Here is a 56,520-nt window from a genome sequence, read left to right on the forward strand (position 1 = left end):
AGCACCACCAACCCGCCCCCCCCCCCCCCCCCTAACGCCGACACCGCTTGGGAGTGGTATTCCCCCCCTCCCGGGGGGGGGGGGGGGGGGGGTTCTTCCCCCCCCCCCCCCCCCCCCCCCCCCCCCCACCCCGCCGTCAACGGGGCTACCGCTTCTCCCCGTTGTGGAGCGCGCTCACCTCCTCGGCGGTGAGCGCCTTGTCGTAGGCGTGGACCTGGTCCACCGCGCCGTCCCAGAAGTCGGTGTTCTCACCGTTCCACTGGGCGCGGCCCACGGCGAGGGGGCCGGTGGCGACGTAGGCGGGGCCGGCGGTCGCGGTCGACGCGAGCTCGCCGTCGACGTAGAGCCTGATCTGGTCGGTGGCGTCGTCACGTACGCCGACGAGGTGGTACCAGCGGCCGGTCTCCGGTGTGGTCTCCAGCCGTGCGCGCTGCCCGTCGGGCGTGCTGAAGGCGAACGCGCCCTGGCCGTACTGCAGGTAGAAGGGGCTGGCCTGGCGCCGTCCGTCCTGGCTGACGGCGGTGGCGTAGTTGCCGGGCAGGGAGTCGAGACTGACCCAGGCGGAGACCGTGTAGCTGCCGGTGGTGTCGAGCACCGGGCCTTCGGTCTGGGCGTACTGTCCCTGGCCGTCGAACTCCAGCGCGCTGCCGCTGACTCCGGTGGTCCAGGTGGTGCCCTCGCTCAGCGTGAGCGGCTTGTCGTTCGGGCCGTCGTCCTTCGCGGTGGTGCCGGTGCCCTCGTCGAGGGACCAGGACCCGCCGCCCTCGAGCGGCTCGCGGTCGCCCGCCGCGGCGCCGGCCGCGATGACCTCGCGGTTGATCTCGCGCACCCGGACCGGGTCGACCTTGATCTCCCGGCGGTCGTAGGTGTAGAGGCCGTTGAGTTCGTTCTCCAGGTCGGTGATCTGCGTGTACACCGAACCGGAGAGTTCGGCGCCGGCCTGGTCGAGGTAGAACTTCTCGGTGTTCTCGACGTACTTGCGGGTCAGCGCCTCCTTGTCGGCGACACCGCTGTAGATCACGGTCGGCGTGCCCGGCCACATGTGGCCCGGGGTGCGCAGGGTGAAGCCGCCGTGCTCGCCGTCCATGGCCGCCCGGTGGTCCGGGAAGGGCGGGTCCTCGTTGTTGTAGTCGTGGTGGTCGATGATGTCGCCCTTGCCCGAGTCACCCTTGGAGTTGCAACAGTTGACACCGCTGTGGGCGTTGACGATCCGGGACGGGTCGGCGGCCTTCACCGACTCGGCGATACGGCCGCTCTCCTCGCGGTTCCACTCGCCCCAGCCCTCGTTGAAGACGATCCAGCCGATGACGGAGGGCGAGTTGTGGTGCTGGCGCATCATCTCGCGGCCCTGGTCGACGAAGGCCTTCTGTCCGGTGGCGTTGGTGATGTTCCCGGAGACGAAGTCCTGCCAGACCAGCAGGCCGAGCTTGTCCGCGTGGTAGAACCAGCGGGGCGACTCCACCTTGATGTGCTTGCGGACGGCGTTGAAGCCGAGCTTCTTGTGCGCCTTCAGGTCGAACGCCAGGGCGTCGTCGCTGGGCGCGGTGTAGAGGCCGTCGGGCCAGAAGCCCTGGTCGAGGGTGGCGAGGGAGAAGACGGGCTTGCCGTTGAGGACCAGCTTTTGGTAGCCGCCGACCTCCTCGATCCCGATCTCGCGCATGCCGAAGTAGCTGCCGACCCTGTCGGTGGACCTGCCGTCCTTCAGCTTGACGTCGAGGTCGTAGAGGTAGGGGTCGTCCGGGCTCCACAGGTGCTGCCCGGCCACGCGCAGGTCCAGCTCCTCGTTGGCCGGTCCGCTGACCCGGCCGACGACCTTGCCGCGGGCGTCGCGGGCCACGGCCTCGACGCGGGCGTGCTCGGACGCGCCCTCGGACTCGACGGTCACCGCGAGGGTGCCGGTGTCGATGTCGGGCGTGGTGACGACGTTGTCAATGGAGGTTTCGGCGACGGGCTCCATCCAGACGGTCTGCCAGATGCCGGACGACTGGGTGTAGAAGATGCCGCCGGGGTTGGTGGACTGCTTGCCCATCGGCTGGTTGGCGCCGCCGGTGTCGGTGACCGCGACGACGATCTCCTGCTTGCCCCGGCCCTTGATCGCGTCGGTGATGTCGGCGCTGAAGGCGTTGTAGCCGCCGGTGTGTTCGGCGACCTTCCGACCGTTGACCCACACGGTGGCCTGGTAGTCCACGGCACCGAAGTTGAGCTTCAGCCGGTCGGCCCTGCCGCTCTTGCCGACCTTCCAGCTCCTCGGCACGTCCACGAGCTTGCGGTAGAACATGTGGTCCTCGTGCCGCTCCAGCCCGGAGAGCTGCGACTCGACCGGGAACGGCACGATGATCTTCTCGTCCAGGTCCTTGCCGAAGACCGGCTGCTCGCCGGCCTCGGCACCGCTGAACTGCCAGGGTCCGTTGAGGTTCTTCCACTTCGAGCGGACCTGCTGCGGGCGGGGGTACTCCGGCAGCGGGTTGTCCTTGTCGACCTTGTCGCCCCACGGGGTGGTGATGCGGTGGGTGGACGTGTTCGTGGCGTAGCGGACGATCCGGGGCACGGTCTCGCCGCCGGTCTTGAGGCCGCCCTCGCCGTCGTAGGTGAACCGGACCTGCTGGTTCTTCTGGATCGGCTCGGAGAGCGTGATCAGGAGGGAGTCGGGGTCGTCGGGGGCGGCCGTCACCGACTTGACCGGCATGGCGGTCGTGTCGGCTTCGATCTTGAGATGGCCGGCCACCTCGGCGAGGCCGCTCACCGGGTCCTCGAACCGGGCGCGCAGTCGCCGCCCGTCCTCGGTGACGGCCGGTTCCACCGGGAAGACCTCGAAACCGGCGGGCGGGGTGAACGCCGTCGTCGGCACGAGCTGCTTGGGCATCGTCGGCGTCGACCAGCGCAGGAACATGTTGGCGCCGCCGACGTCCTGGAACATCTCCATGCGGAAGTCGTGCTTCTCGCCGGCGGTCAGCCTGATCGCCGCGCTGGTCTGCTCCTTGTCCCAGTCGCCCACCCAGTGGTCGATGACGGGCTCGTCGTCGATGAACAGCCGGAAGCCGTTGTCGCCGATGGCGTGGAAGGTGTATTCACCGGTCTCCGGTGCCTCGATCTGCCCGGTCCAGCGGGCGGTGGTGTGCTCCGTCCGCCCGGTCAGCTCCTCGAAGGTGCTGGTCAGCCCGGAGAAGTTGATCTGCGGCTCCAGCAGGGTGCCGCCGAGTTCGGCGAAGTCCCGGGCGCCCGGTGCCGACATGCTGAAGTACTCGCCCTTCAGGCCGTGCACCACGACATCGGCGTCGGCGGCGGTCGGGCCGGCGGACACTTCGGCGATCGGCACGGCGGCCGACGCGGCGGGCGCCAGGGCGCCCGTGGACAGGGCCAGGGCGGTCACGGTCAGCAGCGCCCACGATCTGGTTCTCGGGCGGGTGAGTTGTCTTGTCATCGGACCTTTCCTCGCGCAGAAGGCATGGGGTCAGGACGAAACAGAGGTGGCCGTCGGCTCGGCCGTCCCTTCATTCCAACGTTGGAAATCCGGTGTGCAGCGGAATGACAACACGCCGCCCGACGGCTGTCCAGGCTTCGCACACAGTTGACGGTCCGTCAGCGTACGGACTCGCGCGGTGCGATGGGGGTTCGCGCGGCGGCGACCGGACTCCACGACTCTATTGACATGCTCGCCACCAGTCATCATTCTGTGGAAGCGGATTTCATCGATGTAAACCTCGGCGTGGAGGTGACGGGACACGATGGCCGGGCTTCCCCGCGGGACGAAGGGCCCCTCTCGCCGTCCGGCCGGGGCCCTCGGCTTCGTGCTGTCCGGCGTTCTCGCCGCCGCGCTGACCCTGACGTCCGCCGAGCCCGCCCGGGCGGACCGGACCGGTCTGCGCGCCGCGGACCCGAGCGTGCTCCGGGTCGGCGGCACCTACGTCTCCGTGCAGTCGGCCGGCGGAGGCATCGTCGTACGGCAGGCGTCCTCCACGGCGGCGCTGGACTCGGCGACCCCGCGGCAGGTGTGGTCGGACACACGCGGTCGCGGTGAGGTCTGGGCCCCGGAGATCGTGCGGGACGGCGGCCGCTACTACATCTACTTCACGGCCGGGCGCGGAGCGGCCCACCGGATGTACGTGATCAGCTCGGCCAGCCCCGACAGCGGCTACTCCGCCGAGACGAAACTGGCCCTGCCGGACGACAAGTGGGCCATCGACGGGACCCCGTTCACGTTCAACGGTCAGCGCTGGTTCGTCTGGTCCGGCTGGGCCGGGGACACCGACGTCGAGCAGAACCTGTACATCGCCCGGATGAGCGGCCCGACCACGCCGACCGGTGCGCGGCACATCATCTCGCAGCCCCGGGAGAGCTGGGAGCGGGTGGTCGGCGACCCGTTCGTCAACGAGGGCCCCGAGCCCGTCGAGGACCCGGACGGGCAGCTGCACATCGTGTACTCCGCCAACGGCAGCTGGAGCGACCGGTACTGCCTGGCCGACCTGCGGCTGCGGGCCGGCGGCGACCCGACGTACGTATGGGACTGGTACAAGTCCAACGGCTGCCTGTTCGGCTCGCACCGCGCCACGATGATGGCCGGCTGGGACCCGACGCTGCACGTCGACGGGCCCGGCCACCACAGCTTCGTCCTGCTCGACGGCGACATCGGCACCAGCCCGCCCGCCGGGCCGCGGTTCCCGCTGATGTTCCACGCGGTGCCGAAGGGCACGCCGTACACGTGGGAGAACCGATACTGGTACACGGGCACGTTCTGCTGGTGGGGCGACACCACCTACAGCCGCGCCGACGTTCCCGGGCCGAACACCGACACCGGCTGGAGCCTGAAGTTCTTCGAGTAGGTCACTCCTCGGCCTGCGCGAACGGGCCGTCTTCGGCCGCGAAGGCGTGGGCGGCGAAGCGTTCACCGATGCGGCGGTGCGCGGCCGCGTCGGGGTGGAGCCGGTCGGGCAGCGGCAGTTCGGCGTGGTCCGCCTCGCCGTAGAGGTCACGGCCGTCGAGGTAGTGCACGTTCGGGTCGTCGGCCGCGCGCTGCGTCACGATGCGCTTCAGCTCGTCGCGGATGACGCCGAGCGTCAGCTTGCCCTCGGCCCGCTCCCCGGGATCACCCGCGGCGGTGAACAGGAGTCGCCCCTCGCCGAGTCGGCTGAAGTCGTAGGCGGTGGGGCCGGGCGTGTCCTCGTGGATGGGGCACAGGATCGGCGAGACGACCAGCAGCGGCGCGGTGGGGTGGCCCTCGCGGACGGTGTCGAGGAAGCCGTGGACGGCCGGGGTGAAGGCGCGCAGCCGCATCAGGTCGGCGTTGACCAGGTTGATGCCCAGCTTGACGCTGATCAGGTCGGCGGGCGTGTCGCGCATGGTCCGGGCGACGAACGGGTCGAGCAGGGCGCTGCCGCCGAAGCCCAGGTTGACCAGTTCCACGCCGCCCCGTGCCGCGGCGAGCGCGGGCCAGGTCGTGGTGGGGCTCGCGGCGTCGGAGCCGTGGCTGATGGAGCTGCCGTGGTGCAGCCAGGTCCTGCGGCCGGAGGCGGGTGCGGGCTCGACGGGGGCGTCGGTGCGCAGGGCGACGAGTTCGGTGGTCTCGTTGTGCGGCAGCCAGATCTCGACGGTCTTGTCGCGCTCGGGCAGGCCGGTGAAGCGGAGGGTGCCGGCGGGGCCGGTGGTGTGTTCGACCGCTCCGGTGCTCATGTCGATGGTCAGGGTGTTGCCGCCGGTCGCGGTCGCCCGGCCGGCCGGGCGTCCGTCGACGAGCAGGTCGTACTGGCCGTCCGGGCGGGGCGGGGCACCGATGTAGACCCGCTTGGTGGGCAGCGTGTCGAGTTCGACCGCGGTCGCCCGGGTGCGGAAGACCAGTCGTACGCCGGAGGGCTGGGACTCGGCCATGGCGAGCTGTCCGTCGGTGTTCCGGGCGCGGGCCCGGGCGGGCAGGCGGTGGGGCAGGATCCCGTTCGCCGTGGGCTCCAGGTCGAGGGCACCGCGTACGAGGTCCGCGGTGATGGGGGCGGTGTGCGAGGTGGAGGGCATGGTTTCCGTCCGTGGGTCGGGGCGGCTCCGAGGGCCGGGAGTCGTGGTCAGGGCGTGGGCCAGTTGCGCAGGAGGGCGTCGAGCGCGTCAAGGACGCGTGACCAGGTCTCCTGTGTGTCGGGGGCGCTGTGGCTGAACCCTCCGCCCATCTCGATGCTGACGTAGCCGTGGAAGACGCTGCCCAGCAGGCGGACCGCGTGGGTCTGGTCCGGTTCCGTCAGGTCGTAGCCGCGCAGCAGGGCCCGGGTCATCTGTGCGTGCCGCACTCCCGCGCTGCCGGCGGCCGCTTCCGGGCTGAGCCGGAACTGGGCCGCCGCATAGCGTCCGGGATGCTCCCGCGCGTAGTCGCGGTAGACGTTCGCCAGCGCGGTCAGGGCGTCCTTGCCGGCCCGTCCGGCCAGGGCGTCGGCGGCACGGTCGGCGAGTTCCTCCAGGGCGAGCAGCGCGATCCGCGTCTTGAGGTCCTGGGAGTTCCTCACGTGGGAGTACAGGCTCGCCACCTTGACGTCGAAGCGCCGGGCGAGCTCGGAGACGGTCACCCGGTCGAAGCCGACCTCGTCGGCGAGCTCCGCCCCCGCTCTGGTGAGGCGTTCCGCCGTCAGTCCCGCACGTGGTGCCATAGCCATCCTTCCAATCAACTAAATCGAGTATGCATTCACCTAATGGCTTTAGGCAAACAGGCCGGGTGTGATGCCCGTCGGACCCCGTTGTCAGTGGTGGGAGGCAAGATGCGACGCATGACAACACCTGCAGCAGTGATCGTGGATGCCGCCGCCTACGCGCAGGCGGTCGAGGACGCCGTGCGTGCGGCCGCCGCCTACTACGAGGGCGGCACCTCGGCGCTGGACGACGACGCCTACGACCGGCTGGTACGAGGGATCGCCGACTGGGAGGCGGAGCATCCCGACGGGATACTCCCCGACTCCCCCACCGGGAAGGTCGCCGGCGGGGCGGTGGAGGGCGACGTGCCGCACACGGTGCCGATGCTCAGCCTCGACAACGTGTTCTCCGCGGAGGAGTTCACCGCCTGGACGGCCTCCCTGTCCCGTCGTACCGGACGGGAGGCGACACGCTTCAGTGTGGGTCCGAAGCTGGACGGGCTCGCGATCGCCGCCCGGTACAGCGGCGGCCGGCTCACCCGGCTGATCACCCGCGGGGACGGGACGGCCGGGGAGGACGTCTCGCACGCGATCGGCACCATCGAGGGGCTGCCCGAGAAGCTGGACGAGCCGGTCACCGTGGAGGTGCGCGGCGAAGTCCTCATGACGGCCGCCCAGTTCGAGCACGCCAACGAGGTGCGCACCGCTCACGGCGGGCAGCCGTTCGCCAACCCGCGCAACGCGGCCGCGGGCACCCTGCGGGCGAAGGAGCGCGTCTACACGGTCCCGATGACGTTCTTCGGCTACGGTCTGCTGCCGCTGCCCGACACCGACCCCGTCCTCGCCGAGAAGCTGAACGAGCTCGCGCACAGCGAGCTGATGGCGCTGGCCGGCGGTCTCGGGGTGCACACCAGCGCCCGGACCGCCGTCCCCGAGGTCGTCGCCGGGACCGTCGAGGAGGTCCTGGAGCGGGTCGAGGAGATCGCCGCGGTCCGCGCCGAGCTGCCGTTCGGCATCGACGGGATCGTCGTCAAGGCCGACCTCGCCGAGGACCAGCGGGCCGCGGGGTCCGGCTCCCGCGCGCCGCGCTGGGCGATCGCCTACAAGCTGCCGGCCGTGGAGAAGATCACCCGGCTGCTGGAGGTGGAGTGGAACGTCGGCCGTACGGGCATCATCGCGCCGCGCGGCGTCCTCGAACCGGTCGTCATCGACGGTTCCACCATCACCTACGCCACCCTGCACAACCCGGCCGACATCACCCGCCGCGACCTGCGCCTGGGCGACCACGTCATGGTCCACCGGGCGGGCGACGTCATCCCCCGCATCGAGGCGCCGGTGGCCCATCTGCGGACGGGTGAGGAGCGGCCGATCGAGTTCCCGGCACAGTGTCCGCGCTGCGGTTCGGACATCGACACCGGTGAGGAACGCTGGCGGTGCGCCCAGGGCCGCAACTGCCACCTGGTCGCGTCCCTCGCCTACGCCGCGGGCCGCGACCAGCTCGACATCGAGGGCCTGGGCGCCACCCGCGTGGTGCAGCTCGTCGACGCGGGCCTGGTGGCCGATCTCGCCGATCTGTTCACCCTGCGGCGCGAGCAGTTGCTCGCCCTGGAGCGGATGGGCGAGACCAGCACCGACAATCTGCTCGCCGCGCTCGCCAAGGCCAAGGAACAGCCGCTGTCACGGGTGCTGTGCGCGCTGGGCGTGCGGGGCACCGGCAGGTCCATGTCGCGGCGCATCGCCCGCTACTTCGCCACCATGGACCACATCCGCGCGGCCGACGCCGACGCCATGCAGCGGGTCGACGGCATCGGGGCGGAGAAGGCCCCGTCGATCGTCGCGGAGCTCGCCGAACTGGCCCCGCTGATCGACAAGCTGGCCGCCGCCGGCGTCAACATGACGGAGCCCGGCGCCACTCCCCCGCCGCCCGCCGGTTCCGAGGAGGACGCCCCGGCCGAGGGCGGCCCGCTGGCCGGGATGACGGTGGTGGTCACCGGCGCGATGACCGGGAAGCTGGAGAAGCTCTCCCGCAACGAGATGAACGAACTCGTCGAACGGGCCGGCGGACGCTCCTCCTCCAGCGTCTCCAAGAAGACCGCCCTCGTGGTCGCGGGCGAGGGCGCGGGCTCCAAGCGCGCGAAGGCCGAACAGCTCGGCATCCGCCTCGCCACCCCGGAGGAGTTCGCCGCCCTGGTCGCCGAACTCCTCGACTGAGCCGGCCGCCGGGGCCCGTGCCCGCCCGTCAGGGGGCGCAGGCCCCGGCGATGGACAGGCTGTTCTCGTAGAGGTGGTGCCGGGTGATCCGGCCGCCCTCCACGGTGAGGCGCAGGGCGAACGGGCCCTGGAAGGACCGTCCCGTCGCCCGTACCGTCCCCGACAGATGCCCCATCAGGACCGCGTCCTTCCCGTCGACGAGGAAGGCGTCGACGGAGGCGCGCGCGTCCTCGGGCACGGTGTGCTCCATCAACTCCGTGAACTGGGCCGCGCATTCGGCGGCGGTGGACCGCGGGCGGATCCACGGGACGGTGGGGTTGTCGGCGAGCAGCCAGTCGACCTCGTCGGCGAAGACCGCGGCCAGCCGCCCGGTGTCCCCGGCGGACCGGGCGGCGAGGAACTCCCCCACGACGGCCCGGGTGATCTCGGCGGAACTCTCGTCGGTGACACTGGAGTCGATGGACATGACGCTCCCCTCTCGGCTGCGGCCCGGAGTCCGGCGCGGGATCTCCGTGGACGTGCCCGATCCTGCCGGAGGGGGAAGGAGCGGGTCGATTACCTCGGACGTCATGCCCGGCCCATGCCTTCTGCGGGGTTGTGCCGTGCCCGCGGCGCCCTGTGCCGTGAACGCGTCCGCGCGCTGTCGGACCCACTGGGTGAAGGGGCGGGCCGGGCGTCCGGTGACTCCGGTGACTCCGGTGACTCCGGTGACTCCGGTGACTCCGGTGGCAAGGATCTTCTGGATCCGCGTCGTGAGACCGACCGCATGAGGGCTCGCGGTCAGGTTCCGTCCGCGAGCCGCGCGCCGTCGGGGACGGCCACGGCGAACTGCCGCTCGGGGCCGAAGCGCCTGAACTCCTCGCACCTGCCCTCCGTCGGCTTCAGTTTCATCAGGAGCGGCGGTTCCACGGTGCGCAGATCGACGAGGGACGCCCCGTCCGGGAGACCGGCCGCCACGGCGGCCAGGTCGGGGTCGTCCGTGTCGCGCAGTTCGGCGACGGGGGTGCCGGAGACCGTCACCCGCCGGCGCCAGACCGACTCGCAGGGGAACCGGATGCCGAACTCCCCCTCGTCCTCGTCGTACGCGTCCGGATCGGCCCTGACGCGGTCCGCGAGGGCCAGGGCCTCACGCGCGTGGTCGACGAGGAATTCCGGGAGGGAGCGGGCGCAGTAGGCGTAGGTGTCGAAGAAGTCCGCGGACTGGGAGAACACCGCGCCCCACGCGCCGGTTCCGGGGTGCACGTCGACGAAGAAGTGGTCGCCGGTCGCGAGGGAGAGCAGTACCCGGGTCTCCTCGCCCGGCCCCCACATCCACTGGCGTTCGACCCTGCTGAGCCGGGGATCGAGATGGAGGTGGTCGTCACCACCGATACGGACGGCGCTCACGGCGCGCAGCAACACCCGTATGTCGTCCGGCAGCCGGGGCTCCGCCTCGGTCAGCTCGGCGTCCGTGGCCCCGGGTTCGAGCGTGAACACGTCCGGCAGGCGCCGCTCCAGCTCCCGCAGCGCCTCGATCGCGTCCCGCGCGGTGACACCCATCGTCGTCCTCCCCGGTTCGGTGCGGTACGCCGACGAGCGTACGGACCGCCTCGGACAACGGGTACGCCCGGCCGTCGAGGTCGGGATCCGGCCTACTTGCCGCCTACCGTCGTGGGCGACCGACACCGACGGAAGGAGACCGTGATGGCCGAGCGGACCGGCGCCGCGCCCGAGGGGTACACCAGCGTGGCGCCCTGGGTGGTGACCGACGACACCGGGGCGTTCCTCGACTTCGTCGCCCAGGCGTTCGACGGCGAGGAGCTCGGGCGGGTGGCGACCGAGGACGGGTCGATCGGGCACGGTGAGATCCGGGTCGGCGACACCGTCGTCCTGGCCTTCGACCGGCGCGCGGACTGGCCGGTCCTGCCGAGCCTGCTGCGGGTGTTCGTCGCCGACGCGGACGCGGCGTTCTCGCGCGCCGTCGCGGCCGGCGGCCAGGTCGTCACACCGCCGGCGGACAACGCCTTCGGGCAGCGCGGAGGCCGCGTCAAGGATCCCTTCGGGAACATCTGGTGGGTGGTCTGCCACGTCGAGGACGTCTCCGAGGACGAGATGTGGAAGCGCCTGCGGGACCCCGTGTACGCGGAGGGCATGCGGGTGGCGCAGGCGACGCTCGACGCCGAGCTCACCGGCCGGCGCCACGGCCGGAGCAGCGCGCCCGTCAGGACGGCCGGCTGACCGGGCCGCCGCGGTTCTCACCGGCGTCCGGCGGGCGTTCGAAGAAGGTCTCCAGGACCACCGTCGCCTGTGTCCCGCTGACCCCGTCGATCGCGTACAGGCGGCGCAGCACGTCCTGCAGGTGCTCGGTGGTGGCGGTGCGCACCTTCACCAGGACGGAGGCGCTGCCCGCGATGACGTGCGCCTCCTGGATCTCCGGCACGGCGGCGAAGTCCTCGGCCCTGTCCCCCATCCACGCCGTGGAGTCGACCAGTACGAAGGCGAGGACCCCGCGGTCGAGTGCCGCGGGGTCGACGTCGACGGTCGTGGCCCGGATGACGCCCTGCTCGCGCAGCTTGCGCACGCGCTCGTGCGCCGCGCCCGCCGACAGGCCGACCGCCGCGCCCAGGGCGGCGTACGGCTGTGTCGCGTCCCGCTGGAGGAGCGCGATCAACCGACGGTCGATGTCATCCAGTTGCCTCACGTGATGACCATATCTGATTCGGCGATACGCGTGTTACGTTGCATCAGATCCTGATCACTCTCTGCGAGGGGACGCCATGCCCGCCAACGGCCCGTACGAGATCCTGGACGACCGCTTCCGCACCGGACGCTGCGCGAACGGCGACAGCAGGCTCGAGGTCCTGTACGACGGCTGCCGCTGGGCCGAGGGCCCGCTGTATCTGCCCGCCTGGCGCCAGCTGGTCTGGAGCGACATCCCGAACGACCGCATCCTGCGCTGGGACGAGGCCACCGGCACGGTCGGCGTCTTCCGCACCCCGGCCGGTCACAGCAACGGCAACACCGTCGACCGGCAGGGCCGCCTGGTCACCTGCGAGCAGGGCAACCGCCGGGTGACCCGCACCGAGCCGGACGGCACCGTGACCGTCCTCGCCGACCGGTACGACGGCAAGCGGCTCAACAGCCCGAACGACTCCGTCGTACGCTCCGACGGCACGATCTGGTTCTCCGACCCGGACTTCGGCATCACCAGCGACTACGAGGGCCATCGCGCCGAGTCGGAGATCGGCGTGTGCAACCTGTACCGGATCGACCCTCTGTCGGGGGACGTCCACCTCGCCGCGGAAGGGTTCGAGGGGCCCAACGGGGTCGTCCTGTCCCCCGACGAGAGCCGGCTGTACGTCTCCGACTCGCGGGCCGCCCGGATCCACGCGTACGGCATCCGGGAGGACGGCACGCTGTCCGACGGCGAGGTCTTCGCCGAGGGCACGGACGGGGTCCACTTCGACAACATCCGCTTCGACGACGAGGGCCGCCTGTGGGCCGCCGCCCTCGACGACGGCGTGCACTGCTACGACCCCGACGGCACCCTCATCGGGAAGCTGCGCGTGCCCGAGCCCGTCTCCAACATCGCCTTCGGCGGACCGAAGAACAACCGCCTGTTCATCACCGCCACCACCTCCCTGTACTCCCTGGTGATGTCGGTGACCGGGGCTCCGCGCCTCTGAACGGGCCGCCCGGGTCCGCACCGTCCGTCCGAAACGCCTGTTTCCGCTACCGCGCCCTGTCGGAGCGGGTCGGCCGGCGGAGGAGCTCCGGCTGGACGAGGTCACGTACCGGTACCCCGGCAAGGACAGGCCCGCCGTCGGCGGTGTCTCGCCGCCCCTGCGGCGGGGAAGATCCTCGCCGCCGTCGGTGTGGACGGCACCGACCTCGTCCACGCCGGGCCGGCCGAGGAGCCTCGACGGCCAGGACGGACGCTCCGGCACCCGCCCCGTGCGGGCGCCTCTCACCGGTGGGCCGGAACAGCCGGGCGGACTTCGGCATCCGCCGCGCACTCCGTCGTGACGCCCGCAGGTGAGTGGCGGGGCGATGGCGGTTACCCGGCACGGGTGGCCGAGGAAGGGAGCGAGCCGTGCGATTCCAAAGCCGGGCGCATGCCGGACAGGAGCTGGCCGTCAGGATGCTGGAGTGGGCGAGCAGCGGTGATCTCGCGAACGTGACCGTGCTGGCGCTGCCGCGCGGTGGCGTTCCGGTCGGGGCGGAGATCGCCCGCGCGATGCAGGTGCCCCTGGATGTCCTGGTGGTCCGCAAGATCGGGGTTCCCGGATCTCCCGGGGTGGGTGTCGGGGCGATCGCCGGGGACGATCCCCCGGTCTTCGACCGTACGGGACTGAGGGCCATGGACCTCTCGGAGGACAAGCTCGGCGCCGAGGTGGCCCGGGCGCGGGTCGAGCTGCACCGGCGGGAGGGTGTCTACCGGGGCGGGCGTCCGGCCCCGGACATCAGCGGTCACAGCATCGTGGTCGTGGACGACGGGCTGGTCACGGGGGTCACCGCCCGCGCGGCGCTGCGGCACCTCCGGCGCGGCGACCCGCTGCGGCTGACGCTGGCGGTGCCGGTGTGCGGTCACGAGACCGCCGCGGCGCTGCGGGACGAGGCCGACGACGTGGTCTGTCTGTACCAGCCGCAGCGGCTGCGGTCGGTCGGCGAGTGGTACGAGGACTTCCACCAGGTCACCGACCAGGAGGTACTGGACGCCCTGCGGGAACTGCACCCGGCCTAGGAACCTCTTGGCCGACAATGGCCAACAGGTTCGCGACCAGCGGGTCCGGGTCGTTGCTCCGCCAGGCGACGGCGACGCGGGTGTGGGCCGTGCCGGGGGCGACGGCGCGGAAGGCGACGCCCTTGAGGCGGATGCGGCGGATGCTCGCCGGGGCCAGGGAGACACCGAGACCGGTCTCCACCAGGGCGCACACGGTCTGCCACTCCACCGCGTGCTGGGCGATCCGGGGGGTGAAGCCCGCCTCGGCGCACAGGCCGGTGATCCGGTCGTAAAGCCGCGGGCCGACTTCGCGGGGCAGAAGCACGAACGGCGAGTCCGCCAACTGGTCCAGGCGCACGGTGCGCTGGGCGGCGAGCGGGTGGGCCGTCGGCAGGACGGCGACGAACGGCTCGGTCAGGACGGTCCGGAAGCCGATCTCCGTCTCCCCGTCGGGGGGTTCGCGCAGCAGGCCGATGTCGATGGTCCCCTCGCGCAGGGCGGCGATCTGGGGCGCGGTGGTCATCTCGTGGATGTCCAGGCGCACATCGGGGAACCGCTGCCGGAAGGTGCGCAGCAGGCCGGGCAGGACGGTCAGGGCGAGGGAGGCGGCGAAGCCGATCCGCAGGCGGCCCGCCCGGCCGCTTCCGGCGGCGCGGGCGGCGGACAGGCCGTCCGTGAGGTCGGCCAGGGCCCGTCGTACGGCGGGGAGCAGTTCGCGGCCGGCCGGGGTGAGGGTGACGCGTCCCGGTTCCCGGTGGAACAGCGGATGTCCGACCTTCTCCTCCAGGCGGCGGATCTGCTGGCTCAGCGGTGGCTGGGCGATGCCCAGTCGGGTGGCCGCGCGGCCGAAGTGCAGTTCCTCGGCGAGTACGGCGAAGGCGTGCAGCTGCGGCAGCGGGAGCTCGGGGCGAGGCTCGGGACGTGTCATACGCCCAGGGATATCAGGTCATGCCTCTTCCGGTATTAGACGTATCGGTGCTGGTCACATAGCGTCCCGCGTATGACAGAGCGACGTGCGATCCTCAGCGGCTCGACGTTCGAGGAGCAGATCGGCTACGCCCGCGCCGTGGTCCACGGCGACTGGGTGCATGTGTCCGGGACGACCGGCTTCGACTACACCACCATGACGATCTCCGACGACGTGGTGGAGCAGGCCGAGCAGTGCCTGCGCAACATCGGGGCCGCGCTGGCCGAGGCGGGGTGCTCCTTCGCCGACGTGGTGCGGGTGCGCTACCTCCTGCCCGACCGGGACGACTTCGAGCCCTGCTGGCCGGTCCTGCGCCGCTGTTTCGGCGACGTCAGGCCGGCCGCCACGATGCTCATGTGCGGTCTGGCCGATCCGCGTATGAGGATCGAGATCGAGGTGTACGCGCAGCGGCCGGCCCGGTGACGGCCGGCCCGTCGTCCCCGGCGTTCAGCTCTCGGCCGGGGTGAGCACGACGAAGTCCGCGCCGAAGGGGTCGAGGCAGACGGCCAGGCGGCCGACGCCTTCCGCGTCCTCCGGTCCCATCTGCACGCTCCCGCCGTTCCCGGTGACCTCGGCCACCGCGGCGTCGCAGTCGGTGACGTTGAAGACCGGGTGCCAGTACGGCCGCCCGCCCGCCGGGGCGAGGTCCTCCTTGCGGACCTCCATGAGGCCGCCGTGCATCCGCTCCTCGGGCAGTCCGGCCGGGGTGATCAGGGTGTAGGTGCCCTCGCCGCCCGGCATCTCCATGTCGCTGAACCGCCAGCCGAGGACACCGCCGTAGAACTCCTTCGCGGCCGCCGCGTCGCTGGTGTACAGCTCGGTCCAGGACAGGGAGCCCGGCTGGTCCACCAGGTCGACGCCCTTGCTCTCCCCCGGCTGCCAGACGGCGAACTGGCCGCCCAGCGGGTCGCTGTACTGTGCCATCCGCCCCCATTGTTCGAGGTCCATCGGCGGCACCCGCACGGTGCCGCCGGCGCGCTCCACCGCCTGGGTCGTGGCGTCCGCGTCGGCGACGGTGTAGTAGATCATCCAGGCCGGGCGGGCGCCCTCCTCGGTGAGCTTGCCGAGTCCGGCGACCATCTTGCCGTCCTTGCGGAACATCCCGCCTTCCATGTCCTCCCCGTCCCCCATGGGCTCGTAGTCCCAGCCGAGGACCGCGCCGTAGAAGGCCGCGGCGGCCCGGACGTCGGGGGACCCGAGGTCGAGCATGCAGGGGGAGCCGGGGGCGAAGTCAGTGGTGATCACCGCGATGTCCTTTCGCTGAATCCCTTTGACCTCAGCGTGCCACCGGGCACTGACACTCGCCCTTCGGCTGCTCCTTCCCCGCCGCCTCGCGCTTCGTGAACGGCAGCACGAGCCGGGAGGGGTGCGCGGCGTCCCGGTAGATCTTGTGGGTGACGGGGCGGCCGACCGGCAGGTGGAAGGCGTCCGGCGGCGGCAGCGCGTTGTGCGCGTCGGCGAGCGGTTCGCCGTTGGAGAGTTCCGCGACCAGTCCGTGGCCGGGCGGGAACGTCGCCGCGGGGGACGTTCCCGGCACCGGGAGGCCCACGGCGGAGGGCGTCGTACCGGTCGACGCGCGGCCTCGTCCGCCCCGGCTTTCCGCTTTCCGGGCCGGGGACCGGCATGGTCCCGAACCCCGGCCGAGTGGTCAGGGCTTCGCCGTTCGGCGTGTCAGCGGGGCCGGCGGGAGTTGAGCCGGGCGGCCTGGCGTGTCAGGTGGGCGCGCTCGGCGAGGTCGGGTGCCTTGTGGGCCGCCTCGGCGTACAGCCGTGCCGCCGTCGCCGGGTCGCCGTCGCGCTCGTGGAGGTAGGCCGCCACCGCGGTATGGCGGGGCAGGGAGGCGTCCAGCTCCGCGAGCGCCGCCAGCCCGGCGCGCGGCCCGTCGGCCTCGCCGACGGCGACCGCGCGGTTGAGCCGGACGACCGGGCTGTCGGTCAGTCGCGCGAGTTCGTCGTACCACTCGACGATCTGCACCCAGTCGGTCTCCCCGGCGGTGGGCGCGTCGGCGTGGAGGGCGGCGATGGCGGCCTGGGCCTGGAACTCGCCCAGCCGGTCGCGGGCGAGGGCCGCCTGCAGGATCCCGATGCCTTCGACGATCGCCCCGGTGTCCCAGCGGCCGCGGTCCTGCTCCGCGAGCGGCACCAGGCTGCCGTCGGGCGCGGTGCGGGCGGCGCGCCGGGCGTGGTGGAGCAGCATGAGGGCGAGCAGCCCCGCCGCCTCGGGGTGGTCGACGGCGGCCGCGAGCTGCCGGGTGAGCCGGATGGCCTCGGCGGCGAGGTCGACGTCCCCCGAGTAGCCCTCGTTGAAGACGAGGTAGAGGACGCGCAGCACGGTGGCGACGTCGCCGGGCCGGTCGAAGCGCACGCCGGACACGGTGCGCTTGGCCCGGCTGATGCGCTGCGCCATGGTCGCCTCGGGCACGAGGTAGGCGCGGGCGATCTGGCGGGTGGTGAGTCCGCCCACGGCGCGCAGGGTGAGCGCGACCGCGGAGGACGGCGTCAGCGACGGGTGGGCGCACAGGAAGTAGAGCTGGAGCGTGTCGTCCGCGTCGGGTGCGGGCCCGGGTGCCGGTTCCTCGTCGACGCGGTCCTCACGCCGGCGGCGGGCGGCGTCCGCCCGCGTCGCGTCGAGGAACTTGCGCCAGGCCGTGGTGATCAGCCAGCCCTTGGGGTCCCGCGGCATGTCGGCGGGCCAGACACGGATCGCCTCGACCAGCGCGTCCTGTACGGCGTCCTCGGCCGCCGCGAAGTCGGCTCCGCGGCGGACCAGGATGGCGAGGACGCTCGGTGTGAGGCTGCGGAGCAGGGCCTCGTCCATGGGTGGGGTCACTCCGTGATGGTGGGCGACACGCCGTAGAACGGGCGCAGCTCCAGCCACTCGTGGATCGGCTTCCCGCCCGCCCCGGGGGCGGCCGACAGTTCCCCGGCCAGCTCGACGGCGCGCTCGTAGTCGTCGACGTCGATCACCATCCAGCCGGCGATGAGGTCCTTGGTCTCGGCGAACGGGCCGTCGGTGACCGGCGGGCGTCCCTCCCCGTCGTACCGGACCCATGTGCCCTCGGGGGCGAGCGCCTGGCCGTCGACGAACTCGCCGGTCTTCTCCAGCCGGGCCGCGAAGTCGTTCATGTACTGGATGTGCGCCGAGATCTCCTCGGGCGTCCACTGGTCCATGGGGACGTCGTTGACCGCGGCGGGAGCGCCTCGGTAGTGCTTCAGCAGCAGGTACTTGGCCATGGTGTGCTCCTCGGTTCCGGTACGGCCATTGTGGTCGTGTTCACCCCGGGGACGGAGCCGGACGCGGGTTCTCGACATCTCCGCCGGAATTTTTTCCGGGTTCTCGTGCCGGGTCCCGTCAGGTCGGCAGCCGCACCCGGCTCGCGCCGAGTTCGTCGGGCATCCGGTCGCGGATGAGCTTCCAGTCGGCACGGTGCCAGGGCCGGGCGACGTAGTCGAGCCGGGACATGGCGAGTACGCCCCGGAAGCGGCGCTGGTGGGGCTCGAACCGTCCGGCCGCCGTCAGCCCGTCCTCGATGTCGCCGATGGCCTCCTCCAGCCGGCGCTCGACCAGGTCGGTGAGTTCCGGGTCGATCACCGCGGCATCGCGGCCGCTGCGGATGATCGGCCGGACGGCCGGCCGGATGTCGGCGGTCCGCCGCGGCCACGCCATGATCGCGTCCGGTGTCCCCTCGGCGACGGTGGCGACGAGGTCCCGCGCCGTCGAGTCGTTCCTGCAGCCGGGCGGCCGTGATGCCGTACGCCTCCAGGACGCGGACCCGTCGTGGCCGGGGCGAAGACGCCGTGGTCGGTGTAGACGCACCTGACCGTCGGCTCGGTGACGGCCGTGGCGCTGAACAGCGTGCCCCCGCACCTGGCGGGCATGGCCGGCGCCACCACCGACATGCTGCGCGACCTCGGTTTCGCGCTCGGCCCCGTCGTCGTCGGCGCGGTCGCCCTCAGCGGCGCGGGGTCGGCGTTCACGGCGAACCTGCCGGGTGCGGGCCTGACGCCCGGCGAGGCCGCCGTGGCGGGTGAGGCCGCCCGGGCCGGCGGGCCGATCGCGGTGGACGGCCTGCCGCCCGGCGCCCCCGGATCGACGGCGCACGGGCTCGCCCTGGACGCCCTGGGCAGCGGCTTCGGCACCGCCTGTCCGGTGTGCGGGGTGGCGGCGGCCGTCGCCGCGGCCCTGACCGCCTTCGGCATGACCGGGATCCGCGCCCGCCGCTCCTCGGAGGACGAGGCGTCCGGTGTTCTGCCGTCCGCGCCGGACGACAGGACACCGGACCCGGCCGTCGCGCGCTAACTCAGCGGTTCGATGCGGATGTTGCGGTAACGGACCTTGTTGCCGTGGTCCTGCAGCCGGATGGCTCCGGCTGCGGGACCCTCGGCGATCCCGCCGCCCGTGGGGCCGTCGACGGTCACGTCGTCGTGGATCTTCTTGCCGTTCCACACCACGGTGACCCGCGCGTCCGACGTCTTGTTCCCTTCGGCGTCGTAGCGCGCCGCGTGGAAGACGATGTCGTACGACTGCCAGGTCTCGGGCGCGCGGGCGGCGTTCACGTCGGGGGCCTTCTTCAGATAGATCGCTCCCGCTTCGTTGGTGGCGGGTGTGGTGTCCCCGTAGGAGTCCAGGATCTGGAGCTCGTAGCGGTCCTGGAGGTAGACGCCGCTGTTGGCGCGGTCCTGCCCCGTCACGTCCGGGGGCAGCTGGGGCAGCCAGTACTCCACGTGCAGCTTGAAGTCGTCGTAGCTGTCCTTGGTGCGGATGTCCCCGCAGCAGACCTCCATCGCGCCGTCGGTGACGGGCCACTCCACGGGGCGCCCGTCGGTGTGCTGCCACCGCTCGAGGCCGTCGCCGTCGAACAGGCCGACCGGCCTGCCGTGCCGGTCGACGCTGAGGAGGTCGAGGTTGACGTGGCCGGTGTCGCCCTCGTCGTACCGGTAGGCGATGCTGTTGTGCCCGGCGCGCAGTCTCAGGGTCTCGGTCTGCGTCGACCAGGTGTCCCAGTCACCGGTGCTGCGGAACTCGGTCTGCTTCACCTTCCGGCCGTTGACGTACAGGGAGAGGGACTTGGTGCCCTGGAAGGGGTTCGGGCCGTTGGAGTAGCGCAGCCCCAGGTCGTACGTTCCGCTCCTGCGCACCTCGACGTCGAAGGTCGTGGTGGCGCCCTGGGTGCCGTACCGGTCGACGAAGCCGCTGCCGGAGTAGCCCCGGTGGTCGGTGTTGATGCCGGCCGCGCCGGTGAGGGCCGCCTCCTCGGCCTCGTACAGCGGGCCCGGTGCGGGCTGCCTGCCCGGCATGGCGTTGAGGGTGTACCAGGCCTCCGTGCTCCACAGGGTCTCGCCCGACGCCGAGCTGAACGGGCGCGGGGAGCGGAGGTGCACGACGCGGCCCGGCTTGAGTCCCTCGACGGCCAGGGTCACCTTCTTGCGGTCGCGAGACAGCTTGGCCGAGGTCACCTCCAGGGTCTCCTCGGCGATCTTGGGTCCGCCGTAGTCGCGCGTCGGGGTGTAGCGCCACTGTTCGGCCTCGTAGTGGCTGACAAGGTCGTCGGCGGTCTCCTGTGACAGCGGCTGGGTGTACTCCAGCTCGAAGCCGCCCTTCTTCACCCGCATGGCCTGGATGTCGAAGGTGTTGCCGCCGTTCGGCGTCAGCTTCTGGAGGCCGTACCTGAGCTTGCCCTCCTGGCCCCAGTTGCCGTCCGCGCCCAGACCGCCCGCGTAGATCGCGCCGTCGGGGCCCATGGTGATCCGGTTGACGCCGGCTTCGAGGCCCTGGGTGAAGCGGAAGACGGCACCCTGGTACTGGCCCTTGACCTTCTCCAGGTAGGCGCGCTGGAGACCGCCGTAGGTGACGTCGCCGAACAGCATCTGCCCCTTGAACCTGCCCTTGGTCAGGTAGAGCGGGTTACTGGGCGAGTTGGCGATCTCGTTCTGCGGGAGCCAGAGCACCGGCTGGGTCACCGGCTCGGAGTCGAAGGGGCCCGCGGGGTTGGTGTAGTGGTTGAAGAAGCGGTCCTGCTCGATGTGGACCAGCTTCGACGAGGGGAGCCAGCCGCCCTGGTTGTCGGTGGCGAAGATGTCACCGCCGGGGCCCCAGCCGATGCCGTTCGGGGTGCGCAGGCCACCGGCGATGTAACTCACCTCGCCGGTCTTCCTGTCGACCTTGATGGTGGCGCCGCGACCGGGTGCGGGCTGCGGGTCCGTGGTGGCGCCGCCGTAGTCGATGGCGACGGAGAGGTTCAGATAGAAGTAGCCCTCGCGGTACAGCAGTCCGAAGGCGAACTCGTGGAAGTTGCCGCCGTAGGGCCAGGTGGCGATCGTCCTGAACTCGTCCATGACGCCGTCGCCGTCGCTGTCGCCCAGCTCCGTCAGCTCGTGCTTCTGGGAGACGAAGATGGTGCCGTCGACGACCTTGAGGCCCATCGGCTCCTTGAGGCCCTCGGCGATCTTCGTGGCCTTCACCTTGTCCGGGCCGGTGGTGCCGGTGACCTCGTCCATGACGTAGACCTCGCCGGCGGTGTTGTCGGTGCCGCCCCAGGTGCTCACCACCAGACGGCCGTCGGGCAGCCAGTCCATGCCGGTGACCTGCGGTTCGAAGCCCTCGGGGCGCAGGTCGGTGAGGGTGTGGTCGGGGCGCACCGAGTTGAGCGGGAGGCCGTCGCCCGGCGAGTCCCTGATGCCCTCGCACTCCTTGCGGCCCGGGGCGGTGACGCGGACCACGCCGGCGTCGGTGCTCAGGGCCGCGTTCGGCACGGTCGCGAAGTCGCTCGCGCCCGGCGGCCGCCAGGCGAGGTGGAGCACCTGGTCGCCACCGCGCTCGAAGTGGTCGATGCGCAACGCGTGCATGCCCTCGGTGAGTTGGACGGTGCCGTCCTTGGGTTCGGCGCCGTGCAGCCCGTCGTGGTCGATGACCACCTGATCACCGATCAGCAGCCGTGAGCCGTCGTCGCTGGAGAGCCGGAAGGTGTACGAACCGTCGGCCGGCACATGGATGTTGCCGGTGACCTGGGTGACGAAGTTGTCGCCGAACCCGCCGAAGTCGCCGGTCGTGCTCCAGTCGACGGTCGGCATCAGCTTGTCGACGTTGGGGGTCTGTCCGGGCTTGAGCGTGCAGATCTTCTCGAGCGGGACCTGGACGTCGAAGACGCGCAGGGTGACTCCGGGCTCCTGGGGCGGGACGTCGGCCCGGGACGCGAAGTCCGGCCGGGCCGATGCCAGGGGGGCTCCCCAGAGCCCGCCCGCGACGAACGCGCCGACGAGCAGTCCTGTCAGGGATCTTCGGGCGCGCCGGTACAGCCGTGCGTCCATGCTTCCTCCTGCTGAGTCGACCGGAGGGCCGGATAACTCCGGTGCCGAATGGGCGAAACGCCAACGGTTGCGGCCGACACGCTAGGAGACTTCTGCTCAACCCGTCCATACTTTGTCATCGATGAGTTCAAAGTCCTTCCGGTGGGCAGCATTCATCGATGTAATGGGTGCGTCGTGGAACCGGTGCGCGGTTACGGGGAGGGCGGGAGGCGGTAGACGGAGACGTGGGAGCGCGACTCGGCGGTGAACGCGGCGCCGTCCCAGTCCGCGTGCCTGGACTCCAGCTCGAAACCTGCCAGTTGGGCCATGAGGTCGAGTTCGGCCGGCCAGATGTAGCGGTGCGGGCTGCGGAACAGCTTCGCCTCCCGGCTGTCGTCGAAGTGGAAGTGGTGCGACACGGCGTGCTGGCGCAGGACGTCGTAGGTGTCCAGGGCGATGTACCCGGACTCGGAATGCCAGACCGTGGCCGCCTGGCCCGGCGGGAGTCTGCGCAGTTCGGGGACCCAGAGTTCGATGACGAACCGTCCGCCGGGGCCGAGATGGCGGGCGGCGTTGCGGAAGCACTCGACCTGTTCGGCCTGGGTGAGCAGATTGGAGATGGTGTTGAAGACGAGGTAGACCAGGGTGTACTCACCGGGGGCGACCGTGGTCGCCATGTCACCGATGATCACGGGGATCGTCGCCTCGTCGGCCTTGGTGCGCAGTTGCTCCACCATCGGCGGGGACAACTCGATGCCGGTGACGGGCACTCCGCGCCCGGCGAGCGGAACGGCCACCCGGCCCGTGCCGATGGCGAACTCGAGTGCCGCTCCCTCCCCCGCGAGCCGGGCGAGGCGGTCCACCGCCGGGTCCAGAACCTCGGGCGCGAACATGCCGGTGCCGGGCGTGTCATAACGCCGGGCGGCGTCAGCGTCCCAGATCTCCTTCTGCTCCATGCCTCCAACGCTCGCCGCCGCGCCCGGTGTTGTCCAGCGAATTACATCAGGGCTTGCGGGCGAGACCGCCGTGCTCGCCGATGGGTTCCAGGGCGGGGGTATCGCTGTCCGGGCGCCAGAGCGGGACCGAGACGACGCCGGGCTCGACGAGGTCCAGGCCCTCGAAGTACGCCGCGATCTGATCGATGGTGCGCAGGTTGTAGGGGACGGCGCCGCTCTCGTTGTAGGCGTCCTGGGCCTGCTCGAAGACGGGATCGATGCCGCGCGAGCCGTCGTTGACGGAGAGGTAGCTGCCGGAGGGCAGTGCGGCCATCAGCCGGGTGACGATGGAACGCGCCTGGTCGTAGTCGGCGATGTGGCCCAGGATGTTGCTGAGGATGAGGGCGGTGGGACGCTTGAAGTCCAGCGTCTCGGCGGCGACCTCCAGGATGCGGTCGGGGTCCAGGATGTCGGCGTCCACGTACGCGGTCGCCCCCTCCGGGGTGGAGTAGAGCAGGGCGCGGGCGTGGGCCAGGACCATCGGGTCGTTGTCGACGTAGACGATCCGGGACTCGGGGGCGATCCGCTGGGCGACCTGGTGGGTGTTGTCGGCCGTCGGCAGCCCCGTCCCGATGTCCAGGAACTGCCGGATGCCCACCTCGCCGGCCAGATAGGTGATGTTGCGGCGCAGGAAGGCGCGGCTGCTGCGGGCGATGGTGACGATCCCGGGGAAGACGGCGGTGTAGGCGTCACCGGCCTCCTCGTCGATGGGGTAGTTGTCCTTCCCGCCCAGCCAGTAGTTCCAGATCCGGGCCGAGTGCGGCACCGAGGTGTCGATCTTCTGCTGCGCTGATCCGGGTGCCGCGGCAGGGTCGGTCATGAGTACCGTCCGTAGTCGTTCGGGGGCTGTTCTGGCCAACGCATAATCTACGGTCCCACAGCTCGGCTGCGCAGGCTTGTCCGGCAGGGACACGGGGCGACTTCGCACCGCGCGGCCCGGTGACCACTGGTTCCTCGCCCCCGCCGCCCCTTCCCGTTCCCGTCCTCGAGGGGCGCTGCCCCTTTGATCCCGGCGTGCGGGTGGGTGAGTGGTTGCTCGCGCAGTTCCCCGCGCCCCTTCAGGGGCGCGGGGCCGTGCCGGCATGCGGCTCCGCCGCGTGGCCGCGAAGGGGGTCCGGGGGCGAAGCCCTCGGGGACGGGACGGGGCGGCGGGGGCGATGACCGCCTCTGGCAGCAGACGGACGGCGTGAGCACCCTGCCGGCCGGACGGGCCGGCTCAGCCGAGTTCCACCAGCAGGTCACCGCCCTCCACCTGCTGGATCCGGTTGATCGCCAGCCGGGCGACCGTGCCGGACTTCGGGGCGGTGATCGCGGCCTCCATCTTCATCGCCTCGATCGTGGCCACCGTGGCCCCGGCCGCCACCTCGTCGCCCTCGGCGACCGCGAGGGTCACCACACCGGCGAACGGGGCCGCGACGTGGCCGGAGTTGGCGCGGTCGGCCTTCTCGGTGACCGGGACGTCGGAGGCCGCCGCCCGGTCGCGGACCTGGATCGGCCGCAGCTGGCCGTTCAGGGTGGACATCACGGTGCGCATGCCCCGCTCGTCGGCGTCGCCCACCGCCTGCAGCTCGATGAGCAGCCGCACACCGGGATCGAGGTCGACGCTGTACTCCGTGCCGGGGCGCAGCCCGTAGAAGAAGTCCTTGCTGTCCAGGACGCTGGTGTCGCCGAACGACTGGCGGTGCGTCTCGAACTCCCGGGTGGGGCCGGGGAAGAGGAGCCGGTTGAGGGTGGGCCGGCGGTCCTTCGCCAGGCCCGCGCGGTCGTCGGCGGTCAGTTCCCGGACCGGCTTGGGTTCGGCGCGGCCCCGCAGGGCCTTGCTGCGGAACGGCTCGGGCCAGCCGCCGGGCGGGGTGCCCAGCTCGCCGCGCAGGAAGCCGATGACGGAGTCCGGGATGTCGAACCGGTCGGGCTCCTCCTCGAAGTCCTCCGGGGAGACGCCCGCGCCCACCAGGTGCAGGGCCAGGTCGCCGACCACCTTCGACGAGGGGGTGACCTTCACCAGGCGGCCGAGCATCCGGTCGGCGGCGGCGTACATCGCCTCGATGTCCTCGAAGCGGTCGCCGAGGCCGAGGGCGATCGCCTGGGTGCGCAGGTTGGAGAGCTGTCCGCCGGGGATCTCGTGGTGGTAGACGCGGCCGGTCGGCGAGGCCAGGCCGGCCTCGAAGGGGGCGTAGACCTTGCGGACGCTCTCCCAGTAGGGCTCCAGGTCGCCTACGGCCGTCAGGTCGAGGCCGGTGGGACGCTCGGAGTGGTCGGTCGCGGCGACGATCGCCGACAGGGAGGGCTGGGAGGTGGTGCCCGCCATGGAGGCAACGGCTCCGTCGACCGCGTCCGCGCCGGCCTGGATCGCGGCGAGGTAGGTGGCGAGCTGGCCGCCGGCGGTGTCGTGGGTGTGCAGGTGGACCGGCAGGCCGAACTCCCGGCGCAGGGCCGACACGAGGGTCGCCGCGGCGGGGGCCCGCAGCAGTCCGGCCATGTCCTTGACGGCCAGGATGTGCGCGCCGGCCTCGACGATCTGCTCGGCCAGGCGCAGGTAGTAGTCGAGGGTGTAGAGCCGTTCGGACGGGTCGGACAGGTCGGCGGTGTAGCACAGGGCCACCTCGGCGACGGCCGTGCCGGTCTCGCGCACGGCGTCGATGGCGGGCCGCATCCGGGAGACGTCGTTGAGCGCGTCGAAGATGCGGAAGATGTCGATGCCGGTGGCCGCCGCCTCCTGGACGAAGGCGTCGGTCACCTCGGTCGGGTACGGGGTGTAGCCGACGGTGTTGCGGCCGCGCAGCAGCATCTGGAGGCAGATGTTGGGCACGGCCTCCCGCAGGGCGGCCAGCCGCTCCCAGGGGTCCTCGGCGAGGAAGCGCAGGGCGACGTCGTACGTGGCGCCGCCCCAGCACTCCAGGGAGAGCAGTCCGGGCAGGGTGTGCGCCACCACGGGGGCGACGGCGAGCAGGTCCTTGGTGCGGACGCGGGTGGCGAGCAGCGACTGGTGGGCGTCGCGGAAGGTGGTGTCGGTGACGCCGGTGGTCGGGGAATCGCGCAGCCGGCGGGCGAAGCCGTCGGGGCCGAGTTCGGCGAGCCGCTGCCGGGAGCCGGCCGGCGGTTCACCGGCGGGCAGCGGCGGCAGCTTGGTGAGCGGGTCGATGAGCTGGGGCCGCTCGCCGTGCGGCTTGTTCACCGTGACGTCGGCGAGGTAGGTGAGCAGCTTGGTGCCGCGGTCGGCGGAGTGGCGGGCGGTGAGCAGCTCCGGGCGCTGCTCGATGAACGACGTGGTGACGTGTCCGGCCTGGAAGTCCGGATCGTCCAGGACCGCCTGCAGGAAGGGGATGTTGGTGGCGACGCCGCGGATGCGGAACTCGGCGACCGCGCGCCGGGCCCGTCCCACCGCGGCGCCGAAGTCCCGGCCCCGGCAGGTGAGTTTCACCAGCATCGAGTCGAAGTGGGCGCTGATCTCCGTACCGGCGTGGGTGGTTCCGCCGTCCAGGCGGATGCCGGAGCCGCCGGGTGAGCGGTAGGCGCTGATCCGGCCGGTGTCCGGGCGGAAGCCGTTGGCGGGGTCCTCGGTGGTGATACGGCACTGCAGCGCGGCACCGCGCAGGGTGACGGTCTCCTGCGAGAGCCCGAGGTCGGCGAGGGTCTCGCCGGCGGCGATGCGCAGCTGCGCCTGTACGAGGTCGACGTCGGTGACCTCCTCGGTGACCGTGTGCTCGACCTGGATGCGCGGGTTCATCTCGATGAAGACGTGGTTGCCGTCCCGGTCGAGGAGGAACTCCACCGTGCCGGCGTTGCGGTAGCCGATCTGCCGGGCGAAGTTCACGGCGTCGGCGCAGATGCGGTCGCGCAGCGCGGGGTCGAGGTTCGGGGCGGGCGCGAGTTCGATCACCTTCTGGTGGCGGCGCTGCACCGAGCAGTCCCGCTCGAACAGGTGGATGACGTCGCCCTGCCCGTCGGCGAGGATCTGCACCTCGATGTGGCGGGGTTCGACGACGGCCTTCTCCAGGAACACCGTGGGGTCGCCGAACGCGGACGCCGCCTCCCGGGACGCCGCCTCGATGGCCTCCCGCAGCTGGGCGGGGTCCTCGACGCGGCGCATGCCGCGTCCGCCGCCGCCGGCGACCGCCTTGACGAAGACGGGGAAGCCGATGCCGTCGGCGGCGCGGACGAGTTCGTCGACGTCGGTGGAGGGCGCCGAGGAGCCGAGCACGGGCACCCCGGCCTCGCGGGCGGCGGCCACCGCGCGGGCCTTGTTCCCGGTCAGCTCCAGGATCCGGGCGCTGGGTCCGACGAAGGTGATGCCGGCCTCTTCGCAGGCTTTGGCCAGTTCGGGGTTCTCGGACAGGAATCCGTAGCCCGGGTAGACGGCGTCGGCGCCCGCGCGGCGCGCGGCCCGGACGATCTCCTCGACGGAGAGGTAGGCCCGCACCGGATGTCCCGGCTCGCCGATCTCGTACGCCTCGTCCGCCTTCAGGCGGTGCAGCGAGTTGCGGTCCTCGTGCGGGAAGACGGCGACGGTTCGGGCGCCCAGTTCGTAGCCCGCGCGGAACGCACGGATCGCGATCTCGCCGCGGTTGGCGACCAGCACCTTGCGGAACATTCTCGATCCCTTCAGCCTGCCGGTGACAGGGACCATCGTGTCGGTGGCGGGTCCGGTACGCCATGTGAGCCGGGCCACTCACCCCCGGCGTGCGGCGCTCAGGATGTCGGGCGCGGCGTCGACCACATCCTCGGGCATGAACCGCCGCGTTCGCGCGCGGGCTTCGCCCGACAGCCCCGTACGGTCAGGCCTGGCCGGTCTCGAAGCGGGAGATGCGGCCGTCGTCGTCGACGGTGAAGGACCACCGGGTGCGCATCTCGCCCCAGGTGTCGTTGCTGTAGCGGGCGAGGAGGCGGCGGCCGCCGCCGGACTCGTTGTCGACCTCCAGGTGCCCGTGGGAGGAGAAGATCTCCCGGTCGATCCACTCGGTGAGGTCGCGTTCGGAACCGTCGTCCGCCATGGTCGCGCCGGGCGCCAGCAGGGACAGGAAACCGTCCCGGTCGTGGTTGTTGACGGCCGTGACGAAGGCGCGGACGGCGGGGTCGCTGAGACGGGTGCTCTGAATCGTCATGTCTGCCAGCGTCGTACCGGCCGCCGGAGCCCGCCACCCGCGTCACCCGAACGGCGACCGGTGGCGCGCCGGGCCGGTGGTGGGGGTGCGACGGTGGTCGGGCCAAGCCACTGTTCCGGGAGACGACGTGACCTGTTACGACCGACGTGATCTGGGCCTGCTGCTGCTCCGGCTGGGGACGGGCGGGGTGCTCGCGGCGCACGGCGCGCAGAAGCTGTTCGGCTGGTTCGGCGGCGGTGGCATCGAGGGCACCGGCCAGTTCATGGAGTCCATCGGCTATGTGCCCGGCAGGGCGAGCGCCACGGCGGCGGGCCTCGCCGAGGCCGGCGGGGGTGTGCTGCTCGCGCTCGGTCTGGCCACCCCGGCGGCGGGTGCCGCGGCGGCCGGCGCGATGGCGGGCGCGTCCGCCGTGCACGCGCCCAACGGCTTCTTCAACCAGGAGGGCGGCTTCGAGTACGCCGCGTCCCTGGGCCTGACGGCCGCCGGACTCGCCGTCACGGGCCCCGGCAGGCTCTCCCTGGACCACGCCCTCGGCCACGCGGTCAACCGGAGCTGGATGATCCCGGCGGCCTTCGCGGTGACCGCGGCGGCCACGACGATGACGGTGGGGGCGCGCGTCCGGCGGCTGCGGAGGGCCAAGGAGGGCGAGCAGGAGACGCTGTTCGAGGAGTAGTGCGAGGGGCCGGCGGCCTCAGCAGCCCGTCGACTCCGTACAGGGGTTGCCCTCGGGCAGGTGCGTCTCGGCCCACTTGCCGAGTTCCTTGAGCGCGGGTCCCAGCGCCGCGCCCGACTCCGTCAGACGGTAGGCGACCCGTAGCGGCGGTCCCTCGTCGACCTCGCGGACCAGGAGTCCCGCGGCGCCCAGTTCCGTCAGCCGGTCGGAGAGCATGCGCTCGCTGATGCCGGGGACGGCCCGGCGCAGATCGGCGAAGTAGGCCGGCTGTTCCACCAGCACGGCCACGATCGGGCCGGTCCAGCGCTTTCCGAGCAGCTGGAAGACGCGGGTGATGCCGCCGTCCACCTTCTTGCACGCCTCTGCCTCATGCGCCTGCTCGACCGCCATGCGCCCAGGGTACTACGCCCCCACAAGGGGATGAAAAAAAGTAAGTACCTGTGTTATTCATAGTCGAGTACGAAACTTCAGCGGTGGCGTCGTGACGCCTCCGCCCCCGCACCCATGGGAGAAACCCCGGATGGCCACCCTTCTGCACATCGACTCCTCCGTCTTCCCGGCGTCCGCCTCCGCGTCCCGCGCCGTGGCGGAGACCTTCCGCAAGGCGTGGGAGGAGCAGCACCCCGAGGGCACGGTGATCTACCGCGACCTCGCCGCGAACCCCGTCCCGCACCTCACCGCCGACGCCCACACGGCGGGCTTCGCGGACCCCTCCGCGCACACTCCCGGGCAGGCCGCCGCCTTCGCCGGGCGCCTGGAGCTGATCGAGGAGTTCGAGCGGGCGGACGCGCTGCTGATCGGCGCCCCGATGTACAACTTCACGATCCCCTCCACGCTCAAGGCGTGGCTGGACAACGTGGCCCTGATGGGCCGCACCGCGGGCGAGAACCCCTCCGCCAAGGGCACCCCGGTCACCGTGATCGCCAGTCGCGGCGGCTCCTACGCGCCGGGCACCCCGCGCGAGGGCTACGAGTACGTCCAGAACTACCTGCGGGCGGTGCTGGTCGACTTCCTCGGCCTCGACCTCGACTTCATCGTCCCGGAGCTGACCATGGCCGCGCAGAACCCGGCGATGGCCGAGCTGATCCCGCTCTTCGAGAGCTCCCGCGAGCGCGCCCACCACGACGCCGCCATCAGGGCCAAGTCCCTCGCCGAGCGGCTGGCGGCGTAACCCGACGCGGCCCCGGCCCGCCGGGCCGGGGCCGCCGGGTCAGGCCCGGCGCCGGGCGTCCTCCAGATAGTGCAGCACGGCCGCGACCCGGCGGTCCGTGCGGTCGGTCGGCGCCAGGTCGAGCTTGGCGAAGATGTTGCGGATGTGTTTGTGGACGGCGCCGTCGCTGACGACGAGCCGTTCGGCGATGGCCGTGTTGCCCAGTCCTTCGGCCATCAGGGCCAGTACGTCCCGCTCCCGGGGACTGAGCCGTCGCAGACGGGCGTCGGGCCGGGTGCGGATGAGGAGTTGGGCGACGACCTCGGGATCGATGGCGGTGCCGCCGTCCGCCACCCGGTGCAGCGCGTCGAGGAACTCCTCGACCCGGCCGACCCGTTCCTTGAGCAGATAGCCGAGCCGGGCGCTGCCCTGGGCGAGCAGGTCGGTGGCGAAGGCCTGCTCGACGTAGGCGGACAGGACGAGGACGGCGAGTTCGGGCCGGCGCCGCCGGGCCTCCACGGCGGCGGTGATCCCCTCGTCGGTGTGGGTGGGCGGCATCCGGACGTCGACGATGGCGACGTCCGGCTTCTCCGCGTCCACGGCGTCCAGGAAGGTGTCGGGGCCCTCGGTCGTGGCCACCACGTCCAGGGACTCGGCGCGCAGCAGCAGCGCGAGCCCTTCGCGCAGCAGGGCGTCGTCCTCGGCGATCACGATCCGCATGGCAGGGTCACCTTCAGAGTGGTGGGGCCGCCGGGCGGGCTGGCCAGTTCCAGTGTTCCGTCGTGCGCCTCGGTGCGTCGGCGGATGCCGGTGAGCCCGGACCCGTTGCGCTCGTCCGCCCCGCCGCGGCCGTCGTCGTGGACCTCCACGTACAGCCGGTCGTCCAGGCGGCGCACGACGACACCGGCGTCACGGGCACCGCTGTGCTTGGCGATGTTGGTGAGGGCCTCGGCGACCACGAAGTACGCCGTCGCCTCCACGGACGCCGCGCACCGTCCCGCCACGTCGGTGTCGACGCGGCAGGGCACCGGGCAGCCGGCCGCCAGGGCGGTGAGGGCGTCGGGCAGACTGCGGTCGGCCAGGACCGGCGGGAGGATGGAGCGGACGACCGCCCGCAGTTCGGCCAGCGCCTGTTCGGCGGCCTCCTGGGCACGCCCGAGGACGGCGTCGGCCTCGGCGGGGTCGCGGGTCAGGGCGCGGCGGGCCGCGCCGATCAGCATGGTGACCGCGACGATCCGGTTCTGTGTGCCGTCGTGCAGCGCCCGCTCCACACGGCGCAGTTCGGTGGCGTGGGCGTCGAGTGCGGCGGCCCGGGTGGCGGTGAGTTCGGCGACCCGCAGCACGAGGTCGGTGCCGGGGTCGGGGGTCAGCAGCCGCCGCCCGGGCCAGGCCTGCAACCGGGCGAGCGCGGGGGAACACAGCACGATGCAACCGACCCACAGCACGCCGAGCAGCATGACGAACAGGGCGCCGGGCCAGTCGCGCACGATCCACCAGCCCGCGGCCGCGGTGGCCTCGCTCTCCGGCAGGAAGCGCCAGTACAGCGGGAAGCCGATGTCGTGTGCCGCGTTCAGCGGCAGCGTCGCCCCGATCAGTCCGAGGAACAGGCCGAAGACCGCGTGCGTGCCCACCCAGCGCACCTCGCGGCGGACGGCGCGGTCGGTGACCGCGGCCCGCAGCCCGGCCGGCGGTGGCGCCGGCCCGATGATCTCCGGGCCCCAGCGGGAGAGCCGGGCCCGCTCCCGGTCGGCGACGGCCCGTACCGCGTGCAGGGCGGACGGCAGCAGCCACAGGCCCACCCCGGCCAGACAGGCCACGGCGGTCACGGCCAGCCACAGCGTCGCGAGCAGCGCCAGCAGACCGGTGCCCATCCCGCCGACGAGATGCTCCAAGGCGTCCAGCACCGCCCGGGCCCGCGCGGACACGGCCCGTGCCCCTCCCGCCCGGCCGTCCGCCGGCCGGTCGTCGATCGCCGCCATCCGCACCTCCCCGGCACGGAGCATAGAACGCCGGGTCCCGGGCCCGCCCGGCCGTCCGCCACGTGGTGCTCGGCCGGTACCGCTCCGGGCCCGGGACCGGCCGGCGGTGCTCACTCGCGGATGCCGATGCCCTCGGCCGGAGGGGTGCGCAGGAGCCGGCCGACGGGAAGCACCGTGGCGACCAGTGCCAGCACGACGGTCCCGCCCACGATGGCGGCCGAGCCCGCGACCGGAACGTAGGGGACGCGCTGCCCGGACACGGCGTGGACGATCGTGGTGAGGGTGACGGCCGCGATCGCTCCGCCGATGACGATCGCCACGCCCAGCAGACCGGCCTGTTCGGCGTGCACCATCCGCTTCACCTGGCCGCGGGTCACACCGACCAGGCGCAGCAGGGACAACTCCCGGGTGCGGGCCAGGGCCGCCATGACCAGCGTGTTGGCGGCGGCGAGGACCGCGTACCCGACCAGGACGGCGATGAGCAGCTTGTTCAGCCAGCCGCTGACGGCCAGGTCCTGGGCGAGTTCGCCGGTGAGCCGGTCGGTGCCGACCACGGCGGCGGCCGGGTACCGGCGGGCGAGTCCGGCCAGGGCGGCGTCGGGTTCGGCGTCCGGTGCGGTGCGGATGAGCACCTGGTCGTCGAGTCCGGTGACGGTGTGTCCGGCCAGGGTCCGGGTGTGGAGCGTGACGTCGCCGAAGCCCCAGCCGCGTTCGTACAGGGCGACGACGCGCAGGGTGACGGGCGTTCCGTCGCCGAGCCACAGTCCGGCCTTGTCACCGAGCTCCCAGCCGGCGGCGTCCGCCTGCGCGGTGGACACGGCCACGGTGTCCTCGCGCAGCGCCGCGAGGCTGCCCGAGCTCACCTTCAGGTCCAGTGTCCGTTCCACGCCCTTCGGGTCGATGCCCTGGGCGACGACGGCCATGGCCTCGATCTCGCCCGGCACGACGACGGAGGTGCGGCGCACCCCGGTCGCGGCGACCACCCCGGGGATCCGGCGGGCCTCGGCGGTGGCGGAGGCGGGCAGTCCGGCGCCGCCGGTCAGGGCGTGCTGGGCGAGGATGCCGTCACGGCTCTGGACCACGGTCTGCCGCTGGAGGTTGTCCTGCAGGAACCAGACGGTGCCGCCGAACCCCACGGAGAGGACGAGCGCGGTGAGTACGGCGACCATGCCGCGGGCGTTGGCCCGCAGGTTCGCCGCGGCGAGGTAACCGCTGTCGCCCCACACGGCACGCAGGACGGGGCCCAGCAGCCGGGCGGCCGCCTGGTTGATCCAGGGCGCCAGCAGCGCGACCCCCAGCACGAACGCGTAGAGCATGCCCATCGCGGCGCCCAGCGCGGTCTGGCCGTCGGTGGCTCCGGTGAGGCCGGTCAGGGACACCGCGACGGCGAGGCACACCAGGCCGGTCACCACACGGGCCTTGCCGCCCGGGCCGCGCTCGACGGCCGCTTCCCCGAGGGCCTCGGTGGGCCGGATCCGGGTGACGCGCAGCGACGCGATCCAGGCGGCCAGCAGTGCCGTGGCGCCGACGGCCACGGTCACGGCGCCCCCGGACAGCAGCCCGCCCCGGACGGTGAAGCCGTCGGGCACGAACTCCCGGGAGACCAGTTCGTCCCGGACGAGTGACGTGGCCAGCAGTCCGGCCGGGACGCCCACGACGGCGGCGAGCAGACCGAGCAGGCCCACCTCGGCGAGGAGCATCCGCCGCACCTGGCCGGGGGTGGCCGCGACGGCGCGCAGCAACGCGAGGTCGCGGCGCCGGTGCCGTACCGACAGGCCGACCGTCCCGGCGACGACGAAGACGATGATCATCGCGGCGTATCCGCCGAACGCGCCGCCGGCCTGGAGGGTGAACTCCCGCGCCGCGGCGGCTTCGGGCTGTTCGGCCAGCCCGCGCTCGTCACCGGTGTAGGCCTTGGCGTCCGCGCCGTCCGCGACCCGGCGCACCGCGGTGAGTACGGCGGAGCGGTCGGCGTCCGGCGCGGCGAGGACACCGACGGCGTCGAAGCGGCCCGGGTGCGGATCGAGTGCGGCGGCCCGCGCGTCGGTGAAGAACAGCGCCGCGCGCTCCCCGGACGCCTCGCCGGTCCCGGCCACCCCGCTCACCCGGTACGGCCGGCTCTCTCCCCCGGTGACGATGTCCGTGGTGTCGCCGGGCGCGAGCCCCGCGCGGTCGGCGAGCCGGGCGTCGACGGCGATCTCCCCGTCGGTGCGCGGCGGTTCGCCGGACACCAGCCGGTAGGGAGCCAGGGCGGCACTCGCCCAGCCGTGACCCGTGGTCGGCACGTCCGGGGCGGCGGTCGTGGTGACGACGATCGAGCGGTCGCCCACCGCACGCTCCACGCCGGGCACCGCGGCCAGCCGGCCGACCAGTTCCCCGGGGACGCTGCCGCGTTCGGGGAGCGTGACGGTGGTGTACTCGGTCTCGCCGAACATCTCCGGGCCGGCCACCCTCAGGTCCCGGTCGGCGACGACGGCGAGCGTGGCGCCGTAGCGCTGCGGCTCGCCCTTGTACCGCCATCCCGACTCCACGAGCAGGGCGCAGGTCATCAGGATGGCGACGCCCGCGGCGAGCGCGACGAAGGTGGCGACGAAGCCGCCTTTGCGGAAGCGCACCATCTGCGCTGCGAGTCGGAGCACCGTTCAGCCCTCCCGGCTCGCGACGGACGGCCGGCGGCCGCCCGGCAGCGCCAGGTGTTCGGCGATCCGCTCGGCTCCGGGCTGTGCCATGTCCCGCACGATCCGCCCGTCCGCCAGGACCGTCACGCGGTCGGCGTAGGACGCGGCGACCGGGTCGTGGGTCACCATGACGACGGTCTGCCCGAACCGGTCGACCACCGACCGCAGCAGGGCGAGGACCTCGGCCGCGGTCCGGGTGTCCAGTGCCCCGGTGGGTTCGTCGCAGAACATCACCTCCGGGCGGGTGACGAGCGCCCGGGCGATCGCGACGCGCTGCTGCTGGCCGCCGGAGAGCTGGGACGGCCGGTGCCGCAGCCGTTCGCCCAGTCCGACCCTCCCGATCACCTCGGCGACCCACGCCGGGTCGGGCCGGCGGCCCGACAGCCGGGAGGGCAGCAGGATGTTCTGCTCCACGTTCAGCGCGCCCACCAGGTTGAACGCCTGGAACACGAAACCGACCCGGCCGCGGCGCAGTTCGGTCAGCCGCTTCTCGGACATCGACGACAGGTCGGTGGGGCCGATCCGCACCGTCCCCGAGTCCGGCCGGTCCAGTCCGGCCGCGCAGTGCAGCAGGGTGCTCTTGCCCGATCCGGACGGTCCCATCACGGCGGTCATGGTGCCGCGCGCGAACACGACGCTCACGTCGTCCAGCGCCACGACCGGCTGGTCGCCGCCGTACGTCTTGTGCACGTGGTCGAGGCCGACGGCGATGTCGGCCGGGGTCAGTGACATGGTGGGGCGCCTTCCGGGCGGAGCTCGTCGTGGGACCCGAACGACGGTAGGAGGCGCGGAGGCCGCCGGCCATGCAGCCAGTGACCGGACGACGGTGGTGCAGGCACTACCACCCGGCATAACGTCCGTGGTCGCGCCGTTCGCCCAGGCCCGGCGCGGTTTCGGCGGCAGGAACGCGGGTCCGCGGGTCAACGGAAGATCACCTACCGGTCTCGGCGGGGCCGCTCCGTGCCCTCTTCGAGACTCACCTGCAACGCTCCGTACCGCACGTTCCGGCCCGCCGCGCCGTCACAGTCACTGAAGTCGACGTCAACCGACCGAGGGGACACGGACGATGAAGTGGCACGGGACACGGCGGCCGGCCGGAGCGCTGCTCGCGCTCGCGGCGGCGGGCTGCCTGCTGGTGGGCGGCTGCGGCGCGGGGAGCGACGGCGGCTCCAAGGCGAGCGACGCCTCCTACAACCGCGGGGGCGACGGCTCGGCGCCGCTGCCCGCCCCCGACCGGGGGTCGGGAGGACGGTACGACGGTGAACGGGACGAGGGCGAGCGGGACTCCCGCGAGGTCGCCCCCGATCCCGACCACCTGTCGACCTTCGCGCTGGACGTCGACACCGCCTCGTACGGCTATGCCCGCCGCACCCTCGCCGAGGGCCGGCTGCCCGATCCGTCGACCGTCCGTCCCGAGGAGTTCGTCAACAGCTTCCGGCAGGACTACGAGCGTCCCGATGGCGACGGCTTCACGGTCACCGTGGACGGCGCCCGCACCGAAGAGGAGGACTGGTCGCTGGTCCGGGTGGGCCTGGCCACCAGGGCCGCCGATCCGGACGGTGAACGCCCGCCCGCCGCCCTGACGTTCGTCATCGACATCTCGGGTTCGATGGCGGAACCGGGCCGTCTCGACCTCGCACAGGACTCCCTCGCGACCATGACGGACCAGTTGCGCGACGACGACTCGGTGGCCGTCGTCACCTTCAGCGACGAGGCCGAGACCGTCCTGCCGATGACCCGGCTCGGCGGCAACCGGGGCGAGGTGCACGACGCCGTCGACAGCCTGGAGCCGACCGACTCCACCAACCTCGGGGCGGGTGTGGAGACCGGGTACGAGACCGCCGTCGAGGGGCTGCGCGAGGGCGCGACCAACCGGGTCGTGCTCGTCTCGGATGCGCTCGCCAACACCGGCGACACGGACGCCGACGCGATCCTCGAACGCATCGCGGAGTCCCGCCGCGAGCACGGCATCACCCTGTTCGGCGTCGGTGTCGGCAGCGACTACGGCGACGCGCTCATGGAGAAGCTCGCCGACGAGGGCGACGGCCACACGGTGTACGTGTCCGGCGAGGAGGACGCCCGCGAGGTGTTCTGCGAGCAGTTGCCCCGCAACATCGAGCTGACGGCCCGTGACGCCAAGGCGCAGGTCGCCTTCGACCCGGAGACGGTCGCCGAGTTCCGGCTCGTCGGCTACGACAACCGGCGGGTCGCCGACGAGGACTTCCGTGACGACCGCGTGGACGGCGGCGAGGTCGGCCCCGGCCACACCGTGACCGCCCTGTACGCCGTGCGCACCCGGCCCGGGGCCGACGGGCACCTCGCCACGGCGACCGTGCGCTGGCTCGACCCCGACAGCCGCACCCCGCACGAGGAGACGGGCGACCTGGAGGCCGACGGTCTCGCCGGCTCCGTGTGGAGCGCGCGGCGCGGTCTGACGGTCACCGCGACCGCGGCCTACTTCGCCGACGCCCTGCGCTCCTTCGACCACCGCTACAGCGCGCTGCCGGGCGCTCCCGGTCTCGGTGAACTCTCCGAGCGCGCGGACGACTTGGCGGACCGGACGGAGGACGAGGACATCCGCGGGCTGGCGGAGGCGATCCGCGCGGCGAACCGGCTGGACTGACCCCCGCCCATTGACTGATTCTTACGCACGGGTAAGTTTACTCTGGAGTAAGTACGGCAGTACCAGCACGAGAGCATCAGCCGCGACCGGGAGCCGTCATGGGCGTACGCAGGGATCTGAAACGGGCGACACGACGCTCGGGTCCGACGAGCCGGACCCGAGCCGAGACCGTCAGGGACGAACACGGTGTCGTGCGTGAGGCCCGTACGGCGGCTCTGGCCCCGCGGCGGACCACCGGCAGCACGGCCGACATCCCGTTCACCAACGCGGCCGAGGCCCCCGACGCGGTGGTGCTGCGGCGCGAGGAGCACGGCACCTGGCGCCCGGTGACGGCGGCGGCCTTCGCCCGGGAGGTCACCGCCGTGGCCAAGGGGCTGATCGCCGCCGGTCTTGAACCGGGCGACCGGGTCGCCGTGATGTCCCGTACGCGCTACGAGTGGACGGTCCTGGACTTCGCGGTCTGGTCCGCGGGCGGCCGGGTCGTACCGGTCTACCCCACCTCCTCGGCGGAGCAGGTGGAGTGGATCGTCCGTGACTCCGGCGCCCGGTACGTCGTCACGGAGACCGCGCAGAACACGGCCGCCGTCACCGCCGGCACCGCCGCCCACCCGGAGCCACCGCGCGTGTGGGAACTGGACGCGGACGCCCTCGCCGAACTCACCGCGCTCGGCCGGGACGTCCCCGACGAGGAGGTCACCGGGCGCCGTACGGCCCTGACCCCCGACACCGTCGCGACCGTCTGCTACACCTCCGGCACCACCGGACGCCCCAAGGGCTGCGTCCTCACCCACGCCAACCTGTACGCCGAGGCCGCCAACACGGTCGAGCTGCTGCACCCCGTCTTCAAGGAGGTCACCGACCAGGTCGCCTCGACCCTGCTCTTCCTCCCGCTCGCCCACATCCTCGGCCGCACCATCCAGATCGCCTGTCTGCTCGCCCGTATCGAGACCGGCCACTGCCCGAGCATCAAGCCCGACGAACTCCGGCCCGCGCTCAGGGCGTTCCGTCCGACGTTCCTGGTCGGCGTGCCCTACCTCTTCGAGAAGATCCACGACACCGGCCGGGCCACCGCCGAGAAGATCGGCCGGGGCGCCTCCTTCGAACGCGCCCACCGCGTCGCCGTCCGCTTCGGCGAGGCCCACCTCGACAAGCTCCTGGGGCGCGGCAAGGGCCCCGGCCTCGGGCTGTACGCCGCCTGGGCCCTGTACGACTTGCTGGTCTACCGCCGGGTCCGCAAGGAACTCGGCGGGCGGGTGCGCTACGCCATCAGCGGCGGCTCCCCGCTGGAGCGGGACCTCAACCTCTTCTTCTACGCGGCCGGGATCATGGTCTACGAGGGCTACGGCCTCACCGAGACCACCGCCGCCGCCACCGTCGTCCCGCCGCTGGGCCCCCGCCCCGGCACGGTCGGCCTCCCGGTCCCCGGCACCGCGGTCCGCATCGCCGACGACGGCGAGGTGCGCATCAAGGGCGGCATCGTCTTCGGGTCGTACTGGAACGACCCGGCCGCCACCGACGAGGCGCTCGACGACGGCTGGTTCGCCACCGGCGACCTCGGCTCCCTCGACGAGGACGGCTATCTGACCATCACCGGCCGCAAGAAGGACATCCTCGTCACCTCCGGCGGCAAGAACGTCTCCCCGGCCGTCCTGGAGGACCGGCTGCGCAGCCGCCCGCCCGTCGGCCAGTGCCTCGTCGTCGGCGACAACCGGCCCTTCGTGGCCGCGCTGATCACCCTCGACCCCGAGACGGTCGCCCACTGGCTGGCGGTGCGGGGGCTGCCCGCCGGCACCCCGATGTCCGAGGTCGTCCGCGACCCGCGGATGCGCGCCGACGTGCAGAAGGCCGTCGACTACGCCAACGAGGCCGTCTCCCGCGCGGAGTCCATCCGCGCCTTCACCCTGGTCGAGGGCGAGTTCACCGAGGAGAACGGACTGCTGACCCCCTCGCTGAAGGTCAAACGGCGGGCGGCGCAGGAGGCGTACGCGGACGAGATCGCGGCCCTGTACTCCTGACCCCCGCGTCCCGCAGGACACGGAGGTAGCGCCTGCGGACGAGGAGCTGCGCCAGCAGGAGAACGGGGAAGAGCGGGCGCCAGGGGCCCGTCGGCGCCGCCCGGGTCAGGGAGCGCAGGGTCAGCAGGACCCGGCCGTCGTCGTCCCGGTGCACGATGAAGGCCTCCTCGCCGCTGACCGGGTGGCCCCGGCGGGTGCCGTAGGCGAAACCGCACCGGTCCCCGGTCTCCACCACGGCGACGACCTCGACCGGTTCCCGTACGACGCACCGGCCGAGGCCCGCCGTGACGGTGTACCGCCCGCGCTCACGCGCGCCGGTGCCGCCCCCGTCGGCCGGGGCGACGGCGAAGCCGCTGCGCCGTTTGACCTCCCACCGCAGCACCGCCTCGCCGGCGGCGTTCCAGGCGTCCTCTCCCCGTCCGATCGTCACGGTCCTCTCGAACCGGCGGAACCCGGGCGGGGACACCGGCCAGACCGGGACCTGCGGGGCGGTGGCACCGCGGGGGCCGTAGGTGAGGCCGCCGTCCTCACCCATGTGCGTCCGTCCTCCGCTCCAGGAAGTCGGACAGGCCCGTCAGCAGCCGGTCGACGTCCTCGCCGCTGGTGTAGGGGGCCAGGCCGACGCGGAGGCCGCCGGTGTCGCCGAGGCCGAGGTGACGGGACGCCTCCAGCGCGTAGAAGCTGCCGGAGGGCGCGTGGACGCCGCGTTCCGCCAGGAAGCGGTAGGCGTCCGTGGTGGAGCGGCCGTCGAGGGTGATCAGCAGGGTCGGGGTGCGCCGGACCGCGCGGGAGTGGACGGTGACGCCGGGGAGGGCCGCCAGGCCCTTCTCCAGGCGGTCGCGCAGGACGCCCTCGTGTTCCTCGATCGCCTCGAACGCCGAGACGAGTCGTCCGCGACGGGACTCCCGCCCCCGCCGCCCCTCCACGTCCCCCGGGGGCTCCGCCCCCGGACCCCCGCTCCCCGAACTCCCCCGGAGGGGCTGAAGGGTCGCCAGGAAGTCCACGGCCGCACGGGTGCCCGCGAGGAACTCGTAGGGCAGCGTGCCCAGTTCGAAGCGCTCGGGCACCGCGTCCGTGGAGGGCAGCAGTTTGTCCGGACGCAGGGTCTCCAGGAGTTCGGGGCGGGCGGCCAGGACACCGTGGTGGGGGCCGAGGAACTTGTACGGGGAGCAGACGACGAAGTCCGCGCCGAGCGCCTCCATGTCGACCGGGGCGTGTGCGGCGTAGTGCACGCCGTCGACGTACAGCAGGGCGCCCGCCTCGTGCGTGATCCGCGCGATCTCGGCGATCGGGGGCATCGTGCCGATCAGGTTGGAGGCCGCGGTGACGGCCACCAGCCGGGTGCGGCCGGAAAGCACGGCGCGGATGTCGTCGGCGGTCAGTTCACCGGTGGCCGGGTCGAAGTCGGCCCGGCGGACGGTGCCGCCGGCCCGCTCGGCCGCCTGCACCCAGGGGCGGATGTTGGCGTCGTGGTCCAGCCGGGTGACGACCACCTCGTCGCCCGGTGACCAGGTCGCGGCGAGGGTGCGGGAGAAGTCGTAGGTGAGCTGGGTGGCGCTGCGGCCGAAGACGATGCCCGCCGGGTCGGCGCCCAGGAGGTCGGCCATGGCGCGCCGGGCCTCGACGACGACGGTCTCGGCGTTGCGCTCGCCGGGCAGGCCGTCGCCGCGGATCGAGAGCGGCCGGGACAGCGTGGCGGCGATCGCCTCGATGACGGGCAGCGGCATCTGGGTGCCGCCGGGGCCGTCGAAGTGCGCGGTGCCGGCGGCCAGCGCGGGAATCCGGGCGCGCAGTGCGCTGAGGTCGTACGTCACGGGGCCTCCTGTCGATGCGGAAGGTGGGCGTGCCGGTCAGGTGGACGAGCCGTCGGCCCGCGGTGCGGGCTGCGGGTCGGAGAGCTGCTCGCGCAGATAGTTCCAGACGACCGCGATCATCGCGGCCACCGGTACGGCGAGCAGGCTGCCGACGATGCCGGAGAGCGCGCCGCCGAGCGTCACCGCCAGCAGGACGACCGCCGCGTGCAGTCCGAGACCGCGGCTCTGGATCATGGGCTGGAACACGTTGCCCTCGAGCTGCTGCACCACGACGATGACGGCCAGCACGAGCAGCGCGTCCGTCAGGCCGTTGGACACCAGCGCGATCAGCACCGCGACGAAGCCGGCGAACAGGGCGCCCACGATGGGCACGAACGCGGACACGAAGGTCAGCACCGACAGCGGCAGCACCAGGGGGACGTCCAGGATCCACAGGCCCAGGCCGATCAGTACGGCGTCGATCAGGCCGACGAGCGCCTGGGACCGTACGAACGAGCCCAGGGTGAGCCAGCACCGCTCGGCCACGGCGGGCACGTCCGTGGCGAGCCGGCCGGGGAGCTGCCGGCCGAGCCAGGGCAGGAAGCGCGGGCCGTCCTTGAGGAAGAAGAACATCAGGAAGAGCGCCAGGACGGCCGTGACCACACCGCTGAACACGGTGCTCACGCCGGTGACGGCGGTGGTGGCGATGGCCCCGGCGCTGTCCTGGATGCGGGCGGTCGCGGTGTCGAAGGCATCGGCGATCTGGGCGTCGTCGATGTTCAGCGGCGGCCCGGCGGCCCATTCGCGCAGCCTCTGGACGCCCTCGGCGACACCGTCGGTCAGCTCGCCGGCCTCCGACGCCACGGGCACCGCGATCAGCGCCACGGTGCCCGCGGCCACCAGCAGGAACAGCACGGTCACCAGGGAAGCGGCGAGCGCGGGGGCCAGGCCGCGCCGGCGCAGGAAACGGGTCGGGGGCCAGGTGAGCGTGGTGAGGAGGAGACCGACTATCAGCGGCCAGACCACCGACCACATCCGGCCCAGCACCCACAGCACCACCGCCGCCGCCACCAGGACCAGCAGCAGCTCACCGGAGACGCGCGCCGACGTGCGCAGCGCGGCGCGGGTTCTCCCCGCGTTCAACGTGGCAGACATGACAGGCACCTTATGGGGCCCGCCGGTCACGGTGATCACCCGGGACCCGCCCCGGACCTGCTCGGGAGGACGCCAGGAAGGATGTCCGGCGGGGTTCCACCGTGTCGGCCGGGGGACGGCCGGGGCCGGTGAGGCAGACTGAGGTCATGGCCGACCTCGATGCCCGCGGGACACCGTCGCGTCGGTTCCCTCCGGCGCCGGAGAGCGTGGCGGAGGCCCGGCGGTTCGTGCGGGCCGCCCTCGGCGGTGCCGCACCGGATCTGGTGGACACGGCTCAGCTGCTGGTCAGTGAGCTGGTCACCAATGTCGTCCTGCACGCCCGCACCGAGGCCGAGGTGACGGCCCGCGTCGACGACGGCACGGTCCACGTGCGGGTCGGCGACCGCCGGCCGGACCGCGGGCTCGTGCCGCACGGATGCCCGCCCTACGCCGGTACGGGACAGGGTCTGCCGCTGGTCGCCGGGCTGTCGTCCCGGCGGGGCGTCGAGACCGGAGCCGGGGGCAAGACGGTGTGGTTCGAGCTGCGGCCCGAGGGACCGCCCCGGCGCCCGGACGACTGGGAGCCCGCCGCGGCACCCTCCGTCCCGGGAACGACGGTGACGCTGCTCGACGTGCCGGCGGCGCTCTACGCGGCGGCTCAGCAGCACCGGCACGCCCTGCTGCGCGAGGTGACCCTGGCCGTCGCCGCCGGCCACGATCTCGGTGTGCCCCCAAAGGACCTGGCCGTCGCGCTGGACATGAGCCAGCTGATCACCGCGTCCGTGACGGCCGCGCTGCGGCGGGAGCCCTCCGGGCAGGCGATCCGCTCACTGCCCCTGTCGGTGCCGCCGGACGCCGAGCCGGCTGTGCAGACCCTGCGCGCGGTGCTCGACCTGGCCGAGGAGGGCGCCCGTGACGAGCGCCTGCTGACGCTCCCGGCGCTGCCGCGGCAGCGCCTCTTCCACCAGTGGCTGTTCGACCAGATCGTCGGACAGTTGGCCGGGAGGCACCCCACGGCGTGGACGGTGGTGCCCGGGGAACCGGGCGTCAGTCCCTCGGAACTGGTGGCGTGGGACGCCGGGCAGGTACAGGCCAGCCGGACTCCGACGATCGCCGCCGACGAGCGGAACCGGATCATCGCGGCGAACGGGCCGGCGGCGGACCTGCTCGGCTGGCACGCGGACGATCTCGTCGGGCGGCCGCTCACCACGCTCATCCCCGAGCACCTCCGTCGGCGTCACATCGCGGCGTTCACGTCCCTGCTGCTCAGCGGGCAGCCCCGGATCCTGGGCCGCTCGGTGCCGCTGCCCGCGCTGCACCGCGACGGCCGGCTGGTTCCCGTACGGCTGTTCATCCAGCCGCAGGAGACGGCCGACGGCCGTACCGTCTTCGTCGCCCAGCTCGCTCCGCGGGCCTCCGTGCCCGCCCCCTCGGCCCGCCCGGCCGGTGTCGCCCGGCCGTCCGTGGCACGGCGAGTGCCGGACCGGCTGCCGCCGGCCGCCGCCGCGGACACCGGCCGGGAGTCGGTCCTGCCCACGCTGGAGCGGCTGTCGCTGCTGGCCGACACCGCGGCCGCGCTGAGCAACGCGCCGCATCTGGACGAGGGCCTGGAGCAGGTGGGCCGCGTCCTCACCGGGCGGCTGGCCGACTGGTGCGTGGTGGACCTGTTCACGGAGGACGCCCAGGTGGAGCGGGTCTCCATCGTCTACCATTCGTCCCGCGATCCCAGGCCCGAGGAGTACCAGGGCGTGCTCCCTCCGGTGTCCGACGCCGACCGGGGTCCGCTGGCCCGTGCGCTGCGCGGGGCGGGCCCGCTGCTGCTCACCGAGCCCCCGGCGCCCAGCGAGGCCGCGGGCCCCCTCGACGCCCACTACCTGGGACTGTTGCGGGCCATGGGCGCGAACAGTGTGGTCGTCGCCCCGCTGCGGGCCCGCAGGCAGATCCTCGGTGCCCTCACCCTGGCCCGCCGCGGACTGGACGCGCCGTTCGGCGAAGAGGATCTGCCGCTGGTCGACGACCTGGTGCGCAACCTCGCCCTGGGGGTGGACAACCTCCGTCTCTACCAGGAGACGCGCAACATCGCCGAACGCCTCCAGCGTTCGCTGCTGCCCAGGCTGCCCGATGCCGGGAACCTGCAGCTCGCCGCCCGCTACGCGGCCTCCTCCGCCACCGCCCAGGTCGGCGGCGACTGGTACGACAGCTTCGTCCTGCCCGACGGCGACATCGCGCTGGTCATCGGTGACGTCACCGGGCACAACCTGGACGCGGCGATCGCCATGAGCCAGTTGCGCAGCATGCTGCGCGGCATCGCCGTGGACCGTCAGGAGCCGCCCGAGACCGTGCTGCACCGCCTCGACATGGCGAACCACAGCCTGTACCGCGAGGCCACCGCCACCTGCATCTACGGCCTGGTCAAGGGCGCCGAGAACGGTCCCTGGAGGCTGTTGCACTCCTCCGCGGGCCATCTGCCGCCGCTGCTCATCCACGAGGACGGCCGCACCCGCTATCTGGAGGACGGCTCGGGGCTGCTGCTCGGGGTGGATCCCGATGCGCCCCGGCCCCAGGGCCGGAACGCGGTTCCGGCGTACTCGACGGTGCTGCTCTACACCGACGGCCTCATCGAGCGCCGCGAGGAGCATCTGGACGACGCCATGGAGCGGCTCCGCCGGCACGCGTCGGCGCTGGCTCGGGAACCGCTCGACGTGCTCTGCGACGAGTTGCTCATCGGGCTGGGCGCCGACAGCGACGACGACATCGCCGTCCTGGCCGTACGGCCCGTACCGCCGCGCTGACCGCCGTCCTCCGGTGGTCCGGTGGCGGCGCGGCCGGTCCGCGCGCCGCCACCGGCCCGGTCAGTCGAAGGGGTCGAGGGAGAGGGAGGCCTGGCTCGGGTCGCCGTCGTGGACGAGCGACTCGTGGTTGCCCACGTCGTCGAAGGCGAAGGCGTACGCCTTGCCGTCGGCCATCTGCGCGTGGACGGCGCGGGCGTAGTGGTTGGTGACGGGGTCCTGGTAGAAGCCGCCGGAGCCGGAGTCGGGCTGGTCGGGGTTGGTCAGGAGCGTGGAGCGGTTGAATCCGGCGCACAGGGTGCGGGAGATCGGGCCGCGCACCTGGTCGTTGGGGGCGTCGAGCCTCCGGTGGCAGCCGAAGACGGAGGAGGCGTCCGGCTTCTGGAAGCTGGTGACGACGGCTCCCGCGCCGTTGGTGAAGTTCATGACGCCACCGGAGACCCGGCCGTGGTACTTGACGCCCGGCTGGTCGGTGAAGGGCGTGACCGTCAGGGTGGAGCCGGAGTACTTCCGCCAGACCCGGTCGATGTAGTCGTCCATGACCGACGCCGGCAGGGCGCCCGTCTCCAGTCCGTACAGCGGGGACAGGGCGCGCAGCACGGTGCCGTCGGAGCGGGTCTGGATCAGGCCGGCCCAGCCTCCGGGCTGTCCCCTGAGCGTGTCGAGGACCGCGTCGTAGCCGCCGGGCCTGAGCCTGCCGGTGCTCGTCGTGCCGCCGTCGGCGCGCCGTACCCCCACCGAGTAGGGGGCGGAGAACATGTCCACCTGGGTGCTGTTGAGCCACAGGCCCGAGTCGTCGAGGGTGTACTCGGACCAGTTGAAGAGGATGTCGCGGTTGGGGTCCGTCGGGTTCTGCACGGCGGGCTGCACCAGGCCGCCGGTGGTCAGCTTGAAGACGAGTTTCCGGCCGTAGGAGAAGTAGATGCGGCCGGAGAACTTGGGGACGCGGATGGTCGTGGACTGTCCTGCCGCCGGGCCCGTCATCGAGGCGTCGGGCGCGGGGGTGGGCGGGTTGCCGCCCGCGGGCCAGGGGTGGAACGTGCCGCTCGCGTCGGCCCAGCCCTGTCTGCCGGTCGACAGCTGGGTGCCGAGGTTGTAGACGTACACCTGCTCGCCGCGGCCCGAGTTGTTGGTGATCTTCAGGGGGATGGTGTCCGGGACCGCGGCGGCGTGGGCGGGTGCCGGCACTCCGGTGGCGAGCAGTGAGCCGCCGAGCACCGTGACGATGCTCAGCCCCACCGCCATGGCCCGGCGTTTGAGTGTGCGCAGCATGCTCCTTCTCCGTTCGACTGTGGGGGAGTCGTTCTGAGAGCGCTCTCAGCGTCTCGCCCTGGTATGGACCTGTCAACGGTTGTGGAGTCCGGGAGCCCGGTGTGCCGGGACGGCGGTCAGCCGCCGTTCTGCACCACGCCCCGGGTCGAGGAGGTGACGGGAGCGCCGGAGGTGAAGTCGCCCGGCGGGATGCCCGGATGGTGCCCCTCGGGCGGCTCGGGCCGCGCGGGGGCCGGGCCGAGCGTGAGCCGGGAGACGATGCGGTAGCGGTCCCCCCGGTAGAGGGAGTGGACGTACTCGACGGGGCGGCCGCCGGTGTCGGTGGTGAGGCGCTCGAACAGCAGGGCCGGTGACAGCTCGGGCACGTCGAGCAGGTCCGCCTCCGCGCGGGTCACGACGGTGGGCTCGATGGACTGCACCGCCTCCGCGACCCGCACGCCGTGCCGGTCGCGGAAGTGCTCGTACAGGTCGCCCCGTTCCAGTTCCCCCTCCGTCAGACCCGGCACCAGGTCCGCCGGGATGTGCAGGTGCTCGATGGCCATGGGTGAGCCGTCGACCAGCCGCAGACGGGCCACGTAACGGATACGCGCCGCGGGCGAGACGCGCAGCCTGCGGCCCACCCGGGCGCCGGCCGGCAGGGTGCGGAACTCCAGGACCCGGCTGGTCCACACACCGCCGGCCCGCGGCACGGCGAAGGAGCCCCGCTCGGAGACCAGTTCCTGGGTGATCTTCTCGGCGGCGACGAACATGCCGCGGCCGTGCTCGCGCACCAGCAGCCCCGCGACCACGAGTTCGTCCACGGCCGCGCGCAACGTCGGCCGGGACACGCCGAGTCGGGCGCACAGACTGCGTTCCGAGGGGATGGCGTCGCCGGGGCGCCGGGCCTCGATCAGTTCGAGGATCGCGTCGCGGACCCGTTCGCGTTTGAGCACGGCACCCGAGGCGGCGCGGTCGATCTCCATACGGGGCTCCCGTTCGTCGTCGGGCGGCGTGGCGGGCCGTGCGGCCGTCGGATCACTGGTATGGCCTCGACCATAACTGGTGTGCTCCGCAAGGGAGTCCGTCCTGGAACATCCGCGCGGAGGGTTGACTCCCACATTGGTCTATGCCACGTTCTCCCGACATCGACTGGTAAGGCTCCGGCGGCAACTGGTCAACCCGACGACGGGCCGGGCCGCCACCGTGAGCTCCATGCCCTACCGCACAGACGATCCACCGTGCGCCACCCCCACCGCGAAAGGACACGGATGAGTACTCGTCCCACCGGCCGCCGCACCCGCGCGGCACTCGCGCTGACCGCGCTGCTCGGCAGCGCCGCCCTGGCCGGCCTCCCCGCCACCACCGCCGCCGCCGCGGACGGCGCCGTCACCGTGCAGTACCGCACCGGCGCGGGCGGGGCCACCGCCGACCAGAGCGAGCCCTGGCTCAAGGTCCGCAACACCGGTTCCTCGACCGTGCAGTTGAGCCAGGTGAAGGTCCGCTACTACTTCAAGGCCGACTCCCCGGACGCCTCGTACCGCTTCGCCTGCTCCTGGGCGGTCAGGGGCTGCTCCGCCGTCACCGGCACGTTCGGAACGCTCGCCCACCCCACCGCGACGGCCGACCGCTACCTGGAGATCGGGTTCACCCCCTCCGCCGGGTCACTGGCTCCCGGCGCCGACACCGGGGACATGCAACTGCGCTTCCACCGATCCACCTGGCAGACGCTCAGGCAGAGCGACGACTACTCCTTCGACGGCGCCCGGACCTCGTACGCCGACTGGGACAAGGTCACCGCCCGGCTCGCCGGCGCCACGGTGTGGGGCACGGCCCCCGAGGGCAACGACCCCACCGATCCGACCGACCCCACGGACCCGCCGGGCGACGGCGGCCAGACCCTGTTCGACGACTTCGACTACACCTCGCACACCGATCCGGCGATCTCCGCGCACGGCTGGAGCGTGCGGTCCGATTCCGGCGGCCCCGGTGTGCCCGGCGCGACCTGGGACCCGTCCAAGGTCACGTTCAGCGCCTCGGGCGGCAACTCGGTGATGAACCTGGAGACCTCCACCGCGGGCACCGGCGCCTCCACCCGGCACACCGAAGTCCTCACCAGGAGCATGAAGTTCAGGAACGGCACCTACGCGGCCCGCGTGCGGTTCTCCGACACCCCGAAGTACGGTCCCGACGGCGACCGCGTCGTCCAGACCTTCTTCACCATCAACGACCTCAAGGCCCCGATGGCCGACGACTACGCCGAGTACGACTTCGAGTACCTGCCCAACGGAGGCTGGGGCGAGCCGTCCAACATCCTCTACACGACCTCCTGGGAGACCTACGCCCCTGACCCCTGGCAGGCCGTCAACCAGCACAGCGAGAGCCGGCAGAGCTTCGCCGGCTGGCACGACCTGGTGGTGACCATCGACGACAACGCCATCACCTACCACGTCGACGGCCGGCACTTCGGCACGCACGACGCGGCGTACCTGCCGGAGCGCCCGATGTCGATCAACTTCAACCAGTGGCTGATCGACCTCGACGGCCAGACGTCGACCACCCCCCGCGCCTACGACCAGCAGGTCGACTACGTCCTGCACGTCAAGGACCAGGTACTCACCCCGGCCCAGGTGACCGCGCGGATCGACACGTACCGGAACGCCGGCACGTCCTTCGTGGACGAGATCCCGGCACCCTGAGGGACTGAGCCCGGCTCGCCGGCCGGCGGGAATCGCTCGGTGGAGCCCTCGTTCCGGCGGGCGGGGCGGGGGCTTCACTTGCCTGTGGCGGGTGTCGGGCGCAGGCTGGTCGCATGGGTGCGGGCCCGACGCTCATCACCTCCGTGCAGCGTGCCTTCCGGCTGCTGGAGGCGGCGGGTGCCCATCAGAACGGCGCGCCGGCGAAACAGCTGGCGCGGGAGACGGGGCTGCCCCTGGGCACGGCCTACCACCTGCTGCGCACGCTGGTGCACGACGGGTACCTGCGCAAGCTGGACGACGGCGGATTCGTCCTGGGCGACCGGTTCCGGGCCCTGCCCACGGCGAGCCGGGAGCAGGCGCTGCTCAGCCGGGTCAGGCCGGTGCTCGCCGCACTCCGGGACGAGCTGTCCACCGCCGCCTACCTCACCTTCTACGAGGACGGCGAGATCCGCGTCGCCGAGATCGTCGACAGTCCCCGCACCCCGCGGGCCGAGCTCTGGGTGGGGTTCGAGGACGCCGGGCACGCCACCGCGCTGGGCAAGTCGGTGCTCCGGGAGCTCGACGACGAGGCCCGCAAGGAGTACCTCTCCCGGCATCCCCTCAACGACCTCACCCCGCGGACGATCACCACGGCCCCGGAGCTGATCCGCCGGCTGGAGGGCAGCACCCTGGCCCCGGCCGTCACCGACCTGGAGGAGTACTCCCTGGGCACCGTCTGTGTCGCGGTGCCGGTCTACAGCGGCAACACCCTGGGCTCACTCGGCGTGTCCATGCGCAAGGACCGGCTGCACCGGCTCGACGAGGTCCGCGAGCGTCTCCTGCCCGCGGCCGGGCGGGTGACCCGGGGCCTGTCGCTCACTATCTGAAAAGCGCACCCTTGTGACGTTCGCGACGATCATCTTTCCTGATTAAGTCAGACATTACGGACGCGCGCGTGCCGCGCAAAGGTGAGGACAGCGGACGACACATGAGTCACGCCCGTCAGCATGGACGCGACCACCGATCGGTACGGCAGCACAAGCGGGGGGCCGGCCACACGGCGTCGCCCCGGGCACGGGCCGTCGCACACTGGGCCGCCGGTACGCCCGCGCTGCCCGTACTGATCGTTTTCCTCATCGTGTTCGTCGACCTCGTCGGCGGGACGGGCCGGGTCTGGCTGCCGCTGCTCGCCGTCGGTCCCGCGCTGGCCGCGGCCACCAGCCGGCCGGCCGGGGTCCTCGGGGTCGGCCTCCTCGCCACGGTCCTGGGGGCGGGCATCGGCGTCCGGCACGGCATGCCGGCCTCGGAGCTGGCCGTCGTGCTCTGCGCGCTGGCGACCGTCGCCCTGGCCGGCACGCTCGCCAGCGCCCTGCGGGAACGCCGCGAGCGGGTGCTCGCCGCCGTCCGTTCCGTCGCGGAGACCGCGCAGCACGCCCTGCTCACTCCGGTCCCGGAGACCGTCGGCCCGTTCCAGACGGCGGTCCACTACAGCGCCGCCGCCGCGGAGGCCCGGATCGGCGGCGACCTCTACGCCCTCATCCCCACTCCGCACGGGGTCAGGATGATCGTCGGTGACGTGCGCGGCAAGGGGCTGCCGGCCGTGGGGACGGCCGCCCTGGTGCTCGGTGTCTTCCGGGAGGCCGCCCACGACGAGCCCGATCTGCTGGACGTCGTCTGCCGGATCGAACGGAGCCTGGCCCGCAACCTCGGCCACGACGACTTCGTCACCGCCGTGGTCGCCGGCTATCCGGAGCCGGGGCGGCTGGAGATGGTCAACTGCGGACACGCTCCCCCGCTGCTGGTCCGCGGCGCCGAGGTGATACCGGTGGACCCCGTCAGCCCGGCGCCGCCCCTGGGGCTGCGCGCCCTGTCGGGCGAGTCCCCCGGCCTTCAGGTGGTCTCCTTCACCGAGGGGGACCAGCTGCTGTTCTACACCGACGGGGTCACGGAGGCCCGCGACGCCGGCCGTGAGTTCTACCCGCTGGCCGAGGGCCTGGCTCGGCATCTGTGCGACGAGCCGGCCCGCACGCTCGCCGCGCTGCACCAAGAGCTGCTGGACCACGTGGGCGGCCGGCTGCACGACGACGCGGCCCTGCTCCTGCTGCGCAAGCCCGCCGCCACCGCCGGGGCGGCGGACGCGGGCTCCCCCGTCGTCCTGCCGCTCACGGCGCGGCCGGAACCGGGCGCCGGCGGCACCTTCGACGACCGCGAAGGCGCCGCCTAGGGCGGCCGGTCCGTCAGGGCCGCTGGGCGGCGATCATGCGCCGGTACCAGTGGTAGCTGTCCTTCGGGGTGCGCTCCTGCGTGTCGTAGTCGACCCGGACGATGCCGAAGCGCTTGTCGTAGCCGAAGGCCCACTCGAAGTTGTCGAGCAGTGACCACACGTAGTAGCCGCGTACGTCCACGCCCGCGTCGATCGCGGCCCGCAGCGCGGTGAGGTGGTCGCGCAGGTACGCCACCCGGTCGGTGTCGTGCACGGCGCCGTCCGCGCTCACCTCGTCGCCCTCTGCGGAGCCGTTCTCGGTGATGTGGACCGGCGGCAGGGCGTCCCCGTACTGCTCCTTCAGGTCCACCAGGAGGTCGGTGAAGGTGTCCGGGGCCACCGGCCAGCCCATCGCGGTGTGCCGGACGCCGGGCATCGGCGTCTCGGCGTAACGGTTGTCGGTCGCCACGCGCAGGGCGGGGTCGCCCTCGCGGTACGGGGCGTCGGCGACGACGATCGGGCGGTAGTAGTTGACGCCGAGGAAGTCCAGCGGCTGATGGATCAGCTCCAGGTCGCCGTCGCGGCGGAAGTCCTGTGCGGTGATCAGCTCGCCCCAGGTGTCCTCCTCGGTGTCCGGGTAGCGCCCGGCGAGGATCGGCTCCGTCCACACCAGGTTGTGCAGGGTGTCGGCGCGTACGACGGCCTCGCGGTCGGCGGCGGAGTCGGTGGCGGGCAGGTGGTGGTCGAGGTTGAGGGTGATGCCGGCCTCGCGGACCCCGGCGGACCGGAGCGCCCGGACGGCCAGTCCGTGGCCGACCAGCAGGTGGTGGGCGGCGGCCAGGGCGCCCCGGCCCTCGCGGGCGCCCGGCGCGTGGCGGCCGACGGAGTAGCCGAGGAAGGCGCTGCACCACGGCTCGTTGAGGGTGATCCAGCGGGGCACCCGGTCGCCCAGGCGCCCGGCGACGACGGCCGCGTACTCGGCGAACCGCTCGGCGGTCTCCCGCACCCGCCAGCCGCCCCGGTCCTCCAGGGCCTGCGGGAGGTCCCAGTGGTAGAGGGTGGCGGCGGGCTCGATGCCGGCGGCGAGGAGTTCGTCGACCAGGCGGGAGTAGAAGTCCAGGCCCTTGGGGTTCACCGGGCCGGCGCCGTCGGGCACGATGCGCGGCCAGGCGATCGAGAAGCGGTACGAGCCGACGCCGAGGTCGCGCAGCAGGGCCACGTCCTCGGGGTAGCGGTGGTAGTGGTCGCAGGCGACGTCACCGGTGTCGCCGTTCGCGACCAGGCCGGGGGTGTGGCTGTAGGTGTCCCAGATCGACGGGCCGCGGCCGTCCTCGTACGCCGCGCCCTCGATCTGGTACGAGGCGGTCGCGGCGCCGAAGACGAAGCCGGGCGGGAAACCGGGGAAGTCGCTCATGCTTTTCGAGTCCATCTCGGTACGTGCGGTGATCACTTGACGGAGCCCCCGGTGATGCCGGCGGCGATGTACTTCTGGGCGAGGACGAGCAGGATCGCGGCCGGGACGGCGGAGAGCACGGACGCGGCCATGACCGCGCCCCAGTCGCCGACGTGGGCGCCGATGTACTGGTAGATGCCGAGCGTGATCGGCTTGACGTCGTCGGTGGTGTTCAGGGTGAGCGCGAACATGAAGTCGCTCCACGAGAACAGGAACGCGAACAGGCCGGAGGTGATCAGCGAGTTGCGGCTCATCGGGAGCACCACCCGCAGGAAGACCCGTACCGGCCCCGCGCCGTCGATCTCGGCGGCCTCGATGACCTCGCCCGGGATGGACACCATGAAGGAGCGCATGAGGACGATGGAGAACGGGATGCCGAGCGAGGCGTCCGCGAGCATCAGGCCGAAGTAGGAGTTCACCAGGCCCAGGTCGACGTACGAGTTGTAGAGGGCGTTGGCGATGACGATGCCCGGCACCATCTGGGTGATCAGGGTGCCGAAGACGATGGTGCGCGAGCCGCGCAGGCCGAACCGGGCCAGGCCGTAGGCCGCCGGGGCGGAGACGGCCAGGCAGATGGCGACGGCGCCGAACGAGACCAGCAGCGAGGTCAGCAGGTGACCGCCCTGGTCGGTGACGGCCTTGGAGAACCCGGAGAGGTCCAGGCTGCCCGGCACCGGGTCGACCTGGAGCAGGCCGGACTCGGGCTGGAGCGCCGTGTTGAGCATCCAGTACAACGGGAAGAGCATCACGCCCAGGATCAGCACACCGGCGGCGGTCGAGCCCCAGCGGCGCCGGGACGCGGCGGGAGTGTGAGCGGCCATGTCGGTCACTTCCCCTCGGTGCGGTTGGCCCGCAGGTAGAACACCGCGAACACCGCGGAGATGAGAATGAGGACGTTGCCGACGACCGCGCCGGCGCCGAAGTCCAGCTCCACGAAGGAGTTCTGGTAGGTGAGCGTGCCCAGGGTCTGGGTGGCGTCGGCGGGTCCGCCGTCGGTGAGGGCGAGGATCAGGTCGAGGATCTTGACCGTCGACATGAACCCGAGCACCAGGACGACCGTGATCACCGGCTTGAGCATCGGCAGGGTGATGGAGCGGAAGGTCCGCCAGGCCGAGGCGCCGTCCAGGGCGGACGCCTCGTACAGCTCCTTGGGGATCTCCTGGAGGCCGCCGTAGAGGATGACCATGTTGAACGGGATGCCGATCCAGATGTTGACCAGGATCACCGACAGCAGTGCCATGTCGGGGCTGGTCAGCCACGGGGTGCTGCCGCCCAGGCCCACGGTGTCCAGGAAGGTGTTCAGTACGCCGGTGTCCTGGTCGAGGATGCGGCGCCAGACGATGCCGGACACCACCATGGGCACCAGCCAGGGCAGCAGGATCAGCGACCGCAGGACGCCGTTCAGGGGGAACCTGCGGTTGAAGAAGACCGCGAGCGCGAGGCCGATGCAGAACTGGCCGAGCAGGGAGCCGGCGGTGAAGACGAGGGTGTGCCACAGGGCCTTGCCGAACAGGACGTCCTGGAAGACGGACGACCAGTTGTCGGTGCCGTTGAAGGGGGCCTCGCCGGTGAAGAACGTCTTCGGGGTGTAGTGCTGGAAGCTCATCACGACGTTGCGGACGAGCGGGTAGCCGAAGAACAGCAGCATGAAGACGACGGCGGGGGCGACGAAGCCCCACTGGGCGAGCCTGCGGCGCAGGCGCTGCCGGCCCGGGTCCGGCGCGGTGGCCTTGCCGGACGTCTCGGCCGGCGCCACGGCGGTGACGGTGGATGTGGTCATGGGCGCGTACCTCAGTTCCCGCTCGTGGCGCGCTGCTGGGCGCGCTGCAGGGCGGTCTCGCTGGACTGGCCGGTCAGGGCGGACTGGAAGGCGCTCTGCAGGGCGAGCGAGACGCCCGACCAGCCGGCGCCGAGCTTGGCGGTGCGGGAGCGGGCGGCGGCGACCTGGTCGGCCAGCGCGTCCAGCTCGGGCACCTCCTCGCGCCACTTCGCGGCGGCCTTCTCGTTGGCGGGGACCATCCAGCTGTTGAGGGCGTAGGTGAGCTGTTCCTTCTCGCTCGCCAGGCAGGAGACGATCCGGCCGGCCGTCCTCTCGCGCTCGGTGTCGCCGGTGTTGGGCACGGTGAGCACGGCGCCGCCGAGCGGCCCCACCGAGTCGGCGCCCGCCTCGGGGACGGGGATCTGCGCGATCTCCCAGTTCAGCGACTTCTTGGTGTTGAGGGTCTCGACCTGCCACGGGCCGTTGATCATCATCGCGGCGTTCCCGGCCATGAACTGGTCGTTCACGTCGGCCTGCGTCCAGTTGACCGTGGACTTGGACAGCGACCCGTCCTGGAGCAGCGCCTTCCAGTAGTCGAGCGCCTCGACGACCTGAGGGCTGTCGAGGTCCGTCTCGTCGCCGCCGTTGGACCACATGAACGGCGTGAACTGGAAGACGCCGTCCTCGGCGCCGCCCGCGCTGAGCGCCAGTCCGTACCGGTCGCCCTCGGTGAGCTTCCTCGCCGCCTCGCGCAGTTCGTCCCAGGTGGTGGGCACCTGTACGCCCGCCTCGTCCAGGATGTCCTTGTTGTAGAAGAGCGCGAGGGTGTTCACGGAGCGGGCCGCGCCGTAGTACGTGCCCCGGTAGGAGCCGAAGTCGACGATGCCCTCGGGGACGTCGTCGGTGGCGAGGCCCAGGGTGCGCAGGTCGACGAGGCCGCCGGCGTCGGCGAAGGTCGGCATCTCGGAGGCGTCGAACTGCACGATGTCCGGCAGCGACTTCGACGAGGCCATGCGCAGGGCCTTCGTCATCACCTGCGAGGCGGGGACGCTCTGCTGCTCGATGGTGACGCCCAGCTGCTTGCCGCAGCGGGCCATCGCCTCGGCGTCCCAGCGGTGGTAGGTCTCGTCGGTCGAGGAGTTCATCACGGTGTACACGTCGCTGTCGCGCTGCTGTGCGCAGCCCGTCAGCGCCGCTCCGGCGATGAGGACGGAGACGGCGGTGAGCGACGTGACGGCTCCGCGCGAACGTCCGCGCGCGCGGTGTACGGCAACCGGAGGATGTGCTGTCACGGTGGGTGCCCTTGCGTGGGGACCGGCTCAACGTGCGCTGAGCTGGTGACTCTTTCAGGAGGCAGGTGAAGCGCTTCGACTCGAGGCGGCTCTCGCCGAGGTGTTGCCTGGCGCTGCACCGGGTGTAATTTGTTTTGCCTGATTACTAATACGCCAGCGGAAGCCGGTCGCGCTAGACCCCCAGCGATACGATCTGCTTGTGCCAAGGCGTGACAGGTTCTGCGTCTCCTGTCATAGTTCCTGGTCAGAAGCTTCCTTCCGAGCCTCTGCCGACCTCCCCCTCCGAGGAAGACCATGAAATTCACTGACGGCTTCTGGCGCATCCGCGACGGTGTCCAGATCTCGTACGCCACCGAAGTGCGCGATGTGCGCCCGGAATCGAAGCGCTTCACCGGCTACGCCGCCGTGAAGAAAGTGACGCGCAGGGGCGACACCCTGAACGCGCCGCTGATCACGGTCGAGTGCTTCTCCCCCGCCGAGGGTGTGATCGGCGTCCGGGTCACCCACCACGCGGGCAAGTACCGGCCGGGCCCCGACTTCGCCCTCACCGGGGACGCGGACGGCGCGGGGGCGGTACGCCAGGACGGCACCGTCACCGAGCTGACCAGCGGTCCCCTGACCCTGCGCCTGGACGGGGCCGGTCCCTTCGGGCTCTCCTTCCACGACGCGGACGGACGCGAACTGACCCGTGCCGGCGCCAAGAGCACCGCCTTCGCCACCACCGGCGAGGGGGCCCACCATGTGCTGAGCCGGCTGTCGCTCGGTGTCGGCGAGCAGATCTACGGCCTGGGCGAGCGCTTCACCCCGTTCGTCAAGAACGGCCAGACCGTCGACGTCTGGCAGGCCGACGGCGGCACGAGCAGCGAGCAGGCCTACAAGAACGTCCCGTTCTACCTCTCGTCCCGCGGCTACGGCGTCTTCGTCAACCACCCCGGCGCCGTCTCCTTCGAGATCGGCTCCGAGTCCGTCGGGCAGGTCCAGTTCAGCGTCGAGGACCAGGCGCTGGAGTACTACGTCGTCGCGGGGCCCACCCCGAAGGACGTCCTCGGCCGCTACACGGCCCTCACCGGGCGCCCGGCCCTGCCGCCGGCCTGGTCGTTCGGCCTGTGGCTCAGCACCTCCTTCACCACGTCGTACGACGAGGCGACGGTGACCTCGTTCGTCGACGGCATGGCCGAGCGCGGCATC

General features: G+C 72.2%; 47 protein-coding genes (1 of these 47 only partly in view). 16 read left to right on the plus strand and 31 right to left on the minus strand.

Annotated elements, in window-relative coordinates:
- Positions 1–145: 145 nt before the first annotated feature.
- The gene (locus ACZ62B_RS32090) at positions 146–3,421 is read right to left on the minus strand and encodes a LamG-like jellyroll fold domain-containing protein (protein ID WP_468724744.1); all 3,276 of its coding nucleotides are present in this window, start codon (positions 3,419–3,421) and stop codon (positions 146–148) included.
- A gap of 304 nt (positions 3,422–3,725) precedes the next feature.
- Here ACZ62B_RS32090 and ACZ62B_RS32095 point away from each other — a divergent pair, with 304 nt between their 5' ends.
- Positions 3,726–4,820, plus strand: coding sequence for a glycoside hydrolase family 43 protein (locus ACZ62B_RS32095; protein ID WP_468724741.1), 1,095 nt, complete (start codon positions 3,726–3,728; stop codon positions 4,818–4,820).
- 1 nt (position 4,821) lies between these two features.
- Here ACZ62B_RS32095 and ACZ62B_RS32100 read toward each other — a convergent pair whose 3' ends face one another.
- Together ACZ62B_RS32100 and ACZ62B_RS32105 are read right to left on the minus strand one after the other, a co-directional pair.
- Complete coding sequence (locus ACZ62B_RS32100; protein WP_344562445.1) at positions 4,822–6,003, minus strand: GDSL-type esterase/lipase family protein; 1,182 nt, start codon at positions 6,001–6,003, stop codon at positions 4,822–4,824.
- Between the two features lie 47 nt (positions 6,004–6,050).
- Positions 6,051–6,623 carry a TetR/AcrR family transcriptional regulator gene (locus tag ACZ62B_RS32105; protein ID WP_344562447.1) on the minus strand — a complete coding sequence of 191 codons (573 nt, stop codon included), beginning with the start codon at positions 6,621–6,623 and terminating at the stop codon, positions 6,051–6,053.
- 117 nt (positions 6,624–6,740) lie between these two features.
- Between ACZ62B_RS32105 and ligA the strand changes: the two genes are divergently transcribed.
- Positions 6,741–8,813, plus strand: a complete 2,073-nt coding sequence (ligA, locus tag ACZ62B_RS32110) for an NAD-dependent DNA ligase LigA (protein WP_344562448.1) — start codon at positions 6,741–6,743, stop codon at positions 8,811–8,813.
- A gap of 28 nt (positions 8,814–8,841) precedes the next feature.
- Here the strand turns inward: ligA and ACZ62B_RS32115 are convergent, their stop codons facing one another.
- A complete protein-coding gene (locus tag ACZ62B_RS32115) occupies positions 8,842–9,279 on the minus strand; it encodes a nuclear transport factor 2 family protein (RefSeq protein ID WP_344562449.1) in 438 nt (145 codons plus the stop codon).
- Between the two features lie 314 nt (positions 9,280–9,593).
- Positions 9,594–10,352: a hypothetical protein gene (locus ACZ62B_RS32120; RefSeq protein ID WP_344562452.1), complete on the minus strand. Its 759-nt coding sequence runs from the start codon at positions 10,350–10,352 to the stop codon at positions 9,594–9,596.
- A 144-nt stretch (positions 10,353–10,496) separates the two neighbouring features.
- On the opposite strand from ACZ62B_RS32120, the gene ACZ62B_RS32125 reads away from it, so the two are divergent.
- Entirely contained in the window at positions 10,497–11,030 is a 534-nt protein-coding gene (locus ACZ62B_RS32125) for a VOC family protein (RefSeq protein ID WP_344562454.1), read from the plus strand.
- Here the strand turns inward: ACZ62B_RS32125 and ACZ62B_RS32130 are convergent.
- Entirely contained in the window at positions 11,014–11,484 is a 471-nt protein-coding gene (locus tag ACZ62B_RS32130; RefSeq protein ID WP_344562790.1) for an Lrp/AsnC family transcriptional regulator, read from the minus strand. The two genes, ACZ62B_RS32125 and ACZ62B_RS32130, sit on opposite strands and share 17 nt — an antisense overlap.
- An 85-nt stretch (positions 11,485–11,569) precedes the next feature.
- Between ACZ62B_RS32130 and ACZ62B_RS32135 the strand changes: the two genes are divergently transcribed.
- Entirely contained in the window at positions 11,570–12,478 is a 909-nt protein-coding gene (locus ACZ62B_RS32135; RefSeq protein WP_344562456.1) for an SMP-30/gluconolactonase/LRE family protein, read from the plus strand.
- Between the two features lie 407 nt (positions 12,479–12,885).
- Positions 12,886–13,536 carry a phosphoribosyltransferase gene (locus tag ACZ62B_RS32140; RefSeq protein ID WP_469693045.1) on the plus strand — a complete coding sequence of 217 codons (651 nt, stop codon included), beginning with the start codon at positions 12,886–12,888 and terminating at the stop codon, positions 13,534–13,536.
- On the opposite strand, the gene ACZ62B_RS32145 is transcribed toward ACZ62B_RS32140, so the two are convergent.
- Positions 13,487–14,443, minus strand: a complete 957-nt coding sequence (locus ACZ62B_RS32145; RefSeq protein ID WP_469693047.1) for a LysR family transcriptional regulator — start codon at positions 14,441–14,443, stop codon at positions 13,487–13,489. The genes ACZ62B_RS32140 and ACZ62B_RS32145 overlap by 50 nt on opposite strands.
- Before the next feature lie 72 nt (positions 14,444–14,515).
- Between ACZ62B_RS32145 and ACZ62B_RS32150 the strand changes: the two genes are divergently transcribed.
- Positions 14,516–14,905 (plus strand): RidA family protein, encoded by a 390-nt coding sequence (locus ACZ62B_RS32150; protein WP_344562462.1) that lies wholly within the window; start codon positions 14,516–14,518, stop codon positions 14,903–14,905.
- A gap of 24 nt (positions 14,906–14,929) precedes the next feature.
- Here ACZ62B_RS32150 and ACZ62B_RS32155 read toward each other — a convergent pair whose 3' ends face one another.
- The 5 genes from ACZ62B_RS32155 to ACZ62B_RS32175 all read right to left on the minus strand — a co-directional run bounded on the left by ACZ62B_RS32155 (position 14,930) and on the right by ACZ62B_RS32175 (position 18,148).
- Entirely contained in the window at positions 14,930–15,727 is a 798-nt protein-coding gene (locus ACZ62B_RS32155) for a VOC family protein (protein ID WP_344562464.1), read from the minus strand.
- Positions 15,728–15,758: 31 nt separating this feature from the next.
- Positions 15,759–16,019: a hypothetical protein gene (locus ACZ62B_RS32160; protein WP_344562466.1), complete on the minus strand. Its 261-nt coding sequence runs from the start codon at positions 16,017–16,019 to the stop codon at positions 15,759–15,761.
- A 134-nt stretch (positions 16,020–16,153) separates the two neighbouring features.
- Entirely contained in the window at positions 16,154–17,299 is a 1,146-nt protein-coding gene (locus ACZ62B_RS32165) for an RNA polymerase sigma factor (RefSeq protein ID WP_468885216.1), read from the minus strand.
- An 8-nt stretch (positions 17,300–17,307) separates the two neighbouring features.
- Positions 17,308–17,715, minus strand: coding sequence for a YciI family protein (locus tag ACZ62B_RS32170; protein ID WP_073934052.1), 408 nt, complete (start codon positions 17,713–17,715; stop codon positions 17,308–17,310).
- Positions 17,716–17,833: 118 nt separating this feature from the next.
- Positions 17,834–18,148, minus strand: a complete 315-nt coding sequence (locus ACZ62B_RS32175; RefSeq protein ID WP_344562469.1) for a hypothetical protein — start codon at positions 18,146–18,148, stop codon at positions 17,834–17,836.
- A gap of 165 nt (positions 18,149–18,313) precedes the next feature.
- Between ACZ62B_RS32175 and ACZ62B_RS32180 the strand changes: the two genes are divergently transcribed.
- Positions 18,314–18,781 carry a hypothetical protein gene (locus tag ACZ62B_RS32180; RefSeq protein WP_469693049.1) on the plus strand — a complete coding sequence of 156 codons (468 nt, stop codon included), beginning with the start codon at positions 18,314–18,316 and terminating at the stop codon, positions 18,779–18,781.
- On the opposite strand, the gene ACZ62B_RS32185 is transcribed toward ACZ62B_RS32180, so the two are convergent.
- The 5 genes from ACZ62B_RS32185 to ACZ62B_RS32205 form a co-directional block, all read right to left on the minus strand.
- Positions 18,778–21,789 carry a 3-keto-alpha-glucoside-1,2-lyase-like domain-containing protein gene (locus ACZ62B_RS32185; protein ID WP_469693050.1) on the minus strand — a complete coding sequence of 1,004 codons (3,012 nt, stop codon included), beginning with the start codon at positions 21,787–21,789 and terminating at the stop codon, positions 18,778–18,780. The two genes, ACZ62B_RS32180 and ACZ62B_RS32185, sit on opposite strands and share 4 nt — an antisense overlap.
- Positions 21,790–21,980: 191 nt before the next feature.
- Positions 21,981–22,724, minus strand: coding sequence for a class I SAM-dependent DNA methyltransferase (locus ACZ62B_RS32190; protein WP_468724727.1), 744 nt, complete (start codon positions 22,722–22,724; stop codon positions 21,981–21,983).
- Positions 22,725–22,770: 46 nt separating this feature from the next.
- Positions 22,771–23,583, minus strand: a complete 813-nt coding sequence (locus ACZ62B_RS32195) for an SAM-dependent methyltransferase (protein ID WP_469693052.1) — start codon at positions 23,581–23,583, stop codon at positions 22,771–22,773.
- A 396-nt stretch (positions 23,584–23,979) separates the two neighbouring features.
- Complete coding sequence (locus tag ACZ62B_RS32200; protein WP_468724725.1) at positions 23,980–27,354, minus strand: pyruvate carboxylase; 3,375 nt, start codon at positions 27,352–27,354, stop codon at positions 23,980–23,982.
- Positions 27,355–27,538: 184 nt separating this feature from the next.
- Positions 27,539–27,865 carry a hypothetical protein gene (locus tag ACZ62B_RS32205; protein WP_073934058.1) on the minus strand — a complete coding sequence of 109 codons (327 nt, stop codon included), beginning with the start codon at positions 27,863–27,865 and terminating at the stop codon, positions 27,539–27,541.
- 127 nt (positions 27,866–27,992) lie between these two features.
- Between ACZ62B_RS32205 and ACZ62B_RS32210 the strand changes: the two genes are divergently transcribed.
- The gene (locus tag ACZ62B_RS32210; protein ID WP_344562482.1) at positions 27,993–28,538 is read left to right on the plus strand and encodes a DoxX family protein; all 546 of its coding nucleotides are present in this window, start codon (positions 27,993–27,995) and stop codon (positions 28,536–28,538) included.
- A gap of 18 nt (positions 28,539–28,556) precedes the next feature.
- Here ACZ62B_RS32210 and ACZ62B_RS32215 read toward each other — a convergent pair whose 3' ends face one another.
- A complete protein-coding gene (locus ACZ62B_RS32215) occupies positions 28,557–28,928 on the minus strand; it encodes a winged helix-turn-helix transcriptional regulator (RefSeq protein ID WP_344562484.1) in 372 nt (123 codons plus the stop codon).
- A 130-nt stretch (positions 28,929–29,058) separates the two neighbouring features.
- Here ACZ62B_RS32215 and ACZ62B_RS32220 point away from each other — a divergent pair, with 130 nt between their 5' ends.
- On the plus strand, positions 29,059–29,709 hold the full coding sequence (locus tag ACZ62B_RS32220; RefSeq protein WP_344562486.1) for an FMN-dependent NADH-azoreductase: 651 nt from the start codon (positions 29,059–29,061) through the stop codon (positions 29,707–29,709).
- 39 nt (positions 29,710–29,748) lie between these two features.
- Here ACZ62B_RS32220 and ACZ62B_RS32225 read toward each other — a convergent pair whose 3' ends face one another.
- From ACZ62B_RS32225 to ACZ62B_RS32240, 4 genes are all read right to left on the minus strand, one after another.
- Positions 29,749–30,408: a response regulator transcription factor gene (locus tag ACZ62B_RS32225; RefSeq protein ID WP_344562488.1), complete on the minus strand. Its 660-nt coding sequence runs from the start codon at positions 30,406–30,408 to the stop codon at positions 29,749–29,751.
- A complete protein-coding gene (locus ACZ62B_RS32230; protein WP_344562490.1) occupies positions 30,396–31,667 on the minus strand; it encodes a sensor histidine kinase in 1,272 nt (423 codons plus the stop codon). The genes ACZ62B_RS32225 and ACZ62B_RS32230 overlap by 13 nt, the downstream gene beginning before the upstream one ends.
- Positions 31,668–31,777: 110 nt before the next feature.
- On the minus strand, positions 31,778–34,306 hold the full coding sequence (locus tag ACZ62B_RS32235) for an FtsX-like permease family protein (RefSeq protein WP_468724720.1): 2,529 nt from the start codon (positions 34,304–34,306) through the stop codon (positions 31,778–31,780).
- Between the two features lie 3 nt (positions 34,307–34,309).
- Positions 34,310–35,077 (minus strand): ABC transporter ATP-binding protein, encoded by a 768-nt coding sequence (locus ACZ62B_RS32240; RefSeq protein WP_344562494.1) that lies wholly within the window; start codon positions 35,075–35,077, stop codon positions 34,310–34,312.
- Between the two features lie 334 nt (positions 35,078–35,411).
- Between ACZ62B_RS32240 and ACZ62B_RS32245 the strand changes: the two genes are divergently transcribed.
- Positions 35,412–36,968 (plus strand): vWA domain-containing protein, encoded by a 1,557-nt coding sequence (locus tag ACZ62B_RS32245; protein ID WP_469693056.1) that lies wholly within the window; start codon positions 35,412–35,414, stop codon positions 36,966–36,968.
- Positions 36,969–37,066: 98 nt separating this feature from the next.
- A complete protein-coding gene (locus ACZ62B_RS32250; RefSeq protein WP_469693057.1) occupies positions 37,067–38,983 on the plus strand; it encodes an AMP-dependent synthetase/ligase in 1,917 nt (638 codons plus the stop codon).
- On the opposite strand, the gene ACZ62B_RS32255 is transcribed toward ACZ62B_RS32250, so the two are convergent.
- Genes ACZ62B_RS32255 through ACZ62B_RS32265 form a run of 3 tightly spaced genes read right to left on the minus strand, consistent with a single transcriptional unit; the run spans position 38,925 to position 41,931 of the window.
- Complete coding sequence (locus ACZ62B_RS32255) at positions 38,925–39,518, minus strand: DUF1990 family protein (RefSeq protein WP_468724715.1); 594 nt, start codon at positions 39,516–39,518, stop codon at positions 38,925–38,927. The two genes, ACZ62B_RS32250 and ACZ62B_RS32255, sit on opposite strands and share 59 nt — an antisense overlap.
- A complete protein-coding gene (locus ACZ62B_RS32260) occupies positions 39,511–40,797 on the minus strand; it encodes a cysteine desulfurase-like protein (protein ID WP_344562502.1) in 1,287 nt (428 codons plus the stop codon). Before ACZ62B_RS32260 ends, ACZ62B_RS32255 begins: the two co-directional genes overlap by 8 nt.
- Before the next feature lie 36 nt (positions 40,798–40,833).
- A complete protein-coding gene (locus tag ACZ62B_RS32265; RefSeq protein ID WP_344562504.1) occupies positions 40,834–41,931 on the minus strand; it encodes an AI-2E family transporter in 1,098 nt (365 codons plus the stop codon).
- Positions 41,932–42,077: 146 nt separating this feature from the next.
- Between ACZ62B_RS32265 and ACZ62B_RS32270 the strand changes: the two genes are divergently transcribed.
- Positions 42,078–44,702 (plus strand): SpoIIE family protein phosphatase, encoded by a 2,625-nt coding sequence (locus ACZ62B_RS32270; protein ID WP_469693059.1) that lies wholly within the window; start codon positions 42,078–42,080, stop codon positions 44,700–44,702.
- Positions 44,703–44,762: 60 nt separating this feature from the next.
- Here the strand turns inward: ACZ62B_RS32270 and ACZ62B_RS32275 are convergent, their stop codons facing one another.
- Together ACZ62B_RS32275 and ACZ62B_RS32280 are read right to left on the minus strand one after the other, a co-directional pair.
- Complete coding sequence (locus tag ACZ62B_RS32275) at positions 44,763–45,971, minus strand: glycoside hydrolase family 64 protein (RefSeq protein WP_344562508.1); 1,209 nt, start codon at positions 45,969–45,971, stop codon at positions 44,763–44,765.
- 116 nt (positions 45,972–46,087) lie between these two features.
- Positions 46,088–46,933: a GntR family transcriptional regulator gene (locus ACZ62B_RS32280; RefSeq protein ID WP_344562510.1), complete on the minus strand. Its 846-nt coding sequence runs from the start codon at positions 46,931–46,933 to the stop codon at positions 46,088–46,090.
- A 285-nt stretch (positions 46,934–47,218) separates the two neighbouring features.
- Here ACZ62B_RS32280 and ACZ62B_RS32285 point away from each other — a divergent pair, with 285 nt between their 5' ends.
- From ACZ62B_RS32285 to ACZ62B_RS32295, 3 genes are all read left to right on the plus strand, one after another.
- Positions 47,219–48,646 carry a cellulose binding domain-containing protein gene (locus ACZ62B_RS32285; RefSeq protein ID WP_344562512.1) on the plus strand — a complete coding sequence of 476 codons (1,428 nt, stop codon included), beginning with the start codon at positions 47,219–47,221 and terminating at the stop codon, positions 48,644–48,646.
- A gap of 113 nt (positions 48,647–48,759) precedes the next feature.
- Positions 48,760–49,512 (plus strand): IclR family transcriptional regulator, encoded by a 753-nt coding sequence (locus ACZ62B_RS32290; protein WP_344562514.1) that lies wholly within the window; start codon positions 48,760–48,762, stop codon positions 49,510–49,512.
- 101 nt (positions 49,513–49,613) lie between these two features.
- Positions 49,614–50,849: a PP2C family protein-serine/threonine phosphatase gene (locus ACZ62B_RS32295; protein WP_344562516.1), complete on the plus strand. Its 1,236-nt coding sequence runs from the start codon at positions 49,614–49,616 to the stop codon at positions 50,847–50,849.
- Positions 50,850–50,862: 13 nt separating this feature from the next.
- Here ACZ62B_RS32295 and ACZ62B_RS32300 read toward each other — a convergent pair whose 3' ends face one another.
- The 4 genes from ACZ62B_RS32300 to ACZ62B_RS32315 are packed head-to-tail and all read right to left on the minus strand — an operon-like array spanning position 50,863 to position 55,332.
- Positions 50,863–52,242 carry a GH1 family beta-glucosidase gene (locus tag ACZ62B_RS32300; protein ID WP_469693062.1) on the minus strand — a complete coding sequence of 460 codons (1,380 nt, stop codon included), beginning with the start codon at positions 52,240–52,242 and terminating at the stop codon, positions 50,863–50,865.
- Between the two features lie 32 nt (positions 52,243–52,274).
- The gene (locus tag ACZ62B_RS32305) at positions 52,275–53,102 is read right to left on the minus strand and encodes a carbohydrate ABC transporter permease (protein ID WP_469693064.1); all 828 of its coding nucleotides are present in this window, start codon (positions 53,100–53,102) and stop codon (positions 52,275–52,277) included.
- Between the two features lie 5 nt (positions 53,103–53,107).
- The gene (locus ACZ62B_RS32310; RefSeq protein ID WP_344562522.1) at positions 53,108–54,061 is read right to left on the minus strand and encodes a carbohydrate ABC transporter permease; all 954 of its coding nucleotides are present in this window, start codon (positions 54,059–54,061) and stop codon (positions 53,108–53,110) included.
- Positions 54,062–54,072: 11 nt separating this feature from the next.
- Entirely contained in the window at positions 54,073–55,332 is a 1,260-nt protein-coding gene (locus tag ACZ62B_RS32315) for an ABC transporter substrate-binding protein (RefSeq protein WP_344562524.1), read from the minus strand.
- 294 nt (positions 55,333–55,626) lie between these two features.
- Here ACZ62B_RS32315 and yicI point away from each other — a divergent pair, with 294 nt between their 5' ends.
- Positions 55,627–56,520, plus strand: partial view of an alpha-xylosidase gene (yicI, locus tag ACZ62B_RS32320; RefSeq protein WP_469693066.1) — the 5' end (the start) only. 1,377 nt of this gene lie beyond the right edge of the window; 894 of the gene's 2,271 nt are visible here — the first part of the coding sequence; its start codon is at positions 55,627–55,629; its stop codon lies beyond the right edge, outside the window.

Source organism: Streptomyces sp. NPDC053426, assembly GCF_055585405.1.

Bases quoted from the DNA above. Each gene is read 5' to 3' on its own strand.
- ACZ62B_RS32250 (WP_469693057.1), top strand. From the start codon at position 37,067: ATGGGCGTACGCAGGGATCTGAAACGGGCGACACGACGCTCGGGTCCG.
- ACZ62B_RS32150 (WP_344562462.1), top strand. From the start codon at position 14,516: ATGACAGAGCGACGTGCGATCCTCAGCGGCTCGACGTTCGAGGAGCAG.
- ACZ62B_RS32255 (WP_468724715.1), bottom strand. From the start codon at position 39,518: ATGGGTGAGGACGGCGGCCTCACCTACGGCCCCCGCGGTGCCACCGCC.
- ACZ62B_RS32175 (WP_344562469.1), bottom strand. From the start codon at position 18,148: ATGGCGTGGCCGCGGCGGACCGCCGACATCCGGCCGGCCGTCCGGCCG.
- ligA (WP_344562448.1), top strand. From the start codon at position 6,741: ATGACAACACCTGCAGCAGTGATCGTGGATGCCGCCGCCTACGCGCAG.
- ACZ62B_RS32265 (WP_344562504.1), bottom strand. From the start codon at position 41,931: ATGTCTGCCACGTTGAACGCGGGGAGAACCCGCGCCGCGCTGCGCACG.
- ACZ62B_RS32205 (WP_073934058.1), bottom strand. From the start codon at position 27,865: ATGACGATTCAGAGCACCCGTCTCAGCGACCCCGCCGTCCGCGCCTTC.
- ACZ62B_RS32120 (WP_344562452.1), bottom strand. From the start codon at position 10,352: ATGGGTGTCACCGCGCGGGACGCGATCGAGGCGCTGCGGGAGCTGGAG.
- ACZ62B_RS32230 (WP_344562490.1), bottom strand. From the start codon at position 31,667: ATGGCGGCGATCGACGACCGGCCGGCGGACGGCCGGGCGGGAGGGGCA.
- ACZ62B_RS32300 (WP_469693062.1), bottom strand. From the start codon at position 52,242: ATGAGCGACTTCCCCGGTTTCCCGCCCGGCTTCGTCTTCGGCGCCGCG.
- ACZ62B_RS32285 (WP_344562512.1), top strand. From the start codon at position 47,219: ATGAGTACTCGTCCCACCGGCCGCCGCACCCGCGCGGCACTCGCGCTG.
- ACZ62B_RS32185 (WP_469693050.1), bottom strand. From the start codon at position 21,789: ATGGACGCACGGCTGTACCGGCGCGCCCGAAGATCCCTGACAGGACTG.
- ACZ62B_RS32195 (WP_469693052.1), bottom strand. From the start codon at position 23,583: ATGACCGACCCTGCCGCGGCACCCGGATCAGCGCAGCAGAAGATCGAC.
- ACZ62B_RS32215 (WP_344562484.1), bottom strand. From the start codon at position 28,928: ATGGCGGTCGAGCAGGCGCATGAGGCAGAGGCGTGCAAGAAGGTGGAC.
- ACZ62B_RS32270 (WP_469693059.1), top strand. From the start codon at position 42,078: ATGGCCGACCTCGATGCCCGCGGGACACCGTCGCGTCGGTTCCCTCCG.
- ACZ62B_RS32305 (WP_469693064.1), bottom strand. From the start codon at position 53,102: ATGGCCGCTCACACTCCCGCCGCGTCCCGGCGCCGCTGGGGCTCGACC.
- ACZ62B_RS32240 (WP_344562494.1), bottom strand. From the start codon at position 35,077: ATGTCACTGACCCCGGCCGACATCGCCGTCGGCCTCGACCACGTGCAC.
- ACZ62B_RS32100 (WP_344562445.1), bottom strand. From the start codon at position 6,003: ATGCCCTCCACCTCGCACACCGCCCCCATCACCGCGGACCTCGTACGC.
- ACZ62B_RS32295 (WP_344562516.1), top strand. From the start codon at position 49,614: ATGAGTCACGCCCGTCAGCATGGACGCGACCACCGATCGGTACGGCAG.
- ACZ62B_RS32115 (WP_344562449.1), bottom strand. From the start codon at position 9,279: ATGTCCATCGACTCCAGTGTCACCGACGAGAGTTCCGCCGAGATCACC.
- ACZ62B_RS32290 (WP_344562514.1), top strand. From the start codon at position 48,760: ATGGGTGCGGGCCCGACGCTCATCACCTCCGTGCAGCGTGCCTTCCGG.
- ACZ62B_RS32220 (WP_344562486.1), top strand. From the start codon at position 29,059: ATGGCCACCCTTCTGCACATCGACTCCTCCGTCTTCCCGGCGTCCGCC.
- ACZ62B_RS32165 (WP_468885216.1), bottom strand. From the start codon at position 17,299: ATGGACGAGGCCCTGCTCCGCAGCCTCACACCGAGCGTCCTCGCCATC.
- ACZ62B_RS32090 (WP_468724744.1), bottom strand. From the start codon at position 3,421: ATGACAAGACAACTCACCCGCCCGAGAACCAGATCGTGGGCGCTGCTG.
- ACZ62B_RS32095 (WP_468724741.1), top strand. From the start codon at position 3,726: ATGGCCGGGCTTCCCCGCGGGACGAAGGGCCCCTCTCGCCGTCCGGCC.
- ACZ62B_RS32135 (WP_344562456.1), top strand. From the start codon at position 11,570: ATGCCCGCCAACGGCCCGTACGAGATCCTGGACGACCGCTTCCGCACC.
- ACZ62B_RS32280 (WP_344562510.1), bottom strand. From the start codon at position 46,933: ATGGAGATCGACCGCGCCGCCTCGGGTGCCGTGCTCAAACGCGAACGG.
- ACZ62B_RS32170 (WP_073934052.1), bottom strand. From the start codon at position 17,715: ATGGCCAAGTACCTGCTGCTGAAGCACTACCGAGGCGCTCCCGCCGCG.
- ACZ62B_RS32105 (WP_344562447.1), bottom strand. From the start codon at position 6,623: ATGGCACCACGTGCGGGACTGACGGCGGAACGCCTCACCAGAGCGGGG.
- ACZ62B_RS32275 (WP_344562508.1), bottom strand. From the start codon at position 45,971: ATGCTGCGCACACTCAAACGCCGGGCCATGGCGGTGGGGCTGAGCATC.
- ACZ62B_RS32225 (WP_344562488.1), bottom strand. From the start codon at position 30,408: ATGCGGATCGTGATCGCCGAGGACGACGCCCTGCTGCGCGAAGGGCTC.
- ACZ62B_RS32310 (WP_344562522.1), bottom strand. From the start codon at position 54,061: ATGACCACATCCACCGTCACCGCCGTGGCGCCGGCCGAGACGTCCGGC.
- ACZ62B_RS32245 (WP_469693056.1), top strand. From the start codon at position 35,412: ATGAAGTGGCACGGGACACGGCGGCCGGCCGGAGCGCTGCTCGCGCTC.
- ACZ62B_RS32200 (WP_468724725.1), bottom strand. From the start codon at position 27,354: ATGTTCCGCAAGGTGCTGGTCGCCAACCGCGGCGAGATCGCGATCCGT.
- ACZ62B_RS32125 (WP_344562454.1), top strand. From the start codon at position 10,497: ATGGCCGAGCGGACCGGCGCCGCGCCCGAGGGGTACACCAGCGTGGCG.
- ACZ62B_RS32190 (WP_468724727.1), bottom strand. From the start codon at position 22,724: ATGGAGCAGAAGGAGATCTGGGACGCTGACGCCGCCCGGCGTTATGAC.
- ACZ62B_RS32145 (WP_469693047.1), bottom strand. From the start codon at position 14,443: ATGACACGTCCCGAGCCTCGCCCCGAGCTCCCGCTGCCGCAGCTGCAC.